Annotated in this window: 56 protein-coding genes, 4 tRNA genes, 1 other RNA gene and 5 pseudogenes (1 of these 66 cut by a window edge); 29 read left to right on the top strand and 37 right to left on the bottom strand. The window is 53.3% G+C overall.

From position 1 onward, the window contains the following. Positions 1-332 (top strand): annotated as a pseudogene (locus VSQ30_RS05145) (transposase); its annotated part reaches 367 nt to the left of the window's first position; the annotation flags it as partial. Between the two features lie 16 nt (positions 333-348). Here VSQ30_RS05145 and VSQ30_RS05140 read toward each other — a convergent pair. The 6 genes from VSQ30_RS05140 to VSQ30_RS05115 form a co-directional block, all read right to left on the bottom strand. Further along, on the bottom strand, positions 349-489 hold the full coding sequence (locus VSQ30_RS05140) for a hypothetical protein (RefSeq protein WP_334462486.1): 141 nt from the start codon (positions 487-489) through the stop codon (positions 349-351). 136 nt (positions 490-625) lie between these two features. After that, positions 626-2,137, bottom strand: a complete 1,512-nt coding sequence (locus VSQ30_RS05135) for a recombinase family protein (RefSeq protein WP_016304734.1) — start codon at positions 2,135-2,137, stop codon at positions 626-628. Between the two features lie 94 nt (positions 2,138-2,231). After that, positions 2,232-2,423 (bottom strand): hypothetical protein, encoded by a 192-nt coding sequence (locus tag VSQ30_RS05130; RefSeq protein ID WP_430981912.1) that lies wholly within the window; start codon positions 2,421-2,423, stop codon positions 2,232-2,234. Positions 2,424-2,427: 4 nt separating this feature from the next. Then, on the bottom strand, positions 2,428-3,369 hold the full coding sequence (gene mobV / locus VSQ30_RS05125) for a MobV family relaxase (protein ID WP_066534335.1): 942 nt from the start codon (positions 3,367-3,369) through the stop codon (positions 2,428-2,430). Between the two features lie 173 nt (positions 3,370-3,542). Further along, positions 3,543-3,938 carry a replication initiator protein A gene (locus VSQ30_RS05120; protein ID WP_160203196.1) on the bottom strand — a complete coding sequence of 132 codons (396 nt, stop codon included), beginning with the start codon at positions 3,936-3,938 and terminating at the stop codon, positions 3,543-3,545. 111 nt (positions 3,939-4,049) lie between these two features. Next, entirely contained in the window at positions 4,050-4,463 is a 414-nt protein-coding gene (locus VSQ30_RS05115; RefSeq protein WP_016304738.1) for a cysteine-rich VLP domain-containing protein, read from the bottom strand. Positions 4,464-4,833: 370 nt separating this feature from the next. Here VSQ30_RS05115 and VSQ30_RS05110 point away from each other — a divergent pair, with 370 nt between their 5' ends. The 5 genes and pseudogenes from VSQ30_RS05110 to VSQ30_RS05090 form a co-directional block, all read left to right on the top strand. Beyond that, a complete protein-coding gene (locus tag VSQ30_RS05110) occupies positions 4,834-5,553 on the top strand; it encodes an MBL fold metallo-hydrolase (protein WP_016304739.1) in 720 nt (239 codons plus the stop codon). Between the two features lie 36 nt (positions 5,554-5,589). Further along, positions 5,590-6,390 (top strand): helix-turn-helix domain-containing protein, encoded by an 801-nt coding sequence (locus VSQ30_RS05105; protein ID WP_334462481.1) that lies wholly within the window; start codon positions 5,590-5,592, stop codon positions 6,388-6,390. 35 nt (positions 6,391-6,425) lie between these two features. Next, complete coding sequence (locus VSQ30_RS05100) at positions 6,426-6,974, top strand: SMI1/KNR4 family protein (protein WP_016304741.1); 549 nt, start codon at positions 6,426-6,428, stop codon at positions 6,972-6,974. A gap of 27 nt (positions 6,975-7,001) precedes the next feature. Beyond that, positions 7,002-7,445 carry a YfbO family protein gene (locus VSQ30_RS05095; RefSeq protein WP_016304742.1) on the top strand — a complete coding sequence of 148 codons (444 nt, stop codon included), beginning with the start codon at positions 7,002-7,004 and terminating at the stop codon, positions 7,443-7,445. A gap of 606 nt (positions 7,446-8,051) precedes the next feature. Next, positions 8,052-8,171 (top strand): annotated as a pseudogene (locus tag VSQ30_RS05090) (transposase); the annotation flags it as partial. Between the two features lie 17 nt (positions 8,172-8,188). On the opposite strand, the pseudogene VSQ30_RS05085 reads toward VSQ30_RS05090, so the two are convergent. Beyond that, a pseudogene (locus VSQ30_RS05085) lies at positions 8,189-8,646 on the bottom strand (amidoligase family protein); the annotation flags it as partial. Between the two features lie 234 nt (positions 8,647-8,880). On the opposite strand from VSQ30_RS05085, the gene VSQ30_RS05080 reads away from it, so the two are divergent. Next, positions 8,881-9,129 carry a helix-turn-helix domain-containing protein gene (locus tag VSQ30_RS05080; protein WP_334462479.1) on the top strand — a complete coding sequence of 83 codons (249 nt, stop codon included), beginning with the start codon at positions 8,881-8,883 and terminating at the stop codon, positions 9,127-9,129. A 393-nt stretch (positions 9,130-9,522) separates the two neighbouring features. Continuing rightward, complete coding sequence (gene tnpA, locus VSQ30_RS05075) at positions 9,523-9,984, top strand: IS200/IS605 family transposase (RefSeq protein WP_334462478.1); 462 nt, start codon at positions 9,523-9,525, stop codon at positions 9,982-9,984. A gap of 125 nt (positions 9,985-10,109) precedes the next feature. On the opposite strand, the gene VSQ30_RS05070 is transcribed toward tnpA, so the two are convergent. Next, on the bottom strand, positions 10,110-10,448 hold the full coding sequence (locus VSQ30_RS05070) for a hypothetical protein (protein WP_334462477.1): 339 nt from the start codon (positions 10,446-10,448) through the stop codon (positions 10,110-10,112). 278 nt (positions 10,449-10,726) lie between these two features. Here VSQ30_RS05070 and VSQ30_RS05065 point away from each other — a divergent pair, with 278 nt between their 5' ends. Continuing rightward, positions 10,727-11,953 (top strand): IS110 family RNA-guided transposase, encoded by a 1,227-nt coding sequence (locus tag VSQ30_RS05065; RefSeq protein ID WP_334462475.1) that lies wholly within the window; start codon positions 10,727-10,729, stop codon positions 11,951-11,953. Between the two features lie 444 nt (positions 11,954-12,397). Here the strand turns inward: VSQ30_RS05065 and VSQ30_RS05060 are convergent. The 12 genes from VSQ30_RS05060 to VSQ30_RS05005 all read right to left on the bottom strand — a co-directional run bounded on the left by VSQ30_RS05060 (position 12,398) and on the right by VSQ30_RS05005 (position 22,774). Further along, positions 12,398-12,473, bottom strand: a tRNA-Gln gene (locus VSQ30_RS05060). Positions 12,474-12,523: 50 nt separating this feature from the next. Continuing rightward, positions 12,524-12,600: transfer RNA gene (locus tag VSQ30_RS05055), tRNA-His, on the bottom strand. 5 nt (positions 12,601-12,605) lie between these two features. Continuing rightward, positions 12,606-12,682, bottom strand: a tRNA-Arg gene (locus tag VSQ30_RS05050). A 91-nt stretch (positions 12,683-12,773) separates the two neighbouring features. Further along, a tRNA-Gly gene (locus VSQ30_RS05045) sits at positions 12,774-12,847 on the bottom strand. Between the two features lie 277 nt (positions 12,848-13,124). After that, on the bottom strand, positions 13,125-14,552 hold the full coding sequence (gene glgA, locus VSQ30_RS05040; protein ID WP_160642544.1) for a glycogen synthase GlgA: 1,428 nt from the start codon (positions 14,550-14,552) through the stop codon (positions 13,125-13,127). Between the two features lie 63 nt (positions 14,553-14,615). Then, positions 14,616-15,728: a glucose-1-phosphate adenylyltransferase subunit GlgD gene (gene glgD / locus VSQ30_RS05035; RefSeq protein ID WP_160642545.1), complete on the bottom strand. Its 1,113-nt coding sequence runs from the start codon at positions 15,726-15,728 to the stop codon at positions 14,616-14,618. Then, the gene (locus VSQ30_RS05030) at positions 15,728-16,939 is read right to left on the bottom strand and encodes a glucose-1-phosphate adenylyltransferase (RefSeq protein WP_160642546.1); all 1,212 of its coding nucleotides are present in this window, start codon (positions 16,937-16,939) and stop codon (positions 15,728-15,730) included. The genes glgD and VSQ30_RS05030 overlap by 1 nt, the downstream gene beginning before the upstream one ends. Positions 16,940-17,040: 101 nt before the next feature. Further along, positions 17,041-19,059, bottom strand: a complete 2,019-nt coding sequence (glgB, locus tag VSQ30_RS05025) for a 1,4-alpha-glucan branching protein GlgB (RefSeq protein WP_334462471.1) — start codon at positions 19,057-19,059, stop codon at positions 17,041-17,043. Positions 19,060-19,567: 508 nt separating this feature from the next. Continuing rightward, complete coding sequence (gene tsaA, locus VSQ30_RS05020) at positions 19,568-20,239, bottom strand: tRNA (N6-threonylcarbamoyladenosine(37)-N6)-methyltransferase TrmO (protein ID WP_334464797.1); 672 nt, start codon at positions 20,237-20,239, stop codon at positions 19,568-19,570. A 145-nt stretch (positions 20,240-20,384) separates the two neighbouring features. After that, on the bottom strand, positions 20,385-20,966 hold the full coding sequence (locus VSQ30_RS05015; protein WP_334462469.1) for a hypothetical protein: 582 nt from the start codon (positions 20,964-20,966) through the stop codon (positions 20,385-20,387). Between the two features lie 321 nt (positions 20,967-21,287). Beyond that, positions 21,288-22,391, bottom strand: a complete 1,104-nt coding sequence (locus VSQ30_RS05010; protein WP_334462467.1) for an ISAs1 family transposase — start codon at positions 22,389-22,391, stop codon at positions 21,288-21,290. A gap of 98 nt (positions 22,392-22,489) precedes the next feature. After that, complete coding sequence (locus tag VSQ30_RS05005; RefSeq protein WP_334462466.1) at positions 22,490-22,774, bottom strand: DUF1905 domain-containing protein; 285 nt, start codon at positions 22,772-22,774, stop codon at positions 22,490-22,492. 126 nt (positions 22,775-22,900) lie between these two features. On the opposite strand from VSQ30_RS05005, the gene VSQ30_RS05000 reads away from it, so the two are divergent. Continuing rightward, entirely contained in the window at positions 22,901-23,812 is a 912-nt protein-coding gene (locus tag VSQ30_RS05000; RefSeq protein ID WP_334462464.1) for an aldo/keto reductase, read from the top strand. A gap of 61 nt (positions 23,813-23,873) precedes the next feature. On the opposite strand, the gene VSQ30_RS04995 is transcribed toward VSQ30_RS05000, so the two are convergent. Beyond that, entirely contained in the window at positions 23,874-24,383 is a 510-nt protein-coding gene (locus tag VSQ30_RS04995; protein WP_160642578.1) for a GNAT family N-acetyltransferase, read from the bottom strand. Between the two features lie 356 nt (positions 24,384-24,739). Between VSQ30_RS04995 and ffs the strand changes: the two genes are divergently transcribed. From ffs to smpB, 7 genes are all read left to right on the top strand, one after another. Further along, an RNA gene (gene ffs, locus VSQ30_RS04990) (signal recognition particle sRNA small type) lies at positions 24,740-24,837 on the top strand. 67 nt (positions 24,838-24,904) lie between these two features. After that, positions 24,905-26,584 (top strand): DNA polymerase III subunit gamma/tau, encoded by a 1,680-nt coding sequence (gene dnaX, locus VSQ30_RS04985; protein ID WP_334462462.1) that lies wholly within the window; start codon positions 24,905-24,907, stop codon positions 26,582-26,584. A gap of 60 nt (positions 26,585-26,644) precedes the next feature. Continuing rightward, positions 26,645-26,995, top strand: a complete 351-nt coding sequence (locus VSQ30_RS04980; protein ID WP_160642582.1) for a YbaB/EbfC family nucleoid-associated protein — start codon at positions 26,645-26,647, stop codon at positions 26,993-26,995. Beyond that, complete coding sequence (recR, locus tag VSQ30_RS04975; protein WP_160642583.1) at positions 26,995-27,594, top strand: recombination mediator RecR; 600 nt, start codon at positions 26,995-26,997, stop codon at positions 27,592-27,594. The genes VSQ30_RS04980 and recR overlap by 1 nt, the downstream gene beginning before the upstream one ends. Beyond that, complete coding sequence (locus VSQ30_RS04970) at positions 27,591-28,340, top strand: CPBP family intramembrane glutamic endopeptidase (protein ID WP_334462460.1); 750 nt, start codon at positions 27,591-27,593, stop codon at positions 28,338-28,340. Before recR ends, VSQ30_RS04970 begins: the two co-directional genes overlap by 4 nt. Next, positions 28,325-28,996, top strand: coding sequence for a DEAD/DEAH box helicase family protein (locus VSQ30_RS04965; protein WP_334462459.1), 672 nt, complete (start codon positions 28,325-28,327; stop codon positions 28,994-28,996). The genes VSQ30_RS04970 and VSQ30_RS04965 overlap by 16 nt, the downstream gene beginning before the upstream one ends. 67 nt (positions 28,997-29,063) lie before the next feature. Next, positions 29,064-29,531 (top strand): SsrA-binding protein SmpB, encoded by a 468-nt coding sequence (smpB, locus tag VSQ30_RS04960; protein ID WP_334462457.1) that lies wholly within the window; start codon positions 29,064-29,066, stop codon positions 29,529-29,531. A 276-nt stretch (positions 29,532-29,807) separates the two neighbouring features. On the opposite strand, the gene VSQ30_RS04955 is transcribed toward smpB, so the two are convergent. The 8 genes from VSQ30_RS04955 to VSQ30_RS04920 all read right to left on the bottom strand — a co-directional run bounded on the left by VSQ30_RS04955 (position 29,808) and on the right by VSQ30_RS04920 (position 38,652). Next, entirely contained in the window at positions 29,808-31,010 is a 1,203-nt protein-coding gene (locus VSQ30_RS04955) for an FkbM family methyltransferase (RefSeq protein WP_334462454.1), read from the bottom strand. A gap of 4 nt (positions 31,011-31,014) precedes the next feature. Continuing rightward, the gene (locus tag VSQ30_RS04950) at positions 31,015-33,126 is read right to left on the bottom strand and encodes a glycosyltransferase (RefSeq protein ID WP_160642587.1); all 2,112 of its coding nucleotides are present in this window, start codon (positions 33,124-33,126) and stop codon (positions 31,015-31,017) included. Between the two features lie 127 nt (positions 33,127-33,253). After that, entirely contained in the window at positions 33,254-35,527 is a 2,274-nt protein-coding gene (locus VSQ30_RS04945; protein ID WP_334462450.1) for a flagellin N-terminal helical domain-containing protein, read from the bottom strand. A 149-nt stretch (positions 35,528-35,676) separates the two neighbouring features. After that, positions 35,677-36,036: a carbon storage regulator gene (locus VSQ30_RS04940; protein ID WP_160642588.1), complete on the bottom strand. Its 360-nt coding sequence runs from the start codon at positions 36,034-36,036 to the stop codon at positions 35,677-35,679. 93 nt (positions 36,037-36,129) lie between these two features. Further along, positions 36,130-36,519, bottom strand: coding sequence for a hypothetical protein (locus tag VSQ30_RS04935; RefSeq protein WP_334462448.1), 390 nt, complete (start codon positions 36,517-36,519; stop codon positions 36,130-36,132). Between the two features lie 194 nt (positions 36,520-36,713). Next, positions 36,714-37,325, bottom strand: a complete 612-nt coding sequence (locus VSQ30_RS04930; RefSeq protein ID WP_334464795.1) for a recombinase family protein — start codon at positions 37,323-37,325, stop codon at positions 36,714-36,716. A gap of 281 nt (positions 37,326-37,606) precedes the next feature. Continuing rightward, positions 37,607-37,930: an AzlD domain-containing protein gene (locus VSQ30_RS04925; protein ID WP_160642590.1), complete on the bottom strand. Its 324-nt coding sequence runs from the start codon at positions 37,928-37,930 to the stop codon at positions 37,607-37,609. Further along, complete coding sequence (locus VSQ30_RS04920) at positions 37,927-38,652, bottom strand: AzlC family ABC transporter permease (protein WP_334462446.1); 726 nt, start codon at positions 38,650-38,652, stop codon at positions 37,927-37,929. Before VSQ30_RS04920 ends, VSQ30_RS04925 begins: the two co-directional genes overlap by 4 nt. Positions 38,653-39,027: 375 nt before the next feature. Here VSQ30_RS04920 and VSQ30_RS04915 point away from each other — a divergent pair, with 375 nt between their 5' ends. Beyond that, positions 39,028-39,585 carry a DUF4854 domain-containing protein gene (locus VSQ30_RS04915; RefSeq protein WP_334462445.1) on the top strand — a complete coding sequence of 186 codons (558 nt, stop codon included), beginning with the start codon at positions 39,028-39,030 and terminating at the stop codon, positions 39,583-39,585. Between the two features lie 125 nt (positions 39,586-39,710). On the opposite strand, the gene gpmI is transcribed toward VSQ30_RS04915, so the two are convergent. The 7 genes from gpmI to glpK form a co-directional block, all read right to left on the bottom strand. Then, positions 39,711-41,222, bottom strand: coding sequence for a 2,3-bisphosphoglycerate-independent phosphoglycerate mutase (gene gpmI / locus VSQ30_RS04910; RefSeq protein WP_334462443.1), 1,512 nt, complete (start codon positions 41,220-41,222; stop codon positions 39,711-39,713). Between the two features lie 25 nt (positions 41,223-41,247). Further along, positions 41,248-42,009 carry a class I SAM-dependent methyltransferase gene (locus VSQ30_RS04905; RefSeq protein WP_334462441.1) on the bottom strand — a complete coding sequence of 254 codons (762 nt, stop codon included), beginning with the start codon at positions 42,007-42,009 and terminating at the stop codon, positions 41,248-41,250. 278 nt (positions 42,010-42,287) lie between these two features. Next, positions 42,288-43,058, bottom strand: coding sequence for a triose-phosphate isomerase (gene tpiA / locus VSQ30_RS04900; RefSeq protein ID WP_334462439.1), 771 nt, complete (start codon positions 43,056-43,058; stop codon positions 42,288-42,290). Between the two features lie 5 nt (positions 43,059-43,063). Then, on the bottom strand, positions 43,064-43,210 hold the full coding sequence (locus VSQ30_RS04895; RefSeq protein ID WP_160643118.1) for a hypothetical protein: 147 nt from the start codon (positions 43,208-43,210) through the stop codon (positions 43,064-43,066). A 70-nt stretch (positions 43,211-43,280) separates the two neighbouring features. Further along, positions 43,281-44,579 carry a phosphoglycerate kinase gene (locus tag VSQ30_RS04890; RefSeq protein ID WP_160643117.1) on the bottom strand — a complete coding sequence of 433 codons (1,299 nt, stop codon included), beginning with the start codon at positions 44,577-44,579 and terminating at the stop codon, positions 43,281-43,283. Positions 44,580-44,756: 177 nt separating this feature from the next. Beyond that, on the bottom strand, positions 44,757-45,785 hold the full coding sequence (locus VSQ30_RS04885) for a CCA tRNA nucleotidyltransferase (protein ID WP_334462434.1): 1,029 nt from the start codon (positions 45,783-45,785) through the stop codon (positions 44,757-44,759). 10 nt (positions 45,786-45,795) lie between these two features. Next, positions 45,796-47,298, bottom strand: coding sequence for a glycerol kinase GlpK (gene glpK / locus VSQ30_RS04880; protein WP_334462432.1), 1,503 nt, complete (start codon positions 47,296-47,298; stop codon positions 45,796-45,798). A 264-nt stretch (positions 47,299-47,562) separates the two neighbouring features. On the opposite strand from glpK, the pseudogene VSQ30_RS04875 reads away from it, so the two are divergent. From VSQ30_RS04875 to VSQ30_RS04850, 6 genes and pseudogenes are all read left to right on the top strand, one after another. Next, a pseudogene (locus VSQ30_RS04875) lies at positions 47,563-47,688 on the top strand (helix-turn-helix domain-containing protein); the annotation flags it as partial. Between the two features lie 207 nt (positions 47,689-47,895). Further along, complete coding sequence (locus VSQ30_RS04870) at positions 47,896-48,120, top strand: helix-turn-helix domain-containing protein (RefSeq protein WP_120485509.1); 225 nt, start codon at positions 47,896-47,898, stop codon at positions 48,118-48,120. Next, positions 48,113-49,570 (top strand): type I restriction-modification system subunit M, encoded by a 1,458-nt coding sequence (locus VSQ30_RS04865; protein ID WP_334462428.1) that lies wholly within the window; start codon positions 48,113-48,115, stop codon positions 49,568-49,570. The genes VSQ30_RS04870 and VSQ30_RS04865 overlap by 8 nt, the downstream gene beginning before the upstream one ends. Beyond that, entirely contained in the window at positions 49,543-49,989 is a 447-nt protein-coding gene (locus VSQ30_RS04860; protein ID WP_334462425.1) for a type I restriction endonuclease subunit R, EcoR124 family, read from the top strand. Before VSQ30_RS04865 ends, VSQ30_RS04860 begins: the two co-directional genes overlap by 28 nt. Before the next feature lie 12 nt (positions 49,990-50,001). Then, a complete protein-coding gene (locus VSQ30_RS04855) occupies positions 50,002-50,715 on the top strand; it encodes a DUF3800 domain-containing protein (RefSeq protein WP_334462423.1) in 714 nt (237 codons plus the stop codon). After that, positions 50,712-51,227, top strand: a complete 516-nt coding sequence (locus VSQ30_RS04850) for a hypothetical protein (RefSeq protein ID WP_334462421.1) — start codon at positions 50,712-50,714, stop codon at positions 51,225-51,227. The genes VSQ30_RS04855 and VSQ30_RS04850 overlap by 4 nt, the downstream gene beginning before the upstream one ends. A 163-nt stretch (positions 51,228-51,390) precedes the next feature. On the opposite strand, the gene VSQ30_RS04845 is transcribed toward VSQ30_RS04850, so the two are convergent. Further along, positions 51,391-52,434: a DUF6076 domain-containing protein gene (locus VSQ30_RS04845; RefSeq protein ID WP_120485523.1), complete on the bottom strand. Its 1,044-nt coding sequence runs from the start codon at positions 52,432-52,434 to the stop codon at positions 51,391-51,393. Between the two features lie 302 nt (positions 52,435-52,736). On the opposite strand from VSQ30_RS04845, the gene VSQ30_RS04840 reads away from it, so the two are divergent. From VSQ30_RS04840 to VSQ30_RS04820, 5 genes and pseudogenes are all read left to right on the top strand, one after another. Then, the gene (locus tag VSQ30_RS04840) at positions 52,737-52,961 is read left to right on the top strand and encodes a helix-turn-helix domain-containing protein (protein WP_008368839.1); all 225 of its coding nucleotides are present in this window, start codon (positions 52,737-52,739) and stop codon (positions 52,959-52,961) included. 145 nt (positions 52,962-53,106) lie between these two features. Further along, positions 53,107-53,310 carry a hypothetical protein gene (locus VSQ30_RS04835; protein WP_071422045.1) on the top strand — a complete coding sequence of 68 codons (204 nt, stop codon included), beginning with the start codon at positions 53,107-53,109 and terminating at the stop codon, positions 53,308-53,310. A 286-nt stretch (positions 53,311-53,596) separates the two neighbouring features. Then, complete coding sequence (locus tag VSQ30_RS04830; RefSeq protein ID WP_009260053.1) at positions 53,597-53,914, top strand: DUF3847 domain-containing protein; 318 nt, start codon at positions 53,597-53,599, stop codon at positions 53,912-53,914. A 2-nt stretch (positions 53,915-53,916) separates the two neighbouring features. Beyond that, positions 53,917-54,876 (top strand): annotated as a pseudogene (mobQ, locus tag VSQ30_RS04825) (MobQ family relaxase); the annotation flags it as partial. Position 54,877: 1 nt separating this feature from the next. Then, a complete protein-coding gene (locus VSQ30_RS04820; protein ID WP_334462418.1) occupies positions 54,878-55,345 on the top strand; it encodes a hypothetical protein in 468 nt (155 codons plus the stop codon). Positions 55,346-55,463: the final 118 nt, after the last annotated feature.

The raw sequence follows: 55,463 nt of genomic DNA, 5'->3' as shown, positions 1-55,463 counted from the left end.
GGCTTATCGCAGAGATTGGTGATGTGCGCCGTTTCCACAGCAGCAGTGCCTTAGTCGCTTTCGCCGGGATCGATTCCCCGCCTTTCCAATCTGGATCCTTCGTTGGCTCTCAGCGCAATATTTCCAAGCGAGGATCTTCGCTCCTCCGAAAAACCGGATATGAGATCATGAAGTGCCTTAAAACCGTCAAGCCCACGGAAGACGCCGCTGTATACCTATATATGCTCAAGAAAGAGACGGAGGGCAAACCCAAAAAGGTCGCGAAGATTGCCGCTCTTAATAAATTCCTGCGCATCTACTACGCTCGGGTGAAGGAAGTTTACGCCGCTTGAGTTTTCTTAATTTCTTTCAGACCAGCTTTTTCGGCTGGTCTGCTTTGCTATTCTCTTTTTTTACCACAAAATTTTTTGCATCCTGATAAGATTGACTATTGATTTTTCTTTGCAGGTTTTTGTTTGCCGGATTGTGTTCTTTTGAGTAAGCTTTCATCCTTTCTGCCCTGCCATCTTCAGCACCAGGAAAAGGAGGACATACAGATGGATGTCAATAAAAGTTTAGCACATACAAAAGTACAGTTTACAAGGGACTACACAAGGTAACGGTCTGACGGGCGCTGATATGCCCGTCAGATTTTCCATGTGATGTTTAAGCTGTCGCTTGTGGCGGCAATGGTGGTAATCATCAAATCCACCACCCGCCGCTTGTCGTCAAAGGATACGTTCTTCCAAGTGTCGAGGTAGCCGGAAATCTGGCTGACCTGTTCCGGGCTGATGGCTTCCACGGTCAACTCCGCCATCTTCGCCAGAAGTTCCTGCTTGCGTCCGTCCAGTTCGGCTATCTTCACATTCACATAGGAGAGCAGCACATTATTTGCGCCTGTCAGACTGTCCAGCAACTTTTCAATCTCGCTATCCACATGGGCAAGTTCCACTTGCAGGGCGGTGATTTTGGGATTGGCCTTTGCCGCTTTCTTCCTGCCCGTCAGTGTCTTGTAGCTGTCCAGCTTTTTCACCATCTGCCGATACACCACCGCTTCCAGTTCCGCCGTGATGATTTTCCCACAGCCGGGACAGCTTTTGTTGTCCAGCCGTTTCGTACAGCGGAGGTACTGTCTGCCGGAGGGATTGAAGATACTCATAAGGGCGTACCCGCAGTTCCCGCACTTGATTTTCCCCGCCAGCCATGTATGGGTGGCTTTCCGGGCGGACTGGATTTTCATGTTGTTCATCAGCTTCTTGCGGCAGGTCAGCCATATATCCGAGGGGACAATCCCCTCATGGGGCGCAAGCACCAGCATTTGGTCTTTCAGGCTTTGGGCCTTGCCCGGCTTCACATCCCGGCCTTGATAGAGATAACACCCGTTCATGCCCGTGAAGTCGGCGGCGTCATTGACAAGCACCGTCCCCTGGCTCTTGAAAAACTCGTACACATCCAAGTCCGCCTGCACATAGACGGGGTTGCGTAACATCTGCGCCAGCGTGGGGCGTATCAGTTCCCGGCCATTAAATAAAATGCCCTGTTCCGCAAAGTGCCGGGTAATGTCCCCATAGGAAGTTGTCGGCTCGGCGTACATTTCAAACATCAGCCGGATATTTGCCGCTTCCTCCGGCTTCACTACCAGCCGCTTTGTATTGATACCGTCCATCTTGATAGGCTCCGTATGGAAGCCATAGGGGGCTTTCCCGCCCATCTTGAAGCCCCGCTGACTGCGGGAATAGTAAGCGTCCGTCACCCGCTTCTGTATCGTTTCCCGTTCCAACTGTGCGAACACGATACAAATATTCAGCATGGCCCGGCCCATCGGGGTTGAAGTATCAAACTTTTCCGTGGAAGAAACAAACTCCACATTGTACTGCTGGAACAGCTCCATCATGGTTGCGAAATCCAGAATGGAACGGCTGATACGGTCAAGTTTGTAGACAATGACTTTTGCTATCAGGCCCTTTTTAATATCCCGCACCAACTCTTGAAATTTCGGGCGGTCTGTGTTTTTGCCGCTGTATCCTTTATCTGTGTATTCCCTGCAACTACCGCCTTTCAATTCGTATTTGCAAAACTCAATCTGGCTTTCAATGGAAATGCTGTCCTTTTTGTCTACCGATTGTCTTGCATAGATTGCGTCTATCCGATTATTCATATTGTCGCTCCTTTTCTTAAAAAAGAAACGGAGCTGCTGACAGTCTTATTATACCGCCAACAGCCCCGTAAATCAATGATGTGGCTGGAAAAACTTACGCCCCGGCTTCCTCTTTCTGCCGCTTGTCGGCGTACTTGCGGAACACCTCATAAAGCTGCTGTTCCAGTTCCCGGCGTTTTGCCGCTTCCTGCTCCGGTGTAAATACCGGGGAGAGATTTTCCAGCGTGATTTCCTTTCCTTGAAAAGTCACGATTTCTGTTTCCTTTTTGTATCTGATATTCGTTATAAAATCACCTTTCCTTTCCATAGTTCGGTTGCCGCTTCAACTCTGCCAGCACTTCCGGCGGGATACGGTCAACCAGCCGTTGAATGTTGTGTAACTCGCTTTCCAGCTTTGCCCGTTCCATAACGCCTTTCATCTTGTCCTTTTCGCTGGCCTTTGCCCTTGCCTCCAGTTTTTCATTTTCTGCCAAGAGGTCATTTATCGTGACCTTGTATTTCTTCAACTGCCCGGAGAAGTTCTCCATCTGCGGAAACCACTTTTTGAGCATAGAGAGGGCTTCCTCTTTCTTCTTTCCGGCGTTAATTGGATTGATACCGTCCAGCGTGGCTTCAATCGCCCTCGCCTGTTTGGAGAGGGAAACCGCCTGTTTGAAAAGCCGGGTGGGGATATGCTTTCTTCCCGTTTTGCTTGCGCTCTCCCCACGCTCCAAGCTGGGGTACTTCTCCAACATATAGGCGTGAAAATCGTCCTGCCACTTTGTCAGATTGGCCCGGTTGCCTATGATTTCTTTGGCGCACAGGCGGTTGTCTTTCGTCAGCGGAACAAAGGTCAAATGCAGGTGGGGCGTTTTCTCGTCCATGTGTACTATCGCCGACACGATATTTTCCCGGCCTACCCGGTCAATGAGGAAGTCCGCCGCTCTTTTGAAAAACGCCTGTATTTCCTCCGGGGATTTCTTCTTGAAAAACTCCGGGCTGGCGGTTATCAGCGTATCGACAAAGCGTGTACTGTCTTTCCTCGTTCTGCACCCAGACTGTTCAATGCGGCTCTGAATGAAATGGTAGTAGCGCCCCTCCGGCTTGACGATATGGAAATTGTACTTGCTCCGGCTGGTGTCAATGTCCGGGTTGCTGGCGTACTGCTCCTTTTTCCGTTCGTGGTGGGCTTCCAGCGGTCTTGCCGGGTTGCCCTTGTGTTTCTCAAATCGCAAAATTGCGTGTTGCGCCATTGAACTCCTTTCCCCATTCCATTCCTTTCCGGCGGGTTTTCCCGCCGAAAATATCTCTGATAGGATTGGAATGGAATCGATATAAATAGATGGTTTTAATCTCTGTATTTCTATATATCGTCCGGTTTCCGTACTCCAAGAGGATTGATTTTCGTACTTGTAGGGTACGGTTTTCATCCCTCCGGCGTACCGCAGCCGGACTTCTTGAAGTCGGTGTTTGGAACCGCTTCATAGGATTTTGGGTAAATGCGGTTGGGTTTTCCACAGCCCTGTTTCTGTATTTCCACCAGCCCCGCATACTGCAACTCCCGCAGGGTATTCACCGCCTTCTGCCGCCCACAGTGGAGCAGGGCGACCACCTCGCAGATGGGGTAATACAGGTAAATCCGCCCATATTCGTCCGCCCACCCGTTTTTCCGGGATAACTCCGCCCGCCGCAGGATAAAGGCGTACAGCACCTTCGCTTCGTTGGACAGGGGCTTGAATGATGGGGCTTCAAAAAGGAAATTGGGGAGCCGGGTGAAGCTGATGACTTTCTCCGGCTGGTGAATGTAAATCGTGTTTGTCATAGCGTGTTTTGTGGACGGTTAGAAGCCCGTTTTCCGGGGTGGGCGATAAAACATACCGCTCGCCCCGGTTTTGGGCTTGCGGAGCCTTGCAAATCAAGGCTTTTCCCCGCCTTAACTGTCCACAGCAGACCTCCTTTTCCGTTCACTTTCTGTTTTCTGCCGCCTGTGTACTCTGGCGGCGCAGTTCGGGCAGTATTTGCCCCGGTTGGATTTTGGCACATAGGGCTTTCCGCAGACCGAGCAGCGTTTCAAAGCACAGTCACGGTAAATCTCCGCTTCCAGCGTCCTATCCAGCGGCAAGACCGCCCAGCGGAACCACTTGCAGCAGACGGAGAATGTAATCATCTGCGGACAGGTGCAGGTGTCGCCATCGTCCAGCGCAAAGCAGTTTCCACCACCACAGTTGCAGCACTCCCGGCGGATCAGGCTGCTGGCTCGCTTCCTCTGCGCCGGGGTCATGCGGTAGGGGAAGCTGTCCGGCCTGTGTTCCAGCGGTGGCAAATGTTGATAGGGTCTTTCTTTCATGCACTCCCTCCGTTGTTCTTCTTGCTGCCGTTTTCCCCGAAAAGGCTTCCTGCCCCATTCCTGCGGCGTGTTCCGGCGTTGGTACGCTCACCCTCTCTGGTCACGGTGTCCAGAAGCGGGGTCACAGCACACTTCCCCAGCCGGGGTATTCCTTTTCAGACGGTCATTTAGTTTTCAAGAGGCTTGTCCATCGATGAACTATCTCAAGTGTATACTTTTTTGATTGCCTGTGCCGTATATCCAAGAGGTAGGAAATCAGCCCGGAAAACTCGCTATTTCCACGCTCTCGGAATTGTGGTATAATGGGAAAATACAGAACAGTAAATTGAAAGTTGACGCCGATGAAAATAAATGAAAAGAGAGAACATCTATGCTCAATGCAGGAAGCAGGATAGTAAATAATTGGATATATCCTATTGACAACGGCTATGTACTGATTGATACAGGGTATGAAAGAGGATTTGCACATTTCAAAAAGCAACTGGCAAAGATGCAAATAGCCCCTCAACAGATACGATATATTTTTCTGACACACGCTCACGATGACCATGCAGGCTATTTGAATGAAATACTCTCGGAATGCTCTGACATTCAAATCGTTATGAGTGACAAGGCGTTAGAAAGATTATATAAAGGGCAAAACTCTTTTCATGGCGGTTGCACAACCAAGATTGCCTTGCTCTTTTGTTTCTTAATGAAATTTGTTGGCAAGGGCAAGCATTTGTTTCCTCCAATAACGCAAGAATATTCATGTAGATGTATTCAAGTGACCGAACAAAACCGTAAGCAAGTGGAACTTTTATTGCAAGGAAAAATCATTGATACTCCCGGTCACACCGCCGATTCCATATCTCTTTTAACTAATGACGGTTCTCTATTCTGCGGCGACGCTGCTATGAACGGATTGCCAAGTTTACACAGAATAACTATTTGGGCGGAGGATAAAACGGATTTCCTAAAATCTTGGGAAACAATCATCGCACTTAGACCAAATCTAATATATCCGGGACATGGCAAGCCGTTTGGATATGACGACCTTAAAATAAATCTAAAGCGGGCAAAAAATATGGAATTATTACCGATTCACTAACTTCCGATTTATCGAACAGACAAGGAGGGCGAGAAAATGTCTTTATCCATTCAAGAACGCTTGAAAGACCTGCGTGTGCAGCGTTGCTTGACGCTGGAACAGCTTGCAGAGCAGACGAACCTCTCCAAGTCTGCGTTGGGCAGTTATGAAGCGGACGATTTTAAGGACATCAGCCACTATGCTCTTATCAAGCTGGCGAAGTTTTACGGCGTGACCACCGACTATCTGCTGGGGCTGTCTGAAATGAAGCGTCACCCAAACGCTGATCTTGCAGACCTGCGTTTGAGTGACGGAATGATTGACCTGCTGAAAAGCGGGCAGGTGGACAATGCTCTGCTGTGCGAATTGGCGGCGCACCCGGATTTTATCAAGCTGATGGCCGACCTTGAAATCTATGTGAACGGAACGGCGGTGAAGCAGGTACAGAGCGCAAACGCCATTGTGGACGCTATGAGCGCAATGATTATGAAACAGCACAATCCCGGCTTGACCGACCCGCAGTTAAGACAGCTTATCGCTGCCCATATTGATGATGATAGCTTTTGCCGTTACATAATCCAGCAGGACATAGACGAGATAGCCGCCGGCCTGCGGGAAGCCCACAGGGAGGATTTTTTCAGCGTCCCGGAGGATAACCCGCTGAAAGGATTATTGGAAGCCGCTACCGAAATTACCAACCCAGACAGTGACCCGGAGCAAGCGTCTTTGGCGTTTATCTGCAAACGGCTACGGCTGAACTTTAAGAAGCTGTCCGGGGAAGAAAAGAAGTGGCTGAAAAAGATTGCACAGAAGTCGGACTTGCTGAAAAAACCAACCCCACAGCGGGGACGGAAGTAAGAAAATAAAAAATCGCATTTTGTAGGAGGTATATTATGTCATTGGAAAAAGTTTATGATTATTTCCATAATTATGATAAGCAGACTTATCAGGTTGTAGCTTGTATGGGAAATGAGCCATCGGAGCAGGATATAAAGGATTTTGAAAATCAGTATGGGATAAATCTTCCTGCTGATTTTAGAGAGTTCACTATGTCCCCATTAGGTGGGCTTTATATGGAGGTTCGAGAAGAAATATGGCCACAAGCGAAACAATATGACATAGGCCCATTTTGGTCGTTCTGTCGAGGAATTATAGTCTATGGAATTGCCAATGGAATACCCGATTTTTTGGATATTCGTGAAAAAACGAAAGAACTACACGATGAAGGTTTTACTGATTTTATCCCATTCTTGTCCATTATAGGGAATGGTGATGAAATATTTTGTTTTGACAAGAATAATAACATAGTCCTTCTTGACTACTACACAACAGGAGAAGCTACACCGATTGAGGGGACTTTTTCAGATTGCTTGATGAACCAAATTGCGGAGTTAGAAGAACGAAAAAACAAGAAAATCCGGGGAGAGGATAAAATCAACTAATTCTGATTTGCGAGGAGAATTGTGACTATGATAGAGTTGAATACATTCAAAAAAATATTGGAAGAAAATGAAGAACGCTTGCCATTACTAACGCTTGATGAATTTTTCGATGGAAACACAGAGGAGGATTCCATTGCTCCGAACCAATGGGAATTTGGCCGTCCAACGCTTTCTGAAATACGAAATATGCTACAAAAGATTGAGTTAATGCCTGACATAGCATGGGTGCGTGTTGCTCTCCACGATGATACAGAAATCGTAGAAAACAATGGGAAAGAAGAATTAGTTCTTGCAGGAGATACAATCGTGATTTGCACAACCATTTTGCCTGCGGAATTAGAAAAATTAGTAAATTGCGAATGGCTATGCTCTGATGGAGTAATTACAATAGAGGCATTTGAATTAAATACTTATTCGTGCGTACCACCAATTCCAGATAACTTCGATTGTTTGGAAATCGTGTGGGACTAATCTAAAACTTTCAGTTTATCGGGGGAGATAGCAAAGGCAGCCGAGCCAGTCAACGGTCAAGATGAACGGCGCACAAATGCGCCGCCGTTGACAGCCCCGCCTGCCTTTGCTGATGGGCAATCAAGGCGGGAAAGCCCTAAAATGGCTTCCCGCCCATTTCAATTTTGAGAAAAGAACGACCACTAAAATAAATGAGTGTGGCCACACATATAGTCACGGTGTCTAAAGGTTTGGGACATTTTGTCCCATAGGCTGAGGACGGTGGACGAGGGCTTTCATATACGCCCTGTCTGCTGCTGAAACCAGCCCTTTGTTTCCGGCTTCCCAGCCCCAAACAAAGCCCTGTTTTCCTGCCGCTTCAAATGCCCTTGCCCTCTCCGGCGGCAACGGCATTTTCACGGCAACGCCGACAGAGCGTATAACACACTACACTTTGCTTCGCAAAGTCGTGTGCCAAATGGGGCGTTGCCCCCTTTGGATACCCCCACAACAAACAGGCGCTATGCCCCTTGCCGGGAGCATAGCGCCTGTTTGTTGTCAGCAGCCCGTTTCACGGTCTGCGTGTAGTTCCTTGTAAAATGACCTAAGTGGAATTGCAAATACCACATAGTATTTGCACCAAAGTACAGAAGGAAGGTGTTCTATAAGGAGAAGAGGGCAGAGGTAGGGAAAATATTGAGAACTCTTTGCGAGTGGAAGAAGATAAAGATAGTGGACAGGGCCGCCATCGTGCTGGGCCTTTCCCGGTTGAGCCGCTCCAGGAAGCGGGGGTCAACGGTTCTGCAGTAGTCCTCCATTCGGCCCTGGTCAAGATTCAGGGCGCTGGCCAACAGGCCCTCGTGGCTGGCCATCAGGTTCGCCAGGTTCCGCAGGGAAGCGGGGTGTGGCCGTTAGCCCCGATGTGGATATGCACTCCGCATCCGTGGGCCGGGTTGCTGACCGCCCCAGCGTGGCGAAGCTGGCGGGCGATTTCCTGTAGGTCCTCCAGGTCGTCATAGGTAAGGATGGGGGTGCCAAGTTCGGCCTTTTTGATATCGGAGCTAGCGCTGATGCTCACGTCCCGTGTGATTTTCCACACCCGGCCCTGCCGGTCTTGGCAGCTCCAGGAATCGTAACTGCCGCAATCGTGCCGAACAGTGCGCTCGGTGCCGAAATATTTTGCTACCGCCTTAGCGGCATTCTGCCGGGTGATCCCCGCCATTTCGATTTCCACGCCGATGGTTTGTTTCTTCATGTCCTCGACCATTTTAGCAAGTTTCGCGTTCATTTTGTTTACCTCCGTGGTTTGATTGTGTCTGTATATTGCCATACACACGCACTGAATACAAGCCGCTAAGGCGCACAAACATTCGGTTAGTTTCCTGGTGCATATGCCGGCTTGACTTTTGCCATACATACGCATATAATAGAGTGAAATGGGAGGAGGGGGGCCTTTATGCCAAGACTGTCCGCAGCCGCAAACACAACGCCTATAGACAAGAAGTGCCTGGAGATGGGGATCTCCCGGTCGGAGCTTTCCCGCCGGAGCGGGGTGCCTTTGCCGACGCTGGACGCCTGGGGCCGGAGGACTAGGCTCCCCAGAGATGTGTACCAGCTTTACAAGGTGGCTCAGGTGCTGGGACGCCACATCGAAGATATCATAGAGCTGGAGCTTGCTGAAGCAGAGGAAAGCAGAGACGAATAAAGGAGGAAACAATTCACATATGGATGAAATAGCCACCAGAGGTGTGTGCGGCGCGGAAGGGTCATCCTGGCCCTGGTGTGTAGACTGCATACACCAAAACAAAACCTATATTGGAGGAAAAACTTCAAAAGAAATCGAGTATGACGGGAGACAGTGTGAGCTTAGATATAGATGGGAAGAAGGAGCGCCGTATCCCGATGATTTTTGAAAAAGATACAGGATAAGTAAAGGGGGAGTCAAAATTGACTCTCCCTTATGCGTTATAAGAGCAACCACCGGCTATGCCGGCGGAGACCGAAGAAAGCGATAGCGTTGATTATAAAAAAAGACCTCCTTTGATATAATGGAAGCGGGTAACGCCAACCGCACAAAAATCAAAGGAGGTCAGTCCAAATGGACGAGCAAAGTTTATCACATACAAAATGGAAATGTCAATACCACATTGTGATCGTACCAAAGTATCGCAGGAAAGTAGTATATGGGAAACTGCGGGCAGATATAGGGAAAATCCTGAGGAAGCTATGTGAATACAAGCATGTGGAAATCATAGAAGCCCATGCAATGCTCGATCATATCCACATGCTGCTTTCTATACCGCCAAAGTTGAGCGTGGGAGAATTTATGGGATATCTGAAAGGGAAGAGTACCCTGATGATATTTGAGAGACATGCGAACTTGAAATACAAATATGGGCGTAGAGTATTCTGGGCCAAAGGATATTATGTAAGCACCGTAGGAGGAAACAAAAAAGCCATTCAGAAGTATATCCAGGATCAGGAAAGAGAAGACCAGATCATGGATCAGATGAGCTTTAAAGAGTACGAAGATCCCTTTAAAGATTTAGAAGAAGTGTAAAAAAGAAACGCCAAACCCAAAGTGCGGTTGGCGTTTCTCATTCTGCGCCTTTAGGCGCTGCTGGCATCATGCCCTTTTAGGGCCTATCATTCATACCACGTCCTTTGGGCGTGGTATTGATTTCTTTAGGCTGTCATATAGTCGTAGAGTTTGGCCTTAAGGGCAATCACCTGGGCCTCTGCCGCCTCGGCCCTGGCCTTGTATGCGTCCCTCTCTTCGGCCAGCTGGCCGGCCTGCACCGTGCGCTGGGCTAGCTGCTCCCCCAGCTCCTGGGCGTGGTCAACCGGGTTCCCGGAAAAGTCGTTCTCGATGTTCTCCTCCGCGATGTCGAACACGCCGCGGAAAGCGGTGGCGATGTAGCTGTCCGGCCCCAGTTCGGCCACCATAGCTTTGATCTGCTGCAGGACTCCCCGCTCCTGGTCTTTGGTGGCCATTGCGGCCTCGGTGGTGTTTTCGATGCACATTTTATATTTCCTCCTGTTACAATATAATTGCCCCATGTTTATGGCAGCCAGCCACAGGCTTGGGACATCTCATGCCAAAGCTGTTAGAATGGAAGGGCAATGGTCTGGCGAATTCCTCCAAGAACAAAGCGCTCGTAAAAAAGTCCGTCAGCCATCCCCCCATTCGCAGCGTTCGATTTGTGCAGGTAGAGCATCCGCTCGAGTCAGCAAACAGATGGAATCGGTGATGAGAAAAGGATGGATTACCGTTGTAATTACATAATCAGGAGGATTCCAAAATGTATGCTGTGGGAGTGGATGTTTCTAACGGGTGGAGCACCGTGGCGGTGCTCCGGTCAAAGACGGATATTGTGATCCGTCCCTTCAATGTGACACACAATAGCCAGGGGTTTGCCAATCTTTTGGAGAAATTGGGCGCTCTGGACGGTGAGGTCAGGGTAGTTATGGAGCACACCGGCAATTATTATGAGTCTATCGCCAATGTACTGTATGAAAGCGGCCTGTGGGTTTCAGCGGTCAATCCCTTGTTACTCAGGAACTATGGCGACAATTCTCTGCACGGCGTCAAAACTGACAAGGCGGACGCAAAGAAAATTGCCAGATACACTCTTGACAACTGGGAAGAATTGCGGCAATATAGTCCCATGGACACCATAAGATATCAACTCAAAACCCTTAACCGCCAGTTCCAGCTGGCCAGCAAGAACCGCACTGCCTGCTCCAACAATCTGATCGCCCTGATGGAGCAGTCCTATCCCGGCGTACGCTCTCTGTTCAGCAGCCCTGTGCGCTCAGACGGCAGCCAGAAGTGGGTGGATTTTGCCCAAACCTTCTGGCACGTGGACTGTGTTGCCAAGCTCAGCCTGAACGCTTTTACTGTGAAATACCAAAAGTGGTGCAAGCGTCATGGCTACAATTTCAGTGAGGCAAAAGCTGCGGCAATCCACGAGAATGCTCGGACGCTGTTTCCGCTGGTTCCAAAGTCGGAGACCACGAAACTGCTGGTGAGAGAGGCCATAACGCAGCTTAATACCATCTCGCACACTGCTGAGGTCTTCCGTGCGGAAATGAACCGATTGGCCGCTCAGCTCCCTGAGTATGATACCGTCATGGCTATGACCGGCGTTGGCCCCTCTGTGGGCCCCCAGCTCATGGCAGAGATCGGCGACGTGCGCCGCTTTGCACAAAAGAGTTCGCTGGTCGCTTTTGCAGGCATCGACCCAGGCAGGGACGATTCGGGTTCCAAAGTGTCCAATAAGGGCAAAATCGGCAAGCGGGGTTCTCCACATTTGCGGAAAACTCTGTTCGTCATCATGTCCATCCTGCTCCAGCTGAAGCCTGTTGACGATCCTGTGTATCAATTTCTCGATAAAAAGCGTTCGGAAGGCAAACCGTTCTACGTCTACATGACTGCTGGAGGCACCAAGTTCCTGCGTATTTACTATGGCAGGGTCAGGGATTGTCTTAAAGAGAAGGGTCTCTGGGACGGGTCTTTGATGGATTAGATGAAATATAACCTTTTCTCTGACTGCCGCTTTTCGGTGGCGGTCTGTTTGTTGTATTCATTTTTTGTTTCACTTTCTTTTGACTTTTTTCATTTGGGGACTTGACTTTTTATTTGCAGGCTTGATTTTTGGTTCCTGCTCTGTTAAAATCAAGGTAGCCGAGGGAAAGACATTGGCTGTCGCCAAGTCTGTTTCCCCGGCCCGCCTTGTTTGAGGCATCGGAGGATAGCGAGGTAACATTGGCGTGTGTACCGCTATCCTGGTTTTTTCACTCCTTCCCGCCTCGGGATTATATGCAAAAGAAAAAGCACCCGGTTTTTACCGAGTGCTTTTCGATTTGGCGAAGCCAATATCGTGTTGCCCTCATTCTTTGGGCAACATCATGGCCAACACGAACGCCGGGCCTACAAAGTAGATTGTGGCGGGGTTCGTATGACTCTGGTATGGCTGGGCTGGCGGGATTCGAACCCACGGGATGACGGAGTCAAAGTCCGTTGCCTTACCGCTTGGCGACAGCCCAATATGGGAACACGGAGCCTAATTACGAGAATTAAACTCCGCGTTTATGTATGGGGTGGGTGAAGGGATTCGAACCCTCGGTCTCCAGAGCCACAATCTGGCGCTTTAACCAGCTAAGCTACATCCACCATATTGGCGCGCCAAAAGGGACTCGAACCCCTGGCCTACTGCTTAGAAGGCAGTTGCTCTATCCAGCTGAGCTATTGGCGCATAAAATAAAGGAATGAAAACATTCCTGGCCTTAACTTTCAAGGCCCCTCTCAGCACTAAAATATTTTTCAGCATCCTGCTGATACGGAAGTGGAGCGGGTGATGGGAATCGAACCCACACGACCAGCTTGGAAGGCTGGGGTTCTACCATTGAACTACACCCGCACATTACACAGCAAATACTGCTGCGAACAGGCCACAGGCCTTCCCCGAATGTGTTTATTATTATAGCACAGAGGAAAGAATTCGTCAAGAAGTTTTTCTAGGACAGATATCATAATTTATCTTGACATTTTGGAAATGGGGTGGGACAGGGTGTGCAGCATTCCACGGCGTATATATGCGGCCGGAATTTTCCGTTACACAGCACTGCCCAAGAAAAAAAGAGCCGGGAAAGCTTTTTACAGCTTTCCCGGCAAAATAAAGGGGATCTGGTATACGCTTAGTTTTTCAAAATTTCCTTATACAGGCGGATGTATTCTCCAGCAGACTTGCCCCAACTGTTGTCGCAACCCATAGCCCGGTCTACCAGAACACCCCAGCCCTCCTTGTCGGAGTTGTATGCATAAATGGCCCTGTGCAGGGAATTGAGCATATCCCCGGCATTATAGGTGAGGAAGGTGAAGCCGTTGCCCTTTCCATCCCCGCTGTCAGCGATGGAGTCTTTCAAGCCGCCGGTTTCCCGCACTACAGGGATAGAGCCGTACCGCAGGGCTATCATCTGGGAGAGGCCGCAAGGCTCGCTCTTGCTGGGCATGAGGAAAATGTCGGAGGCCGCGTAAATCTTCCGGGACAGCTCCGGCACGAAGCCCAAGCACAGCACAAACCTGCCGGGATACTTCTCCTGCATCCACTTGAAGTAGTTTTCATATTCTAAATCACCGCTGCCCAAAATTACGATTTGCGCATTGGAATACTCCATAATATTGTCCACAGCATCTTTCACCAGATCCAAGCCCTTGTGGGACACCAGCCGGGTGACCATGCCAATGAGGGGCACGTCCGGATCTACATTGATACACAGCCGTTCCTGCAGCTTTTCCTTGTTCACAGCCTTATTTTTCTTATCCTTCTGGCTGTAATTCGCAAAGAGGGCCGGATCTGTCTCCGGATCATAGTTTACAGTGTCAATGCCGTTCAAAATGCCGGAAAGCTTCCAGGAACGCTCCCGCAGGATGGGATCCAGCTTATGGGCAAACCAGGGATCCAAAATCTCCTGGGCATAAGAGGGGCTTACAGTGGACACCCAGTTGGAGCACTCAATAGCGCCCTTCATCAGGTTCACGTCCTTGTTGAACTCCAAAAGCTGGCTCTCATAATTCGGTATGCCAAACACATCCTCCAGGATTTCCTTGCCATACTGGCCCTGATACTGGATGTTGTGAATGGTAAACAAGGTTTTTATGCCGGAATACCACTCGTTGTTGGCATAGAACAGCCGGTAGTAAACAGGCACCAGGCCGGTTTCCCAGTCGTTGGCCTGGATGATATCCGGCTTGAAATCTACATAGGGCAGCATCTCCAGGATGGCCCGGGAGAAGAAGGCAAAGCGCTCCGCGTCATCAAAATGCCCGTAGAGGCTGTTGCGCTTAAAGTAATACTGGTTATCAATGAGATAATAAATTACATTGTTAATCTTGGCCTCGAAAATGCCGCAGTACTGCCGCCGCCAAGCCACCGGCACGCTGATGCTGGTGATAAACTTCATGTTGTCCCGCAGCTCCTGGGGGACGCAGTCATACAGAGGCGTTACCACACGGCAGCCAATCAGTCTCTGCCGCAAAGCCTGGGGCAGGGATCCGGCTACATCAGCCAAACCGCCGGACGCGGAAAACGGGAGGGCTTCACTGGCGCAAAACAGAACCTTCATACGGAAATCTTCCTTTCTTACGTCAATTGGTAAAAAGTCTTTGCCCGCTGGGAGAGAGCAGGATTATACCTGCCCGCCCTTGGCCACATAGACGGGATATGTCTGGTAGCCAGCCATCGTGCGGTTGTCGGCAAAGGTCACGTTCTTGTCCGCCACCACATAGTCAAGCTTGGTGTTCTCGCCGATGACGCAGTTCTGCATAATCACACAGTTCTTCAGCTTCGCGCCCTTCTTCACCTTCACACCCCTGAAGAGAATGCAGTTCTCCACCTCGCCGTCAATAATGCAGCCGTCCGCAATAATGGAATTGCTGGCAGAGGAGCCTAAGCCGTAGCGGGCGGGCATTTCGTCACGCACTTTCGTATAGATGGGGTGGTCCGGGATAAACAGGGAGCTGCGCACCTTGGGATCCATCAGGGCCATGTTGGCGTTGAAATAACTGCTGAAGGAGGTAATGGTATAAGCGGCGCCTGTGTACTCATAGCCGCAGATACGCAGATCCCCCAGGTTGCGCTGCATTAAATCCCTGTCAAAGTCGGAAAGGTTCCGGCTCATGCAGTCCTGCACCAGGTTGATAAGCAAGTCGCGCTTCATCAGGCGCATACCCACCGCGTAATTGCAGTCGGCATCGCTGCCCCGCTTAATGAGCATATCCCGCACCACGCCTTCGGGATCCACTGTGTACACCACATTCTTGTCGGTGTCAGGGGACATGCCATGGCGGTAAATCACCGTAATATCCGCCTGCTTCTCGGTGTGGAACTTGAACACATCCCGGTAATCAATATTCATAACCGTGTCGCAGTCGGACAAAAGCACATATTCCTCGTGGGAATTCTGCAGGAAACGCATGATAGAGGCCAAAGACTCTATTTTCCCGTCTGTGCGCCGGGTGTCTGCCCCAAAGGGAGGCAGCATATACAGGCCCTCGCTTTTGCGGGAAAGGTTCCACGCCTTGCCGGAGCCTAAATGATCCATCAAGGACTGGTAATTTTCTTCTGTAATGACACCCACCTTGTTCATACCGGAGTTTACCATGTTGGACAAAGGGAAGTCTACCAGGCGGTAGCGCCCGCCAAAGGGGATAGAAGCCATCACCCGGTTCTGGGTCAGCTCCCGCACACGCTCCTCATGCACATAGGCAAAAAGGATGCCAATAACTTCATTGCCGCGCATTATTTCTCCACCTCCTCAGCATCGATCATAGCCTTGGGGGGCACCACGCTGCCTGCGGGCAGCTTGCAGTCCGGGCCTACTACAGCCACGCCCCACTCGTCCTTGTTTTCCACTTCCTCGGGTCGCTTGCCTACAACAGAGTTAGGGCCTATCACAGCATTTTCCGCCACAATGGCATACTGCACATGGGCGCCCTCCTCTATCCTTGCGCCGGGCATGACGATGGAATCCGTCACCACAGCGCCGGGGGCTACGTACACCCCTGCGAACAACACAGAGAACTCCAGCTGCCCGTACACGTTGCAGCCCTCTGCAATTAGGGAGTTCTGCACATGGGCGCCCTTTGCCACATAGTGAGGAGGCATAACCGGGTTGCGGGAATAGATGCGCCAGTCGGCATCGCTTAGATCCAGGGGCACGTTGGGATCCAGCAGATCCATGTTGGACTCCCACAGGCTGTCAATGGTGCCCACGTCCTTCCAGTAGCCCTCAAACCGATAGGCAAACATCTTCTCGCCAGCGTTCAGCATGGCGGGCAGCACGTTCTTACCAAAGTCATTGGAGCTTTTGGGATCCTCATCGTCAGCCAGGAGGAACTTGCGCAGCTTCTCCCAGGTGAACACATAAATGCCCATATTGGCTAAGTCAGATTTGGGCTTCTTGGGCTTCTCGTCAAACTCATAGATGGAATCGTCCTCATTGGTGTTGAGGATGCCGAAACGGCTGGCCTCTTCCATGGGCACAGGCTGTACGGCAATTGTCACTGCCGCGCCCTTTTCCTTATGGAAGGAAATCATCTTGGAATAGTCCATCTTATAGATATGGTCGCCGGAGAGCACCACCACATAATCCGGGTTATACCGCTCGATAAAAGGGATATTCTGGGTGATGGCATTGGCAGTGCCCTTATACCAGTCGGTCTTTTTCCGCTTTTCATAGGGAGAGAGCACATGTACGCCGGCGTTCATGCTGTCCAGATCCCAAGGCTGCCCGCTGCCGATGTATTCATTCAGCTCCAGGGGCTGGTACTGGGTAAGCACGCCTACCGTCTCAATGCCGGAATTGACGCAGTTTGACAGCGGGAAGTCGATGATGCGGTATTTCCCTCCGAAAGGCACGGCGGGCTTGGCGATATCCTTCGTCAGCACCCCCAGCCGGCTGCCCTGGCCGCCTGCAAGCAGCATGGCCACAACCTCTTGTTTGGGTAACATTTCTTTGTCCTCCTAAATCATATATTTTATTGCCTGTATAAAAAGCCCTGTTTCCAAAACGGTAAAAAACATGCGCTTTGCCTGACCGCAGCAGTCCCCTATCAGGGGGCCTGCACCCCCGCCGCCCGTGGCTTGGGCGCCTGCTTTGCCTCTGGCTTTTTGGGGACGGGCAATGCCGCGGGCCTTTCTTTTTTGGGGATTTTCTCCACGCACTCCAGGAAGAACACGGAATTTCCCGGCAGGGTCAGGCTTACGCTCTGCTGGCAGCCATGCATAGGCTCGTCCACAGTTTTGATTTTCCTGCCGTTTGTCACGCCCTCCCCGCCAAACTCCTTGGCGTCAGAGGAGAACACCTCGGCCCACACGCCCCGGAAGGGCACGCCTATGCAGTAGTTCTCCCGCTGCACCGGCACAAAGTTGCACACAGCCACCAGCTCCCTGCCGTCCTTTGCCTTGCGGCGGAAGGCAATAACGCTTTGCTGGTAGTCGTCATTGGATATCCATTCAAAGCCTTCCCAGGAGAAGTCGATTTCCCACAGCTCCGGACGGCTGAGATAGAAGTGGTTCACAGCTTTAAAGAACCTCTGGGCATCCTGGTGCTCCTTATACTGGAGCAGGCCCCACTCCAGCTCCTTTTCAAAATTCCACTCGTTTTTCTGGGCAAACTCTGTCCCCATAAACTGTAATTTCTTCCCAGGATGGGCCATCATGTAGCTGACAAAGCACCGCATTCCGGCGGCCTTCATCTCATCGTCCCCGGGCATTTTATTGATAAGGGAGCCTTTGCCGTACACCACCTCGTCGTGGGAGATGGGCAGCACAAAGTTCTCAGAAAAGGCATAGAAGAAGGAAAAGGTCAGGGAATTGTGGTTGCCGCTTCTGAACAGGGGATCCATGGACATATACCGGAGCATGTCGTTCATCCAGCCCATGTTCCACTTGTAGTTGAAGCCCAGGCCCCCCAGATAGGCGGGCTTTGACACCATGGGCCAGGAGGTGGATTCCTCCGCAATCATCATGGGGTCGGGTATCTCGGCAAACACCGCCTCATTCAGGGCCTGGAGGAAAGCGATGGCCTCCAGGTTTTCCTTGCCGCCGTCCTTGTTGGGCACCCACTCCCCGTCCCGCCGGTTGTAGTCCAGATACAGCATAGAGGCCACCGCGTCCACACGCAGGCCGTCTATGTGGTATTCCTTCAGCCAGAACACAGCGCTGGAAATGAGGAAGCTCATCACCTCAGGCCTGCCATAGTCGAACACCAGGGTGCCCCACTCCTTGTGCTCGCCCTTCCTGGGATCGGCATATTCATAGCAGGGGGTGCCGTCGAATTTGGCAAGGCCAGCCGCGTCCCGGGGGAAGTGCCCGGGCACCCAGTCCATAATCACGCCGATGCCCGCCTCGTGGCAGCGGTCTACAAAGCGCATAAAGTCATGGGGTGTGCCATACCGGGAGGTGGGGGCAAAATATCCCATCACCTGGTAGCCCCAGGAGCCGTCATACGGGTATTCCGTCAGGGGCATGAACTCAATATGGGTGAAGCCCATATCCCGCACATAGGGAATCAGCTCATCCCCCAGCTTTTCATAGGAGAACACGCTGCCGTCCGCATATTTCCGCCAGGAACCGGCATGCACCTCATAGATATTCACCGGCTGGTTATAGTGGGGGCTTCGGGCCTTCTGGTCATACCAGGACTTGTCGTGCCACTGGTACCCCTCCAGGTCATACCACCGGGAGGCCGTGCCGGGCCGCGTTTCGCAGTGGCTGGCATAGGGGTCTGCCTTGTAGGCATCCTCTCCCCCTGCTGTTTTGATATAAAATTTATACAGCTCATAGGGAGCAAACTCAAAGTCTGTATAGCCCTCCCACACCCCGTCGTCCAGGCGCTGCAGGGGGTATTTGGCAGCATCCCAATTGCAGAAATTTCCCACTAAAGACACAGCCTTGGCGTTAGGCGCCCAAACCCGGGCTACCATGCAGGGCCTGCCGTCCTTCACAGACTTGTGCAGGCCCATATACTCATAGGCGCGGCGGTTTTTCCCGCCGCGGAACAGGTAAAGGGGAAGATTTTCCTCTTGCGTTTTCAGTTTATCAGGGGCCGTAAGCTTATCACTATCCATTGCGCCATACTCCTTATTCCGGCATCACCGGGTTGTTTGGTACTATCATATCATATTTTGGAAAAATTTCAAGTAGTTTTTAGTAATTTGATTAAAAACTTGGTGTAGTTTTCTGAAAACTTTGTCTCCATTTCCCAATATAGCTCCTAAATCCAGGCAGCGGCCCTCCCCTCTGCCCAGTTAGGCATCGCTACAGGCCGGGCTAAACTTTCCCCTCCCCGCAGGCAAAGCCCCTTTTATTATATAGCAAACGCACTTAAAAATCGGTATAGCCCGATTTTTAAGCACGCGGCATTGCCACTGGTTCAAAAAAGGCTGTTGCCTCTTTTGAACCGCGTTAACTATAGCACATTTTTGCCCCGAAGCCTGTCAGTTAAGGTAGTTCAAAAGAGATATGCGATCTCTTTATAAACCGGCGGCGGATTCCAAAAACCCTTTGAATGGAACCCCCCCTGCCAAAGCAGAAACGCCGCAAGCAAAAGCGCTTGCGGCATCCTTTTTCTGCAGTCTATTCCTGTTCCACCGCCCTCACCTGCAGCACCCCTTCCGCCACGGCAAACTTCACCTCCAGGCCGGAAAAAGGCAGGCCATACACCCGCTCCGGGTCATGGTGATAGCCAGGACGGGGATCCCCCTCTAAAACGCCCCAAAGAGCTTCCCGCAGCTCCTCTGGCACTTTTGCAAGCAGCGCCGGAGGAAAGTCCACAGAAAGCCTGTCTGCCCGGTGATCGTCGGAAAAGCCGCCTCTGGCCTGGGGCTGGCAGTCAGAAAGGGGCACATAGGGCTTGATGTCCAGAATGGGCGTGCCGTCCAGCAGATCCCCGCCGCCCACTGTGAGGACAGGGCCTTCCGGGGTGTAAAGATCTATGCCCTCCAGGGTCACGCAGGATATGCCGATGGGGCTGGGACGGAAAGGGGATCGGCTTGCAAACACCCCCACCCGCTGGTTGCCTCCCAGCCGGGGCGGACGCACTGTAGGCGACCAGCTTTCCCGGCGGTTTGCGGAAAACTCCCACAGCAGCCACAGATGGGAAAAGCCCTCCAGTCCCCGGAGGGCCTCGGGAGAGCGGAACTCCGGCTCAAAAACGATTTCCGCCCGCAGGGCTTCCACCAGCCCGCTCTGCCGGGGAATTCCGAATTTTACAGGGAAGCCGCTGCGCGCCCGGGCCACCACCCGCATTTCTACTGTTTCCACCCGCACTCCTCCCTCTGCCGTTTCCTTTCTCTTTTCCGAGAAAGGTCGAATCCTCTCATACAATTTGAGAGTGGGCAGGGCTGCGCCCTGCCCACTTCAAAGGGTTCTGCTGTTTCAAAATCTTCCGGCCTCAGCCAATATCCACTATATACTCATAGCCAGTTTCATCCCGGTATGTATACACCGTATAGCCGCCTATGGCCAAAATACCGTCCTCGCCGGTGCCCATACTGCTGCTGGTATAGGAACTGCTGGTGGGGGCGCCATACACGCTGGTAAAGGCCCCCAGGCTGCCGCCAATATAAGAGGAAATGTCCGGCGGCGAAGGAATCGGTTCCGGGGTAGACTCAGGAGGTTCCGGCGTAAAGTCCGGGGCGGGGGTATCCGCCGGCTCAATTATCGCGCCGGGAGGAGGGGTGCCCTCCACGCCCTGGCTGGGGCGCTGGCTGCTCTCGCTGCTCTCCTCAGAAGAGGATTTTTCTTCCTCCTTCTCCTGCCGGGACGAAGAGGAAGGCTTCTTGCTGGCCTTGGGGCTTGCCTTTGGCCTTTTGCTGGCCTTGGGCTTTACAGAGGGGCTTGCCTTGGGGCTGGGGCTGGCACTAGGGCTGGGGCTGGGCGAAGCAGAAGAGCTTTCCGCCTCGTCTTTGCCGCCGCAGGCGCACAGGGCCAGGGCCAGCAGAGCCGCCAGCATCCATACCATAAGCTTTTTCATAAACATTCCATTCCTTTCCGGCTAGAGGGCGGCGCCAGAAAGGGCCTGCTCCCAGCTTTGATAAAATTTATCCCAAAACCTTTCCTGCCGCCTGGGCCACCCTCCGGTTTTCCGGAAGGCTTCCCTTCTGCCGGCAAAGCGTTTATCCTCAGTTTACAGGCCGTTTCTCCTTATGTAAAAATACAAGCACGACAAGCAAGAATGCCACCGTATTCTGCCGGGGAAACCAGAAAAAAGCAGAATATAGTACGCGAATTTATAATAGCACAAAATCCCGGGGAAAGTCAAGCCGCTTTCCCGTAGGGACCAGGGCGACAGCATTTAAGTTCCCAACAAAATGGAGAGGAAGGTATCAGGATTAAGGGAAGCGCGGAAGCGGCGTTTCTGTAGGCTTGATTTACGGAGATTAGGGTTCTGACAATTTTTACAGAGAGACAGAGCAACCTTGCGAAGGACATTCAGGTTGAGCGGTGACATATCTTTCCTTGCTCTGGAGCTATCCTCGTCAAAAATAACATCCAGACACCAATGCAGCTGGTTTTCAATAGACCAATGGCATCGTACCGCATGGGCAAAACGTGGCAGTTCGGTTAGCGAGGAGATGAAATACCGAGTATCAGTAGAAGTTTCCCTATTCCTTGTAACAGTTGTGCGAACCTCTCCCACTGACTTTAGGCCACTCCAGTCTTTCTGTTCCGGCAGCCAGGACAGGTCTGTTAATAAACGGTATTCCCGTTTTTCTATTCGGCCATGGTCTTTTTCATCTGTGCTGAACAGAGGGATTTCTTCCCGAAAGCTGTCAAAATACAGAACAACATTCTCCAGTAGTCCAGGCTGGTTCCTTTTCAGGGCAATCACATAGTCAGCTTTTTTACTGGTAATTGTTCTTACGATCTCCTTCTGGCAACTCATGGCATCCGCTGTCACGATATTGTTTTTTATCTCCAACAGCTCCAGAAGTTCCGGTACAGCAGTGATTTCATTGGACTTTTCTTCGGTAACGATCTCTCCCAAAGTGACCTGATTTTCCGCCACGAAAGCACTTACTACATGATATGCCTTGTGATTATGGTTTCCGCTTCCACAAATCGTTTTACCATCTACTGCAATTACACTGCCTTCTTTTCGGTTGTTGGCCAGCCAGTCATACAGACTTTCGGCCAGCATTTTAGGGTTCAATCGCTCGAAAATTCGCCGGAATGTGTCACTGTCTGGTATCCCATTTGGCAGTTCCAGGAAGTTCCTTAGCCATTCCTCCCGTTCCCTTCCGAAATCCTCCATATCCGAAAAATCACTGCCGTTGCATACCAGAGTACACAATCCGATTATTAAAATGTCCTCCAATTTGTGCAGTACATGGCCTCGGTCCGTTCTTCTCGGGTCCTCTACCTTTTCCAGTGCTGTTTTTAATCTTTCTATTTCCATTCCTCTATTTTACCATGTTCCGACAAAAAGTTAAATGCTGTCGCCCTGCCGGGCGGGAGTCCAACTCGACAAAATTTTGCTGGTTTGCAGGGGAACGGTCACTGCCGTTCCTCTATCACAACGTGGATACAATCCCCTTCCCTTTTCCCCAGCTTCCGCCGGATGGATTTCAGCACCCCGATAATATAGACGGTTTCGCCCTTTGGGCCTTTCAGCCCCATGTTTACAATGCTGCCGTCATAGGGCAGGCCGTCAAACAGGGCGTGTACCTTCACCCGCCCCTTCCCAAACACCTGCCGGATGTCCCAGGGAAAGGCCACATAGGCCCCGCCCTTCTCCGGTATTTCATGGAGAACCCCGTCAAATTCCCATTTCTCCGCCATAAGCCGCCTCCTTTGCGCTGTTTCTGGCAGCATACGTCGCCTGCCGGCTTGTAAATAGTATACCATCCATGCTATACTATTTGCAAACATGCCTGCAAAGCAGGCGGAAAACAGGAGGACGCGGCTATGAAATATTTGGATATCAGCGGGGTGGATGCCTCCGCCATTGTGGCGGGCTGTATGCGCATTGGCAGCATGGAGCCGGAGGCGCTTTCCCGGTTTGTCCACGCGGCTTTAGACAATGGGGTGAACTTTTTCGACCATGCGGACATTTACGGGGGCGGGGAATGCGAAGCCGCCTTTGGCAGGCTGCTGGCAGCGGAGCCGGGCCTGCGGGACAGGATGGTTCTCCAGAGCAAGTGCGGCATCCGCAAAAATATGTATGACTTTTCCAAGGAGCACATTCTGGAAAGCGTGGAGGGCATCCTTTCCCGGCTGGGTACGGACAGGCTGGATTTCCTGCTGCTCCACCGCCCGGACGCGCTGATGGAGCCGGAGGAGGTTGCGGAGGCCTTCAGCCGCCTGGAAACCAGCGGCAAGGTGCTGCATTTCGGCGTCAGCAATTTTAACGCCCGGCAGGCGGAGCTGCTCCAGTCCGGGTTAAAGCAGAAGCTGGCCGTAAACCAGCTTCAGTTCGGCCTGACCTTTACGGGCCTTGTGGATCACGCCATCTGCGCCAATACGGAGTTCCCCCATGCCGCCGACCGGGACGGGGAGGTGCTGGATTACTGCCGCCTGAAGGGCTTAACCATCCAGGCCTGGTCCCCCTTCCAGTATGGCTTCTTTGAGGGTGTGTTCCTGGGCAGCCCCAAGTTCCCGGCCCTGAATGAAAAGCTGGAGGAGCTGGCTGAAAAGTATGGCTCTACCCCCCAGGCCCTTGCCACTGCCTGGATTCTGCGCCATCCGGCAGGGATGCAGGTGATAAGCGGCAGCACCAACGCGGCCCGCCTGCAGGAAATCTGCGCCGGGTGCGACGTGGATCTTGCCAGGGAGGACTGGTACGCTCTCTATCTGGCAGCAGGGAACAAGCTGCCTTAACAAAGCAAGCACAAAAAAGTCCGGCCCGCAGGTTCTCTTCCTGTGGGCCGGGCTTTTCGCGTCAGGGCAGGATGATCTCATAGGCCAGCCGCTCGGTGCCGTCCTCTATATGGATAATGCCCCGGTAAGAGAGGCCGCTTTTTGCCATCACCCGCTGCATGGCCTTGTTGTCCCGGTGGGTGTCCCCCCGCAGGACGCGGATGCCCCTTTCCCGGGCCTGCCGCTTCAGCTCTTCAAAGAAAAGCCCTGCCGCGCCCTTTCCCTTTGCCCTGGGGGAAACGGCTATCCGGTGCAGGAAGCCGTAAGGCTCTCCCTGGGCCTGCCAGGCGCCCTGCTCTATTACGTCATAGGTGGGTTCGCGGCCAAAGGCCAGGCAGGCTGTGGCAATCACTTCCCCGCCGTCCTCCAGCACAAAGCCTGCGCCCTTTTCCATGTCGGCCCTGGCAGAAGCCCCGTCCGGATAGCCGTCCTGCCACTGATTTACTCCGGCTGCGCGGAGGGCGGCCCGGGCCTCGTCATACAGGGCTGCCACAGCGGGAAGGTCTGCGGGGGTGGTTCTACGAATCTGCATAAAAATCGCCATTCGATACGGGATTTCCACAAAAAGCGGGGAAGCCTCCCCTTTTGTGCCCGGTATCGTTCCTTTCTCTAAGAAGTTGTACCGATAGGATTGGTGGGAAGATTTTCGAGGAAATTTTGTGGGGTTCAAGGCGGAAACCGCAAGGATTACTTTCGTATTTCGAGGATTTCCAACACTAAAGCCCGCTAAATTTCCCGAAAAGGTTTGTGCAGGAGCCTATTGGTACAGCTTCCAGGTTTTTTACACGATGCATTTTCTCTTATAATAGCATTTCCCTCTTGTTTTTTCAAGAGAAAGCGTTTATAATAGTGGACAGGCGGCCAAATGGCCCGATAGAATATGGGAGCGGACAGGTCTGCGCGGCGGGACGCCGTGAACCATGTCAGGCGGGGAACCGAGCAGCATTAAGCGGATGTTCCCGGGCGATGCAGGTCGCCTGTCCGTTCTCATATCTTATCGGGCTGTTGTTTTTCCATAAAATAAAGATAAACGTATGAAGGGAGGCGGCGTTTGTGTATAAGGTGCTGTACCGGAAATACAGGCCCCGGTTTTTCGCGGACGTGGTGGGCCAGCCCCAGGTTACCGTAACCCTGAAAAACGAGCTGACCCGGGGGCGCATTGCCCATGCCTACCTGTTCACCGGCTCCCGGGGGACAGGGAAAACCACCTGCGCCAAAATCCTTTCCCGGGCCGTCAACTGCCTTGATCCGAGGGAAGGAGACCCTTGCGGGGAGTGCCCGGTGTGCAGAGGGCTGGAGGAAGGGTCCATCCTGGACGTGGTGGAGATTGACGCTGCCAGCAACAACGGCGTGGACAACATCCGGGGGCTGATTGAGGAGGCAAACTTCACCCCCACCACCGCCAAATACCGGGTGTATATCATCGACGAGGTGCATATGCTTTCGGCCTCTGCCTTTAACGCCCTTTTGAAAACCCTGGAGGAGCCTCCTGCCCACGTAATTTTCATTTTGGCAACCACCGAGGTTCACAAGCTGCTGCCCACCATCCTTTCCCGGTGCCAGCGGTTCGATTTCCACCGCATCGATCCCCAGGCCATGGCGGGGCGGCTTATCCAGGTGGCGGGGCTGGAGGAGGCGGAGCTGGACGAGGACGCGGCTTTGCTTATTGCCCGCATTGCAGACGGCGCTTTGCGGGACGCCCTGTCTCTTTTGGATCAGTGCCTGGGAAGAGGGCGGCACGTCACCCTGGAGGTGGTGGGCCTTACCGCCGGGGTGGCGGCCCAGGGGTATCTCACCACCCTGGCCCAGGCTGTGGCGGAACGGGACGCGGCCAAGGCCCTGGAAACCCTGGACGGCCTGCACAAGGAGTCAAAGGACATGGTGCGGCTGTGCGAGGAGATGGCGGAATATTTCCGCAGCCTGATGCTGTTTAAAACCATGCGGGATCCGGGAAAGCTTCTCACCCTGCCCCCCACCCAGATAGCGGCCCTGGAGCAGCAGGCTTATGGCATGAGCCTTTCCGCCATCCTTCACGGGCTGGACACCCTGGAGGACACGCTGCACAAAATGCGGTACATGAACCAGCGCACCCAGTTGGAAATGGCCTTTGTGCGGCTGTGCTCCCCGGAGCTGGACGACAGCACTGCCGCCCTGCTGCGGCGGATTGAACAGCTTGAAAGCGGTGTGCCCTCCAGGGCCTTGCCCCCTTTGGAGGAGGAAGCCCCTGCCCGGGCGGAGGAAGCCGCGCCCGCCAGCCCGGCGGCTGAGCCGGAGCCAGAGGAAATTCCTCCGGTGTTCGACGGCCCCCCCGCCCCGCCGGCGGAAAAGCCTGTCCCAGCCCCGGCGCCTAAAAAGCCCGCGGCCCCTAAAAGCCAGCCCCCAGTGGACGTGGAGGCCCTTTCCGCCGAGGCCCAGCGCTTCCGCCAGTGGCCGGAGATTCTGCAGGTGATACGGGGCACCACTAAAAGCGTTGCCATGGCCTTTGACGGCTCTGCCGCCTACACCAGCGGGGAATACCTGCTGATTGAGGCCCCGGAAATCGCCTTTGAGCTTTTAAAGAAGGCAGAGCAGCGCCAGCGTATGCGGGAGGCGGTTTTCCAGGTGACAGGCCGTGCCTATAAGCTTGGCCCCTACCGGCCCCCTGCCTCTAAGGAAAGCGCTGCCGCAGACCCGCTGGAGGATTTGCTCCGCCGGGCGGAGGAAGCGGGCATCCCCACACAGGTGGAGGAGTGAGCGGGGAGAAGTTCAGGATTTGACACTATAATATTTTGATTTTGAAAGGATGACAGCTTTATGAAAGCAAGATTACCCCAGGGATATGGCGGCGGAGGGGCTGCCAATTTGCAGCAGCTTGCCCGGCAGGCCCAGAAAATGCAGGAGCAGATGGAAGTGATTTCCGCCGAGCTGGACGAGAAGGAGTACAGCGCCACAGCCGGGGGAGACGCGGTGAAGGCTGTGGTTTCCGGCAAGCTGGAAGTGAAGGCTGTGGAGATAAAGCCCGAGGTGATTGATCCCGAGGACGCGGAGATGCTGGGAGATCTGGTGACCGCCGCTGTCAACGGGGCGCTGCGGGCTGCTGCCGCTGAACGGGAAGATCGCATGGGCGCCCTTTCCGGCGGCATGAGCATACCGGGGCTGATGTAATGGCGGGATACCATGTCCCGCCCCTGGAAAGCCTGGTGGAAAAATTTGAAAGCCTGCCCGGCATAGGCCACAAAACCGCCCAGCGGCTGGCTTATTTTGTGCTGGACATGCCAAAGGAGCAGGCGGAAGGCTTTGCGGGGGCCATTCTGGAGGCCCACGAGAAAATACATTACTGCGCTGTCTGCTGCAACCTGACGGACGACGAGCTGTGCCCGGTGTGCCGCAGCCCTGTGCGTGATAAGGCCTTAATCTGCGTGGTGGAGGAGCCGAAGGATGTGTTTGCCCTGGAGCGGGCCGGGGAGTATAACGGGCTGTACCACGTGCTCCATGGGGCCATTTCGCCGCTGTCCGGCATTGGGCCGGAGCAGTTGAAAATCAAGGAGTTGCTGCCCCGGATAGACGGCGGGGTGCGGGAGGTGATTATGGCCACCAACCCCACTGTGGAGGGGGAGGCCACAGCCATGTACCTGTCCCGGCTTTTAAAGCCTTTGGGGGTGAAGGTGACAAGGCTTGCCTACGGCATCCCGGTGGGCGGCGATCTGGAATACGCCGACGAGGTCACATTGCAAAGGGCTATGGAGGGCCGGCAGGAATTATGACGGATAAAAGGAAAGCCGCCCTATGGCTGGTATTGGTCTATGTTTTTTCCATCTCCCTTTACCTGCCCCGCCTGCTGGAGCTGGGCGGCATGGCAGTCCCCAAGGCCCTGGCAGGCTTGGCGGGGGCCTTTGTCCTTGTGCCGCCCCTGGCCACCTTAGGGTTCCTGCTGCCTGCCGGCAAGGCAAAGTCCCACATCCTGGAAAACTGCCGGGCCTTTTCCCGCCAAGAGGCAGTGGCCTGCCTGGGCGTCGCAGTGCTGGGGTGTTTGGTGTCGCTGGCCTACGCCCTTACCACAGGGGCCCATCTGTTCCGGGACTCTTACGGATCCATAGGGGGCCTTGCGACTAGCTGCGTGTACCTTTACGCCACCGCCTTTGCGGAGGAACTGGCATGGCGCGCGTTTTTCCTGAAAAGCCTGGCAGCAGGCGGGAAAAAGGCTGGGTCCTTGCTGCTGGCGGGCCTGGCCTGGGCCTTCTGGCATATCCCCATGTGGGTTGCCCGGAATGGGATGGGGGCAAAGGACATCCCGTTCCTGCTGCTCTGGGCAGTGCTGGTCTCTTTTGTGCTGGGATGGCTCTACCTGCGGCATGGGAATTTGCTTTCTGCCGCACTGTGCCACATGTTTTTCAACGTATCCTTTTTGGCCCCGATACAGTATAATGTGGCCGCCTTGTTTTTGTGTATCCTGGCCTTTTGGCTGCTGGGGCGTTGGGCCTTTAGGAGGGAAAAATGGAAATCCCCATAAAAAGCAATATTCTGCGCACCCTTTTCCGGGACTGTTACTTTATCAACGGAACGGCCTGCGCCGGGAAATCCACCATGGTGCGGCTGCTGGCGGAAAAGCATGGCGGTATCTGCTGCGGCGAAAACTACCACGATGTTTTGATGGATGCTGTTGACCCGGAGAACCAGCCGGCACTTTCCTATTTTCAGACCATGGGAAGCTGGCAGGAATTTATCAGCCGTACGCCCCGGGAGTATGCCCAGTGGATTGACGGGTGCAGCCAGGAAGCGGCCGGCCTGGAGATTGCCCGCCTGATCCAGTTGGCGGGGGAGGGGAAAAAGGTGTTTGTGGACACCAATATTTCTCCCGCGTGGCTGAAAGGAATCTCCGACTACCACCATGTGGCTTTCCTGCTGGCTCCCCAGAGCCTTTCTGTGGAAAGCTTTTTTGACCGGGAGGATCCGGAAAAGCAGTTTATCCTGTCGCAGATACAGCAGGCGGAGAATCCGGAAAAGGCCATGGAGAATTACCGGGAATGCCTGGCAGAGGTTAACAGCCCTGCTGTGTACCGCGCGTTTGAAAGCAGCGGCTTTTTCACGTTGCTGCGCGACGGCACGCGCACAATAGAAGAAATGCTGGCTGTGCTAGAAAAGCATTTTGGCTTAGGGCTTGCTTGAAAACCGCAAACACTGTCTTTTTGCCGCAGACAAGCTTTAGCCGCAACAAATTAAAAGGAGGCGTCCCATGTCCGCGAAATCGAACACAAAAACTATTGCCCAGAACAAGAAAGCGTATCATGACTATTTCGTGGAGGAAAGCTATGAGGCCGGCATTGAACTGGTGGGTACAGAGGTAAAATCCCTGCGCCAAGGCCGGGTGAACCTGAAGGACGCCTGGTGCTCTGTGGTGGACGGGGAAATGCTCTTAAACGGCTGCCACATCAGCCCCTATGACTTCGGCAACATTTTTAACCGGGATCCCATGCGGGTGCGCCGCCTGCTGCTGCACAAGCGGGAGATCCAGCGGCTTTACGGCGTTGTCAAGCAGCAGGGCTACTCCCTTATCCCCCTTTCCCTCTATTTTAAGGATTCCCGGGTGAAGGTGCAGGTGGGGTTATGCAAGGGCAAGAAGCTCTATGACAAGAGGGCAGACGCAGCCAAGAGGGATGCCCAGAGGGATATAGAGAGAGGTTTAAAGGAGCGCAACCGATAGGCCTGTCTCTTTGGCGGCGGCATGGAGCGGCTGGCTTACAAGAACATCCTGACCTGACTCGAAAAAGGCCGGCCCACAGGAAGAGAACCTGCGGGCCGGCCTTTTATGATTGCTTTGCGTTTATGGCAGCTTGTTCCCTGCCGACAGGAACCATTGAACCCCCTCCTGTCCGCTTCCCTACACCCAGCTTTTCTGCCGTACCCTCCATAAAGGATTTGACGGCCAACGTCATTTGTCTCTAACCTCATTATGCTGATTTCCATCATAGAAAGGCCCCTATCCCTCGGCTTTGCACAGCAGCACGAACTCTGTAGGAATCAGATTGCCGCCGTAATGCCGCAGATAAAAACGGTACTCTGGATACATGCTGTCAATCATCAATGGGATTTTCCAGATATCTTCATACCCGTGGTATGTACAGACAGCCAGGTTGGGATGTTGTGAGCGTATCATACGCTCACAACCGAGCAGGGCGCCCTGCTCGGCCCCTTCGATGTCCATTTTGATAAAGGTGGCTCCTTCTATGTCTTCGTCCAGGGGGACGACCTCCACCCGGGCCTGGGCGCTCCCCTGGCTTTGCAGTTGGTTGACCGAAGCGTCGGTACGGTTGTCCTCAATAAACATCTCGCCCCGGGACGCCCCTAAGCCTTTGCGGACAGGAAGAATATCATGCAATTTATTTTTCTGGATATTTTCGCAAAGCTGCGCATAGCTGCCCGGGGAAATCTCATACGCGTATATTTTCTTATAGCCTGTCCCATACATATTGATATACTGCGCGATGGAATCCCCGATGTACGCCCCCACGTCTACCAGGATATCGCCTTCATTGCTTGGGAAGATATCCGGTTCCCAGTAGTCTGGAAAGATCGACTTAACCTTCTGCAAATCGACCATATCCAGCAAGGCCCAGTTTTTTAAAACAGCGCACAGGGTGCGCCGGGACAAATAGTCTTCCATACGCTGGTATAGCCACAAAAAGTCATAGCTGTGCCGCTTTAAGACGGCCGCCCGCTTTTCCAGGGTATCATAGTCGCCCTTGTCCGGGTTTATGGTGCCCCAGAAGGGGAACCGCGCAAAATACCGCACAAAACTTATATAGCCCTCCCGTGAAGCCTTTTTGACCTTCTGAAGGTTCCCCTTCATGGTTCCCAGCAACTCTTCCTCGCTGTGGGACCACAGGTAATCCAACAGCGACCAGAATTCCCGGTCAAATGCATTCTTCGGCTGAAAAGGCTCCTCCTCTTCCGCCAGAACCAAACAGGCTGTGCGCAGCCAGTCTTCGTCCGACAGCGCCGACGCATGAACCTGCTGTTCCAGCGGGCGGGGCAGAGCGCTTTCCAGTATGCCAGCGGCCTGCTGCCGGCATTCCCCTACCATCTGGCGCAGCTCCTCATTTTCATGGTTATGCAGATGACCCAGCGCTTCCCCCATGGTTTGCAGCAGCTCCCTTAAGGCATTCCCTGTCTCCTTATCCATACCTTCACTCCTCAATTAAATGCGCCACCCGTTGGTATACGGGGCTTTGCTTTATGGCCGCCACTGCCGGGTCGTCCTCCGGATAGACCGACAGCATCCCCCGCACCTTTTCCGCCAAAGCCAGAAGCTCGGGGTCAGGCCGCGCGGCCTGCAGTTGAGGGGTGTGGTCGGTCAAGAATTCAACCACGGCTTTCATGCCCTCATGGGCCGCCAGGCCCTTGCGTAGCAAGTGGGTGTAGCTAATCACATCCCCCTTGTCCAGCGCGTCAAAAGCCTGAACACAATACCACCCGAAGCGGTGCATAGGCGGCAGCACAGAGAGGTTTTCCTCTGCCAGCACCTGCGGGTTATAGCATCTGGGCAAAAACACCTTCTCAACGTCTGCGAAAAAGCGTGCCAGGGCCATGCCGTCCTCTTCCCTGCCGCTTTTCCAGTTGTGCCTCTGCAGTGCGTTTAGGGACAATCCCCTGGCCCAGCAAAGCTTCTGCCAGTTTTGGGCGAAATCCTCCTCTGCCGCGCGCTGTACCATGGGGAAAAACACACCCCAGTCTGCAGCCAAACGGCCTGCCAGCTCGTCCATGCTTTCCACGTTCAGGGGCTTCCCAGGCAGCGGGAACTCCACTCCGGACTCTATGGAGCGGCTGAGGGCCGGGAAGGGCAGCTCTGCCCACTTGCCCACCCGGGCCAGCAAGGCAGCCATTTCCTCCGGGTCTTCCGTTCCCAGGATAGAGGCAGCCAGGCCCAGCCCGCACTTTTCCGCCAAAGGCGCAAAGACTCCGCAGGCGTGGCGGCAGAAGTTTGCTTTCTTTGCCTCGTCCTGCTGGTAGTTGGCGGTAAACGCTGCCGAGCCAAACACCATGAAGGTCAGGCGGCGTTCTTCTGCCCGCTTTTCGTCCGGCTCCGGGGTGGTAATCCCCTCCCACGCTGCCAGTACCAGGGAGTCTGTGTCCTCCTGGCTGCGCATGTGCAGGGCGCACAAGGTTTTGGTCAGGTTTTCTGTCTGCACCCTGTCCAGGCGGCTGAACTCCAGCTCCTGCAAAAGCGCCAAGGCCCTTCCGGCTTTTCCATCCTCCAGGCAGGCGCTGGCCAGACAAAGCCGCACAGTCCGCTCATGATAAGGCGAGGCCATCTGCAGCGTGCTGCACGCCTGGCAGTTCAAATCCCCGCGGCCTGCCCGGTAATCCGCATAAGCCTCCAGCAGCGCTTCCCCCTGGCGGACGCTTTCTGCATACTCTTCCCGCTCAAAGCTCTCCAGCATCCGGTGAACCTTTACGTCGATACGGACAAAATAGGAATCCGGGAACCACTCTTCCGCCTGGTCGGCCCACTTTTGGAATTCGGCCAGCTTGCGGTCGTGGGCGATGGAAACTGCGTGGCGGAAAATCGGCGGGCCAAACAGCTTCCACCCAGCCACCTTGCGCTTTACCATAGAAAGGGACTTTTTCAACTGGTCTAAGTAGTCCGGCTCCTGAAAACCGCTTTCGATAATCTGCAGGCGGGTGAGAAGGTTTTTAGGATCGCTTTTCACCTTATCCCGCAAAAGGCTCATATTCCGCTTAAGCTTTTCCGGGTTCTGGGCCATGTTCACATAGCCGTCGTGATGGAAAATGGTCTTGGTAAACTGCAAAGCAGAGCCGGCACGCTCCAGGCCCGTCCACGCCTCATGGATGGCCCCCTGATAGCGTGCCCCGATGGAAAGCCTGACCATGCGCAGGGTGTAAAAGTCGGCGTAAGAGCCGTCCATAGAATAGTCCCGATAGTTGCGGATGGTAACGCGGCAAAGGTTGCAGGACTGGTTTTCAGTGAGGAGGAACTGGGAAATCTCCTCCACATCCTCGTCCATGTATTCGTCCGTATCCACAGATAAGTACCATTCGCCTGTGCAGCGGTCTATAACCGCGTTGCGGGCGGCCGCAAAATCGTTGATCCAGGGAAAATCAAACAAGGTGTCCGCATACTTTTCCGCCACTGCGCGGCTGCCGTCGTCCGAGCCTGTGTCCGCCATCACCAGCTCGCAGGGGACAGCGTCCCGCAAGGGCTGGAGCGCCTTCAAGCAGCGCTCGATACAGCGGATGTCGTTTTTAAAAATAATGCCAATGGATAAAATGGTGTCCATGTTTTTCCTCCTTTTCCTGACCTTGGGGAAACTGCCCCAGGCGGGCGGCTCCCCCAAAAGCAGGAAATGGGACGGGCACACGCCCGCCCCATAACCTTTTTTTGAAATTGTAAAAATGCTGTAAAGATTAGCCAAGAAGCTGCAGAACACCCTGAGGCACTGCGTTGGCCTGGGCCAGCATAGCCTGTGCGGACTGGATAAGGATGTTGTTCTTGGTGTAAGCCATCATTTCCTCGGCAACGTCTGTGTCGCGGATGGTGGACTCAGCATCCTGAATGTTCTCAGCCATAACGCTCAGGTTGTTAGCGGTGTGCTCCAAGCGGTTCTGGGTTGCGCCCAAGTCGCCGCGGATACCGGAAACATAGTTAATGGCGTTCTTGATAACGTCGATGGCCTCGTGGGCGCCCTCGGGGGTGCTGATGTTGATGTCCGCAATGGACTTGCCGGAAACAGCCGTCTGCCTGCCGCCCTCTACAACAGACTCCATGGTGCCCATAGCGCTGGTGTGCATATCGCCAATCTTCACCTGAAGCTGGTTGAAGCTGTCGCTGGTGTCGCCAATCTGCAGTTTCAGGCCAGAGTTGCCTATGTCGTCTTCGGTGACCTTCTGCACCTTAAAGTTAGCAAGCTTTGCTTCCACAGCCGTCTGGAAGGCTTCCAGCTTTGTCTGTGTGTCTTCTACTCCAACATCACTGCTTGCAGCGGCTGTAATGGTGGCTGTGCCGTTGGAAACGGCGGCAGTCAGCTTGCTGCCATTATACCCGGTTGCGGCGGTGTCAGCCAGCGCGTCCTTCACAGCCTTATCCAGGGCAAACTTGCTCAGCTCTTCGTTGAAGCTTTCAGCCGTTACGTAAATTTCGCTTACCTTCTCATCGGCCTGGGCTGCGGCAATATCAGCGGTCAGCTTGTCGCTGGTGGCCCCGACAATCACATAGGTCTTGCCGTCGCCAAAGCTTACGCGCTCGCCTTCCGCAACGTCCACGCTGATGGTGGGAGACAGCTCCAGGCTGCCTGCTACAGCAGACGTGGTGGGATTAGCAGCGGAGAACATCCCCTTCATGTCATCAACGCTGTAAACCGGCGGGGTACCGGTGCCAGGCATCTGCTGATCCAAATGGATCGTGTTCGGGCCGACAGAGGAAATATTAAAAGTGGCATCTGATGTGCCATCGCCATCCTTGTCATGCCCAATGTTTCTACCAGCCGTGGCAATCTTACGCACAGCTTCCTGCACCTGCTCAGCAGCAGTCTTTTTGCCGCTGACATCAATCACAACTGCTGTAGTACCTGTGGGTACAGTAGTAGTATCAGGAGTCGTACCCGCTTCTGTCTGGAATACAAATGTCGTATCGCCAATGGTCAGTTGCTTGCCTTGGCCCATCAGATCTTCGGTGATTGTGAAGTCAATACCGGCCAGGTCTCCTGCTTTCGCTGCAACAGCCTCTGTGATGTCTACAGCACCATGCTCAACACCCTTCTTGTCAATCTGGGCCGTGCCATCAATCTGCACCTCTGCGCCAATAAGTTCATTAACACTAGCAGCATTCGCACTCGTTAAGGCAGCCGCGGGATCCATAGTGAAGACAAGAGTACTACCAGTATTGGTTACAGTAAAACCCACACCGCCAATATTAACGGTTGATGCGCTAAGGGCATCCGCGATGGAAGTTGCGAGTCCAACCGCGTTCATTGCGCTACCAGCAGTTTGTATGGTTACTGTTCCAAGATTGATTGCACCAAATTTGATCGAAACTGTCTCATTGGCTGTCCCAGCAGTAGCCGAAAAGCCTGTCAAATCAATAGTGAAGCTAGCATCCTGACGATTAACTCCGTCTGCGCCTGCGTGCTGTGAATCCGTATTGGCTGTGGTGAAATTAGCATCACCTAAACTGATAGCCCCGCCGCCGCCAGCCACGCCAGCGGTAACTGTGCCGCTGACGCTGCTGTTAATGGTAACAGCAGTGCCTGCGGACTCTGCGCGCTGGCCGTCCATCAGCTTGATGCCGTTGAAGTTGGCGCTGTCCGCAATGCGGTTGATTTCAGACTTCAGCGCGTCCACTTCCTTCTGCAGGTTCTTGCGGTCCACTTCGTTGTCATAGGTGCCGTTGGCAGACTGGGTGGCCAGATAGTCCATGCGGTTGAGCATGTCCTGGATCTCCTGCATGGCGCCTTCAGCGGTCTTTACCAGGCTGACGCCGTCCTTTACGTTCTTCTGGGCAGCGTTCAGGCCGGTGATCTGGGCGCGCATTTTCTCAGAAATAGCCAGGCCGGCAGCGTCGTCGCCAGCGCGGTTGATCTTATAGCCGGAGGACAGCTTCTCCAGGTTCTTGCTCAGCGCGGAAGTGTTGGTATTGTAGTTCCGGTAGGCGTTCATCGCCATAATGTTGTGTTGAATACGCATAACTTTTCTCCTTTAATATGATTTTAGCGTAAACTTCGCCCCGGCGTTCGTCGCCGGAGTTCTGTGTGCGTTGCGCCATTTGGTCAAACTGGCCAAGTTCACCCGCACAGCGCTGTATATTTCAACGGGCCGCGCGTGCCCGCAGAAACCTAAATCACTCTGTCTAACAGCCTGCGCATCTCGTGCAGCTCCGCGCAGTCCCTTGTTTTTTCCAATTTATCCAGAATCGTGCTCATTTCCCGCACAGCGGCATACCGTTCCTCCCGCCTTGCCAAAGCCCGCAGGCGCTTTTCGTCCCGCCGCTTCTCCGACGGCGGCTTCACCCGCTGGTCTTTCAGGCCATCGGGCCTGCTCTCGCTGCGCTCAAAAACGCCGCTGCGGAAGATGGGCACTTCCCGCGGGGCCTTTATAGACACCTCGAAGGAATCGCCTGGACGGTCAAAAATCTGTACGGCCACGTCCTCCCCGATGGTAATGTATTCTCCCGATTTGATCCTCAAAGTCAGCATGGGTTCCCTCCCACTCGTTTTTATAGCAATACCGCGCAAAGGCCGTTAGCGAGACGTGCGCTAAGCCTTTTGGCGTGACTTATTCGAGGCCCCTTAAGACTTGTTTGCGCTTTCCACCCGCTGCACCGCCCCATAGAAGGTGCTTTTGGGCAATCCACAGTGCTTGGCAGCGTCCTGCAAATTCATCTCATGGCTGCGCCACAGCAGCCGCGCCTCCTCAAAATTATCCGGCAGGGGCCGCAGCTTCCTGCCAAAGCTGACGCCCTTGGCCTTCGCCTTGGCAATGCCCTCGGCCTGACGCGCTTTGCGTTCTTCACGCATGCTCTGTCTGGTGGCGCACAAAAACAATTGCGAAACAAAAGCGCTCAGCAGTTCCTGATGGTGCCCTGGATCCTGATCGATGATGTGCGCGACAACGCTCTCTGCCAACTCGGACAGGCAGTCTCGCAATTCCTGGTCATTTTCCGGCAAAAAATTTGTCAAAGCACGTCACCTCCGCTTCATCCGTCCGGATTTGTGTGGAACTCCGGACATTGGAAAACGCCCGAAAACGGGCTTATTTTTTCGGGAATTGAACCGATATCCTAGGTGTAAGGCACAAAAAAGAGCATAAAAAACGGTGTCCGGAGTTCCACACAATTCCGGACACCGTTTTTTATACACTTTATACAATCCATTTATTCCTTCACCTCATTAAGCCGGGCTGCCGCGTCGTAAAATGTAGACTTTGGTATGCCGCAGCACTCCGCAGCCTCCCGCAGGCTGATTTTTTTCTCCCTCCACGCCTGGCATAATTCTGGAAAGCTGTCCGGCATGGCCCGCGGCTCCGGGCCAAAATGCACCCCCCGCCGCTTTGCCGCCGCAATGCCCTCTGCCTGCCGCTGCCGTATATTTTCCCTCTCGCTCTCCGCCACGAAAGAGAGGATTTGCAGCACCAGGTCGGCAATAAACGTGCCCATCAGATCTTTAGCGGTGCGGGTGTCCAAAAGCGGCATGTCTATTACGCAGATATCCACGCCCATTTCCTTTGTCAAAACGCGCCACTGCTCCTGGACTTCTTTATAGTTGCGGCCCAGGCGGTCAATGCTTTTTATGTACAGCAGGTCGCCTGATCGCAGCCTTTTGACCAACTTTTTGTACTGGGGGCGCTCGAAATCCTTGCCAGACTGCTTGTCCATATAAATGTTTTTCTCTGCTACGCATTTTCCCTCCACCAGGGCAATACGCTGCCTGTCCTCATTTTGCTCCGTGCTGGAAACCCGCACATAACCGTATGTTTTCAAACTGATCCGCTCCTTCCATGTAATGACATTTTACATCACGGGAAAAGGGCAGTCTAATCCACGTAAATAACTCTGGCAGCGCGCCAATAAAACTCTGAAGAAGCTGGCCGCTATCGCCTATACAGAAGAAAATATTCCGTATCTACTGGACAAAGCCTGCGGAAACGCCTATATCCTTCATCACGCAGCCCTGCGGATGAAAGAGGAAGGCCTGCTTGGTTCAAAGCTTCGCATGAAAACACGGGGCATGCGAAGCGCCCCCGCCTGTCCGGCGGGGGCGCTGTATTTTACCCGATTCCTCCCCCTGGCACCAGAAACAGCTCGGCCGCCAGCACCACCAGGCAGCAGGCCATTGCCACCTTGAACAGGCTTGCGCCCCGCCAGGCCAGGAATACCCCGGCCAGCAGGGCCAGCAGCCCGGCTATAGGGCTTTGGGTGGCCTCCATGATGGCGGGGAAGGTCATAACCGCCAGGGTGGTATAAGGGACGTAATAGAGGAAGGAGCGCAGGGTGCGGTTCTTTATCTCCCGCCGGATGAGCACCAGGGGCGTGGCCCGGATGATATAAGAGACGCCGGCGGAAACCAGAATGTACAGCCAGATGTTTTTCATGCCTGCCCCTCCCCTCTCTCCTCATCCTGCACAGGGAACAGCACTGCCGCGCCCAGGGAGAGCACCACTGTCAGCAGGATGGTTTTTATTCCCGGGGAAATGCCTGCCAGCAGGGGCCAGTTTGCAAGGGCAAAGCTGGCGGCAAAACTGAGAAGCACCAGCCCCAGCACCACCTTATCTTTTTTCCAGGGAGGCACAATAATTGCCAGGAACATGCCGTAAAGCCCTACGCTTAAAGCGCTCATCAGCCGCAGGGGCAGCACATTCCCCACTGCCACGCCTAAAAAGGTGCCCAGCCCCCAGCCGGGAATGGAGACAGCCATGGCGCCGTATGTATACCAAGGATTCAGCCTGCCGGGATAGGCGATAGAGATGCCAAAAATTTCATCTGTCACGTCAAAGGCTACCAGCATCCGGTGGGCCAGCGAGGTTTCCGGCGGGAGCTTCTGGCTTAGAGAACAGCTCATCAGCAGATACCGGGCGTTTGCCACCAGGGTCATCACGGCTACCTCCCAGTAGCCCGCCCCAGCGGCTGCCAGGGAAAACACAGCGTATTCCCCGGCGGAAGCGTTATTGGTCAGGCTTTCCACCATGGCCTGCAGGGCGGAAAACCCGGCGTTTTTTGCGGCGATGCCCAGGGTGAAAGCTACGGCAAAATACCCCAGGGCAATAGGCATTCCATCCCGTATGCCGCGGCGGAAGCACTGGCGGTTTGTTTCCACAAAAATCCCCCTTCTACTTGCACAGTTCAGCAGCATGTACCATCTTACCCCCTTTCGGGGAAATGTGTCAAGTGTTTTGTGGCTTTGGACGCGCACGAGTTGGGGGGTTATGCTTTTAGTGGTTCAAAGGTTTTGGAGCCTGGCTTTTGACAGACAAAAAAGCCTGTGGCGGGTTACAACCTTGTAAGAATCAGCAAAAAATCATGCAAACAATTACAATATTTTCCTTTATTTCTTTGTTTCTTTGGCGAAGGATACAAAGCGTATCTTCCCTTCTTGACAAGTGCAATTTTATCTTCTATACTTGTATGTGGTTTTACAGGGGCCTGCGCCCTTTGCAAATACCAGTACAAAATGCAGAAAGGTGATATTGCAATGAAAAAGAATCTTTTCCGTCTGATGGCCTGTGTTGTGGCCTTCGCCATGGTGCTGTCCCTGGCTGCTTGCAGCGGCGACAGCAAGTCCTCATCTTCCTCTAAATCAGAGTCCAGCGCTGCTTCTTCTGAGGTTGCCAGCAGCAAGGCTGCTGAGAGCAGCGAAGCCTCTTCCGAGGCTTCCAGCGAGGCTTCTAGCGAGGCCGCCACTGGTGTGCGCACTGAGAAGTATGCCAGCGTAGAGGAGTTCCTGGCTGACCCCGCTGTTAAGGATCAGCTTGAAACCATGATGTCTTCTCTGGGCGACGGCATGGATATTACACTTACCGGCGAAGGCGACAAGCTGATTTACACCTTCACCTTTAGCGAGGAAGTGGACATTGAAGCCACCAAGGCCGCTATGGAAGAGCAGATGAACAGCGACACCTTTGCCACCACTTTCAAGGGCATTGCCGGCACTCTGCCTGACGCCATTGATGTGACTAACCCCTCTGTGGTTGTTACCTATAACGCTGTTGACGGCACTGAAATCTATTCCCAGGAGTATTTCCCGGAATAAGGAAAAAGCAAAGCATATAAAACAGACCGGCGGGCGCTTTGCCTGCCGGTTCTTTTTTATATACGTATCCCCCTCTGGTCAAAACCAGAGGGGGATTTCATACAGGGCATCTGTTTGGGATCAGCTTACTGGATAATGCTCTCCCCGGTCATTTCAGCGGGCTGGGGCAGGCCCAGGATTTTCAGCATGGTGGGGGCGATATCTGCCAGCCGCCCTCCTGCCCGCAGGGTGCAGGGATGGTTGATGACGCAGAAGGGGACAGGATTGGTGGTGTGGGCGGTAAAGGGAGAGCCGTCGTTTTCCACCATCTTGTCCGCGTTGCCATGGTCGGCGGTGAGCAGCACGCAGCCGCCCATCTCCTTCACAGCCTCCACAACCCGGCCCACGCAGGCGTCCACAGCCTCTACAGCCTTTACAGCGGCCTCGAACACGCCAGTGTGGCCTACCATGTCACAGTTGGCGTAATTGAGGATGAGGGCGTCATATTTGCCGGACTTCACAGCTTCCACCATCTTGTCCGTAACCTCATAGGCGCTCATCTCCGGCTGTAAATCATAGGTGGCAACAGAGGGGGACTTCACCAGGATGCGATCCTCGCCGGGATACTGCTTTTCCACGCCGCCGTTAAAGAAGAAGGTGACATGGGCATATTTTTCTGTTTCCGCAATGCGGAGCTGGGTCATGCCCTTCTGGGAGATGTACTCGCCAAAGGTGTTCTCCAGAGATTCGGGCTTGTAGGCCACGTCCACGTTGGGCATGGTGGCGTCATACTGGGTCATGCACACGAAGTTTAGAGGGAAGAAGCCATTCTTCCGCTCAAAGCCGGAGAAGTCCGGATCTACCAGGGTGCGGGTGATTTCCCGGGCGCGGTCAGGCCGGAAGTTGTAGAAAATGACAGAATCGCCAGCTGCAACAGGCTCTGCGCCTTCGCAGACGGTGGGGATTACAAACTCGTCCGTCACTTCCTTGTCATAGGAATTCTGCACAGCGCACACAGGGCACTCTGCCTTTTCGCCCTCGCCATAAACCATGGCGGCATAGGCCTTCTCCACCCGCTCCCAGCGGTTATCCCGATCCATGGCATAATACCGACCCATAACAGTGGCCACCTTGCCCACGCCGATTTCCTCCAGCTTTTTCAAAAGCTGTGCCACATAGTCCTTGCCGCTGCTGGGGGGCACGTCCCGACCGTCCAGGAAACAGTGGACGAACACCTTCTCAAGGCCCATGCGCTTTGCCATTTCCAAAAGGGCGTACAGGTGGGTGTTGTGGCTGTGTACGCCGCCGTCAGACAGCAGGCCCATGAAATGCAGTGCCTTGCCGTTTGCCTTGGCAGACTCCATAGCCTTCACCAGGGCAGGATTTTTGTCCATCTCCCCGTCCTGGGCGGACTTGGTGATGCGGGTCAGCTCCTGGTACACAATGCGGCCGGCGCCGATGTTGGTGTGGCCCACTTCAGAATTGCCCATCTGGCCGTCGGGCAGGCCCACGTCCATACCGGAAGCCCCGATTTTCGTTACGGGGTTTTCCTTCAAAATCTTGTCTAACTGAGGGGTATTGGCGGCCACAATGGCGTTGCCCTCTTTCTCAGCAATGCCAAAGCCGTCTAAAATCATCAGAACGAGAGGTTTTTTCAAATGGTACGACCACCTTTCTACATATTCAAAGCTTTTGCGCCACCAGCAAATAGCGATGGATGGTTCCTTCCACGCAGCCCTGGCGCTCCAAAATCTCCTGTGCCTCCATCAGCCGGGGCAGGCAGGAATCCACAGAAAAGCCGGGAAATTCCCAGGGGATCACCTGGGCGAACCACACCAGCGCCCCTACATCATAAAAGCGGATGGGCCGGAAAGCCTCCTCCCCCTGCAGGATGGCAAAGCCCGCGCCTGCAAAACGCCTGGCCTGCTCCTCCAGATTCAGCCCTGGAAAGGGCCTAGGCGTACCGGGCAGCAGCAGTTCTACCAAAGCCCGGTCGTTGTCCTCCCCCACCTGCTGGGTGATGAAAAGGCCGCCTGGCTTTAAAATACGGTGCAGCTCTATGGGGTCAAAGGCTCCATGGCGGTTTGTCACCACATCAAAGGCGCTGTCCCCAAAGGGCAGGGCGGCAGAATCAGCCGCCTCCCGGAAATCTATCCCCAGGGGCTTGAGGGTTTCCCCACACAGCTTCACGTTAGGCGGATACCCTTCTGTGGCGCTGGTCAGGGAATACGGGTGCCCCAGGGAGAGCAGGAACTCCCCGCCGCCTGTATCTATGTCCAGCAGGCGGTGCTCCGGCCTCAAGCGCTCTCCTATGACTGCCCTGAAATCCCAGGGCAGATCGTCCTCTTCTTCGTAACGTCCATAGATGTGGGAAAAATCCCAGCCCACCATGCGGGCTGCTTCTTCCTCGGCCTTCCAGGCCTTATATAGCTGTTCGTTCAACATATCTGCTCCTTTTCATTTAGTATACCCAAATGCCGGTGCAGAAAGCCTGACAGCATGGCTCCCGGTGCAGCTTTCAGGCTAATCCCGCACCGGGCCGTTACCTCGAACGAATGCCATAAAGGCCCACCTTCCTTCCAAATAGAGAAGCCAAGCAGGCCCGCTGTTCCCTAAGAACAGCGGGGCCTGGTGATTTGTTTTTGGATCAACCCTTTTTCCAAAAAGGGTTGCAGGAGTCCAGGGGACAGCGTCCCCTGGCAGGGTTTGGGGCAGCGCCCCAATCAGCCCTTGGTTGCCGCCTCCACAATAGCTGCGAAGTCGGCAGGCTTCAGGGAAGCGCCCCCAATAAGGCCGCCGTCCACGTCGGGCTGGGCCAGCAGCTCGGCTGCATTTGCGGCGTTCATGGAGCCGCCGTACTGGATGGTGATGCCGTCGCCTGCGGCGCAGTCGTACAGTTCCTTAATCGTTTCACGGATAACAGCGCACACCTCGTTTGCCTGCTCGGCTGTGGCGGTTTTGCCGGTGCCGATGGCCCACACAGGCTCATAGGCGATGATGATGCGCTTTAATTCCTCCTTGGTCACGCCGCCTAAAGCAATCTTGGTCTGCATGGCAACCAGCTCGCTGGTGATGCCCTGCTCCCGCTGCTCCAGGGTTTCGCCTACGCAGAGGATAACGGTAAGCCCGGCGTCCAGGGCAGCGCGGGTGCGGTCGTGTACGGTTACGTCGGTTTCGCCGAAATACTGGCGGCGCTCGCTGTGACCGATGATGACGATGTTCACGCCCATGGAGCTGAGCATGTCAGCGGCAATTTCCCCGGTGAAAGCGCCGGACTTGGCCCAGTGGCAGTTCTCCGCGCCAATCTGGATGTTGGTGCCCTTGGCGGCTTCCTGGGCAGCCCACAGATCTACATAGGGCGTGCAGGCAACCACGTCGCAGCCAGCGTCCTTTACCAGGGGGGCAATGGCGGCAATCAGCTCTCTGGCCTCCTCAGGGGTCTTGTTCATCTTCCAGTTTCCGGCGATAACGGCCTTGCGTACAGCTTTATTCATAAAAATCAGTCCTCCAAAGTTTTTTGCAGATCGCCTTTCAGATCTTCAATAAGCTTCTGTTTTTTTTCCATATCTTCTTCTGCGTGGATGTCATTTAAGTCGCGGATGATCATGCGCAGAAACGCGCAGAATTGTTTATCTGCTCGTCCCATGGGAGATGCTCCTTTTCATGGCAAGTCTGAAAAGAGGGCGGAGAAACCCCCGCCCTCCCGTATCAGGCAATTATTTCTCGTTGAGGCAGGCAATGCCGGGCAGCTCCAGGCCCTCCAGGAACTCCAGGGAAGCGCCGCCGCCAGTGGAGATGTGGGTCATCTTGTCGGCAAAGCCCAGCTTCTCTACAGCAGCCGCGGAGTCGCCGCCGCCGATGATGGAGATAGCGCCGCTTTCTGCCACAGCCTTGGCCACGCTGATAGTGCCGGCGGCAAAGTTCTCCCACTCAGAAACGCCCATGGGGCCGTTCCACACCACAGTGCCCGCGTTCTTCACGGCGTCAGCGAACATCTCGGCAGTCTTGGGGCCGATATCCAGGCCCATCCAGCCTTCGGGAATCTTGGTGGATTCCACTACCTGGCTCTCGGTGTTGGGATCGAACTCCTTGCCCACCTTGGTGTCAACGGGCAGCAGGAACTTCACGCCGTTCTTCTCTGCGTTTGCCATGGTTTCCTTGGCAAGCTCCAGCTTATCCTCCTCGCAGATGGAGGTGCCGATGGAATGGCCCTGGGACTTTAAGAAGGTATAGGCCATGCCGCCGCCGATAATCAGGGTGTCCACCTTGCTGATGAGGTTGTCGATAACGCCGATTTTGTCGGAAACCTTAGCGCCGCCCAGGATAGCCACGAAGGGGCGCTTAGGCTCGGTGAGGGCGCCGCCCATAACGGTGATTTCCTTCTGGATCAGGTAGCCGCACACAGCGGGCAGATAGTGGGAAACGCCTTCTGTGGAGGCGTGGGCCCGGTGGGCGGTGCCAAAAGCGTCGTTTACATAAATTTCAGCCAGGGAAGCCAGAGCCTTGGCGAAATCGGGATCGTTCTTTGTCTCCTCAGCGTGGAAGCGGATGTTCTCCAGAATCATCACGTCCCCGTCCTTCAGGGCAGCGGCCTTTGCCTGGGCGTCGGGGCCGATGCAGTCGGAAGCCATCACAACTTCCTTGCCCAGCAGCTTGCCCAGTTCTGCCGCAACAGGAGCCAGGGAGAACTTCTTCACGTCGCCCTTCGCGGCTTCCAGAGCCTTGGCGGTGGCCTCAGCCTGCTCTGCCTCGGGCATGGCGTCGATCTTTTTCTTCTCCTTCTTGTCCAGCTTCACAGTCTCATTGAAGATGTTGTGGGGGCGGCCCATGTGGGAGCAGAGGATAACCTTTGCGCCATGATCGGAAAGATACTTCACAGTGGGCAGGGCGCCGACAATACGCTTGGTGTCGGTTATAGCGCCGTCCTTCATGGGAACGTTAAAGTCGCAGCGCACCAGCACCTTCTTGCCGCTAACGTCAATGTCCTCCACAGTCTTCTTGTTGAGATAGTTCATGTCCATGCACTCCTTTATTTTGATAATAAAATTGTGAAAGATTGCACAAATTTCCATCTAAAATTATAGTACAGACCGGCCTGCATTTCAAGACAAAATTTAGGAAAACCGCCACATTTTTGCATATTTTTTTCAGGGGGCACGATATGTAGCCCCCGGCAATGATCAGATGCTTTGTCATACCTGTCCTCCGCGCGCCAAAAGCTTCCGGGCCAAATCCAGCAGGGAGCCTTTTTCGTTGGGGGCCTCCCCTGCCCGCACCTGGCCCAGCAAGGTGTGCAGCGCCCTGCCCAGGAAAGGCCCGGGCTGAAAGCCCAGCTCCAGCAAGTCCCGGCCCTGCACTGCCAACTGGCTTATGGGCAGGGGATTCCCGGCCCATATCTGCATGATTTCCTTCTGTGTGCGGTTTGGAAACCGCAGCCGCCGCAGCAGGCCTTCCGCCTGGGCCGCCGGAAGGCCATGAAGCAGCGCCGCCCATCCGGCAGCGCCGCCTTCAGAGGGCAGCTTTACGTCCCCACAGGATATTTCCGGGAAAAGGACGCGGAAAACCTCTGCATATTCGTGCAGGATTTTTTCCGCCCATGTCCCTGCCAGCAGCTTGTCCATCTCAGCCTGCACCCGCTCGCCGGAAATGCCCTCCAGCAGGCGGGCCAAGGCCAGCAGGGCCTTTTCCGTATTTTCCTCTATGGCAAAGCCCAGCACAGCCCCAAAGCGCAGGCAGCGCAGGATGCGCAGGGCGTCCTCCTGGAAGCGCCGTTCCGGCTCCCCCACGCAGCGGAGAAGCCCCCTCTGCAAATCCGCCTGACCCCCAAAGCAGTCCCGCAGGCCCCTTTGGGGATGCCAGGCCATAGCGTTTATGGTGAAATCCCGCCGGAGCAGATCCTCCTCCAGGCAGGAGGTGAATTCCACCTTGTCCGGGCGGCGGCGGTCGGAATAAGCCCCTTCCCGGCGGAAGGTGGTGATTTCCACAGGCCCCCCGGAGGTGATGGCTGTGACAGTGCCATGCCTGAGGCCTGTTTCCGCCTGGGAAAACGCCGCCAGGGCCTTCTTCGTCTGTTCCGGCCGGGCAGAGGTGCATACGTCCCAGTCGGCAGGGGCGCGGCCCAAAAGAGCGTCCCGCACGCAGCCCCCCACGCACCAGGCCTCAAACCCGGCGGCCTCCAGCTTTTCCAGCACCTCTCCCGCATAGGGCGGCAGGCTGAACATCACGCCCCGCCTATTGCTGCCCGGCCCAGCCCATGCTGCGCTTGACGGCCTCGTGCCAGCGGGCAATGTCCTGCTCCCGGCGGCGGGACTCCATTTCCGGGGTAAACACCGCGTTCTCCCGCCAGATGCCGGCAAGCTCCTGCATACTGTCCCACACCCCTACCGTCAGGCCCGCCATCATGGCGCTGCCCAGGGCAGTGGTTTCCAGGCAGTGGGGCCTGCGCACCTTCACCCCCAGGATGTCGGACTGGTACTGCATTAAAAACCGGCTGCGGGAAGCGCCGCCGTCCACCCGCAGCTCTGCCATGCTCACCCCGGACTCCTTCTCCATGGTGCGCACCAGGTCGCAGCTTTCCAGGGCAATGCTCTCCAAAACCGCCCGGCACAGGTGGGCGCGCTTGGTGCCCCGGGTCACCCCCAGCAAAGCGCCCCGGGCATACATATCCCAATAGGGGGCGCCAAGGCCTGTAAAGGCCGGCACAAAGGCCACGCCTCCCGCGTCCTCCACGCTTTCGGCAAGGGCGTCGGCCTCCTGGGGGGTTTTGATAAGCTCCAGCTCGTCCCGCAGCCACTGGATGGCAGAGCCTGCGTTAAAAGCGCTGCCCTCCAGGGCATAGCACACCTTCCCCCCCACCTTCCAGGCAATGGTGGTGATAAGGCCGTTTTTAGACTTTACAGGGCGGTCGCCTGTGTTCATCAGCACAAAGCAGCCTGTGCCATAAGTGTTTTTGGCCATGCCCTTCTGGAAGCAGCACTGGCCGAACAGGGCGGCGTGCTGGTCCCCCGCAATGCCCGCAATGGGGATCTCCTCCCCCAAAAGATCCGGGCTGCACATGCCCACAATCTCCCCGGACTCGCACACCCTTGGCAGGGCGCTGCGGGGAATGCCCAGTTCTTCCAGCATGGTTTCGTCCCAGCACAGGCGGCGGATGTCAAAGAGCATGGTGCGGGAGGCGTTTGTCACATCGGTGACAAAGGTTTTCCCCTCTGTCAGGGAGAACACCAGCCAGGTGTCAATGGTGCCAAAGCGCAGGCGGTCTTTTTTGGCAAGCTCCCGGGCGGCAGGCACATGGTCTAAAATCCACTTCATCTTTGTGCCGGAAAAATAGGGGTCGATGAGAAGCCCTGTGGCGTCCCGGATATAGTCCTCCATGCCCCCGGCCTTTAAGCGCTCGCACTCCGGGGCTGTGCGGCGGCACTGCCATACAATGGCGTTGCACACCGGGATGCCTGTCACCGCGTCCCAGGCCACAGTGGTTTCCCGCTGGTTTGTGACGCTGATGGCGGCGATGTCCGCCGCCGTCACCCCGGCCTGGGCCACAGCCTGGCGCATGGCAAAGAGGGTGGTGTTGAGGATTTGCACAGCGTCGTGCTCCACGAACCCGGGCTGGGGGTAAATCTGGGGGAACTCCTGCTGGCCCATGCCCGCAATGCCGCCGAAGGCATCGAACAATACGGCCCGGGAGCTGGTGGTGCCCTGGTCTAACGAAAGGATGTACTTGCCAATCAACATAGAATCACCTTATTCCTCATCTGTCTTTTTGTGGCTTTCCCACGGAAATATAGGGCTGTCCGGTAAGTTTATGGACATTATAGCATACCAGCAGGCTTTGCGCAAGACAGGGAAAGGGGAAAGAGCCGGCCTGAAAGAGGCAGGAAGGCCTTGCTTTTTCACTCTACGGAGCGTAGAATGGAGGGAGTTTTGGCATATTCTACGGTTCGTGTGTGTGAAAGCGGCGGAAAACAGGCTACAATAGGGCCAGAAAGGAGGCAGGGCATGGATCAAAACAAAACCGGCAAATTCATTGCCGGAGAACGCAAACGCAAGGCCCTCACCCAAAAGCAACTGGCGGAGATGCTGGGCATCAGCGACAAGACCATATCCAAGTGGGAGCGGGGAGTTTCCCATAGTTAAAGATACCACACCAAATATGACGAACCCACGCTTATACAGAACTGCAAAAGATATAAAGGCTTGATGTAAGTAATAACTACTGCATCAGGCTTTTTTCTTACACTATTCCGATTTAAATATCTATAACGATGAATTGAAATTTTCACATTTTCATGATATACTATCATGAGTGATTATCATGGCAAGGAGGACTATATGGCTGTAACATATAAAAAACTATTTCACTTGCTGATAGACCGGGGCATCCCGACCGCCGCATTGACGGAGAAAGCTGGATTTAGTGCTAATATTCTAACCCGACTAAGGCGTGACCAGTATGTATCTTTGGATAGTATCGAAAAGATATGTTTTGCTCTTGATTGCAAGGTGGATGATATTCTGGACTTTATTCCCGATGAAAAGGAGAAAGAAAATGGCTGATATAAGAAAAGAACAAGAGCGTGATGAACTCCATCGGGCGATATGGGCGATTGCCGATGAACTGCGTGGAAGCGTGGACGGATGGGATTTCAAGTCCTATGTGCTGGGTATGATGTTCTATCGCTATATATCTGAAAACCTAACAAATTACATCAACGAGGGCGAGATTGAAGCCGGAGAAGTGGGCTTTGATTATGCACAGTTGTCCGATGAAGATGCTGAACAGGCTCGCGAGGACTTGGTTAAAACGAAGGGATTCTTCATTCTGCCCAGCGAGCTTTTCTGCAATGTCAGAAAGAGAGCCGCAAATGACGAAAATCTGAATATGACTTTGGAAGCTGCCTTTAACCACATTGAGGAATCAGCAAAGGGCAGCGAAAGCGAAGATAATTTTGCGGGATTGTTTGATGATATTGACGTCAACAGCAACAAGCTGGGAACCACCGTTGCAAAGCGTAATGCAAACCTCGTGAAGCTGATCGAGGGCGTTGCAAACATGGGCTTGGGAAACTACAAGGATAATTCCATTGATGCCTTTGGCGATGCTTACGAATACCTTATGAGTATGTACGCATCCAACGCCGGAAAAAGCGGCGGTGAGTTCTTCACTCCCCAAGAGGTTTCCGAGCTTCTGACTCGTATGGCTGTTGCTGGGAAAACAGAGGTCAACAAGGTTTATGACCCTGCTTGTGGTTCTGGTTCTCTGCTTCTGAAAGCGGCGAAAATTCTTGGCAAAGAGAATGTCCGTCAGGGATTTTACGGTCAGGAAATCAACCTGACTACATACAACCTTTGCCGCATCAATATGTTCCTGCATGACATTGATTTTGACAAGTTTGACATTGCCCACGAAGATACTTTGTTGTCTCCGCAGCATTGGGACGATGAACCGTTTGAGGTTATTGTTTCAAATCCCCCTTACTCTATTAAGTGGGAGGGCGATGACAATCCTGTTTTGATAAATGACCCTCGTTTCTCTCCTGCCGGGGTGCTTGCACCGAAGTCAAAAGCTGACCTTGCCTTTATCATGCACTCTCTGGCATGGCTTGCCACCAACGGAACTGCGGCGATTGTCTGCTTCCCCGGCATCATGTACCGTGGCGGAGCTGAGAAGAAGATCCGCCAGTATCTGATTGACAACAACTTCATTGACTGCATCATCCAGTTGCCGAGCAACCTGTTCTTCGGTACTTCCATTGCGACCTGTATCATGGTTCTGAAGCGTAGCAAAGCGGATAACCGTACCCTGTTCATTGATGCTTCCAAGGAGTTTGTCAAGGTCACGAACAACAACCGACTGACCGAAGAAAACATAGCTCACATCGTAGACGAGTTTATTTCCCGAAACGGTACGCAACACTTTTCCCACCTTGCCAACTATGACGAGATCAAAGCACAGGACTACAAGCAATCAAATCCAGCTTGCAGCTTAGGTCTAAAAAGGAACTGATTGAAAACTTTATTGCTACTATCAACACAAATACCAATGTCAATACTGACTGGCAGCGTTTTGTCAGAGAGCAGAGAGAGACCGATATTCAGACTTTGATCACTGAAGAAAAATTGAAACCGGAAGAAACGAGAAAGTTTGTGGAGAACGCTTTCCGTGATGGCGTACTCAAAACCACCGGCACAGATGTTGATCGACTGATGCCGCCCGTTTCCCGTTTCGGAGGTGGAGGTTCTCGTGATAAGAAGAAACAGACAGTTATTGAAAAACTAAAAGGGTTCTTTGAGAAATACTTTGGACTGGTTAGCCCAGAGGTTTCAAAAGAACCGGATAAGGTTACATATCTTTATGATACAGAACCAACACTATCTATGGTGGCAGAGGAACCGGTACATTACGGAATGAAAAAAGATAATTGAGGTGGTGAAAATATGTTGTATAATGTTTACTGTGATGAGACATGTCATCTTGAATATGATAACAGTAATGTTATGGTGTTAGGAGCCGTGTGGTGTCCACAGGCGAAACTGAGAGAAATCAATGAGCGGATTCGTCAAATCAAAAAAAGAAATAATGTTTCCGAAGCAATGGAAATGAAGTGGACGAAAATCAGTCCTGCAAAAGTTGATTTGTACAAAGATTTGGTTAATTATTTCTTTGATGATGATGATTTACATTTTCGGGGTGTCATTATTCCAGACAAGACAAGACTAAATCACGAACGCTATCATCAAACACACGATACGTGGTATTATAAAATGTATTTTGATATGCTCAAAGTTATCTTTTCTCCAACTGATAACTATGATGTTTATATTGACATTAAAGATACTAACTCTGCTCGAAAAGCAAAAAAATTGAGAGAAGTATGCTGCAATTCTATGTATGACTTTTCTCAAAAAGTGATTCGGCGGTTACAACCTATACGATCTGATGAAGTTCAAATCATGCAGATAGTTGATGTTATTATAGGTGCTATCGGTTATGAAAATCGCAGATTTCCTGATGGATTTGTAAAGAGTAGTGCAAAACAAGAAGTTATTGATTTGATAAAAGAACGTTCAGGCTATACATTGCGAAAAACAACGCTTTTGCGTGAGGAAAAAATAAACCTGCTTTCGTGGGAAGCGGGAGGGACAGTATGACAAGAGATAATTGTTGGTTGCCAAAATTAGAATTTTGGGATGACTATAATAATGACTATCCTCAATATCAAGGAGCGTTATATGAGATTTTTCAGAATGACTTTATAAAATCACGTCCTACATTTGAAGGAAAGCAGGTAAATATTCGCAAGCATCCGATTGAATATGGAAAGGAAGAGGCATTTTTTCATGTAACCTGCCAAGATTATCTAAAAAGTGGAGAACGTGTGCCGGATTTTAGAAGATGCGAGAGAATCAGATGGGTTCGTGCGTTTATCGAGAATTATAATTGTGATATAACGCAATGTGAAGAATGTGAGGGAGTAAAAGTTTGGAGTGAACCGTATCGCAACACAACCAGAGTACATATGCTACTTGAAGAAGAACGCTATATGGTTGTTGTAGAGCGCCGAGATTCATATTGCTTATTAGTTACGGCTTTTTACTTCGAGCAGGATCACTCATTAAGAAAAAAACTTCAGCATTATGAACAATATAAGGCTCAAGCGTAAGTGGTAGGAAATAGTTAACAGATGTTTGCAACCCAAACTTATTGACAAATCACAGAAAATCGCATATACTGATAATAGCTCATCTGCCATGCGTAGAAGGAGTTCCTAAAGACGTCTTGCTTAGCAAGGCGTCTTTTGCTTTGTCTAAATAACTTGCTTTTAGTCAATATTCTGTCAACAACTCCACAATTACATTACTCTGCTGATACAGCCAGTCCGTAAATTCTTTCGGGCTGGCTGTTCCTGTTTTTACAGCCTTTTTTCTCTGCAATGCTTCTTTCTTAAAGTCGGAAAAGGCAGCCTGTATTTTTTCCAGACGGTCAGCCGGAAAGCCTGCGGTATTTTTTACCCGGTTTATTTTGTTGCGCCAGTTCTGGCATTCATTTTTATAAAGCAGGTCATAGTTATTTTCTCTTGCCCTCTCGTCAAATTCCCGCTTGTTTTGAAGCGCCTGTGCTTTTCGGCACTTGTCGCTGCACAGCTCATACCGCTGGCTCTTTGCCAGAAAATATTTCCCGCAGACCTTGCACTGCCGGAAGCAAAGCCCCCAGTCATTCAGCCGGTTCAGATAATAGGTAATCAACGGGTAGAGGGACGCATAGGCAGACACACATTCTTCTGTGCGCCGGTTGTCCGGGAACCAGAGGTCAAGCCGGGTATCTTCTGACGGTGCGCCTTTGAAATAAAGGCTGCCAGCTTGAAAATGTTTCGGTTTTCCTGTCTCCATGTCAAAGCTCATGGCTTCGTTATGGAATACCCCGGTCAGGCTGCTCATTTTATCCATGAAGCGGTCACAGGCAGCGTTACGGTCACGGGGTTCTCTGGCAAGCAGATAGCTGTTCCAAATACGGAACGCCACATACATTTTCAGCGGGTCATTGCTAAGATATTTTCCCCAGAGAAATTCGCTTGCCGCCTGCTCCAGCTCCGGCTGTTTCCATCGGTTGGAGTGGAGGGCTTGCCGCAGCGGAGAAAGCCCGTATAAGTTCCAGTCCCTGTCCGTGTCACGCTCAAAGTTTATCAAAAAAGTTCCCAGCGGGCGTGTCATATCACAAAGTACCTCTGCGTTTTGGCTCCTGTTCAGCCGGAAGCGGATCTGCTGTTCTTCCCCAATCAAAATCCGCTCTTTCATTTTCTTCCTGTCCAGCGTCAGGACAAACAAAATCCTCTCAAAACATGGCTCATGCCGTATAAACTGATTCTCCATCCCTATCCCCTGCCTTTGTTTATGGTAATTATATAATTTAGTTATATCCATTACACTCATGGTATCGCAGAAGCATTGTTTTGTCAAGGATAGTCCGCTATGATGATTGCAGTTGGTAATTTTGTACCGCACAGTACCTTGACAAGTGAATGACCGTCCAAAAGGGATATGACCGGCAGGAGAAGTGACGCATCCGGCGCACCAATGCAGGGAAACACCGCAGGAATGGGGCAGGAAAACGGCTTTTGGGGAGAACGGCAGCAGGAAGCATTTTAACCTATTTGATTTATGGGAGGAACAGAATGAACGATAAAAAGAGATTGAACAGCTACGAGGATTTACCGCTGGTTCTGGATGTGGCGGACATTCAGCGGATTATGGGAATTTCAAGAGCGAGCGCCTATGAGCTGGTACACACACCCGGCTTTCCGGCGTTCCGCAGGGGCAGGCTTATCAAGGTCAGCAAAATTGCTTTCTTTGAATGGATGGCAAAAGGCTCCGAAACCGTACCGAGAAGCGACAAATAAGCGTGAGGTATCATTCCCTGACTGCAATACTGCCGCACTTTCCAAAGGGGCATACAGAGGGAAAAACCTTAAAAATGATACCGAAACGCTACACCAAAACAGCCTATCTGCGTACATCAGATAGAAACGGAGAAAGGAGCCGGTTATGGCAAGAATGAGCAACAAGCGGCGGCTGGAATGGTCTTTCTTCTTAAATGACCGCAGCCGTATCACTTACAACGAACTGTGCCGGAAATGCCAGCACGAATGTAAACAGAGCTTCCGGGCGGTTGTGGTTGACTGCCCGAAGTATCTTTCCAAGCGTTCCAAGAAAAAGGGCAAGACTGCCGGAAACGGCAAAATCCCTTAGGAACTAAGGGCGCACTTCTATACATAGTCTAAAGACCATGTATCGTGCGTCCTGCGGAGCTTACCTCTGCCGCTGATAAAATCAGCAATCCGAGGTCTGCGTTCGCTTCGCTCCGACAAGGTGGCTGCACCCCCTTGCGCCGCTAAAGCGGCTATCCCCTGTGTACCCGCCGCAAAGAGAAATCCGCTCTGCGGTTTTCCCTTTTCATCGGGTTTTATAGAAGCACTGACACACAGACTGTCTGCGGATGGTCTTTCTTTATCTTATCAGTAAAGGATGTGAGAACATGGAAAAATCTTTGGAACAGTTAAAGCAGGAATATGAAAAAACCACTGTCCTGTTGGAACGGGAAAAACGGAAAATGCAGCGTTTGAAAAACCGGCAGGCGTATTTGGAAAGCGGTTCCCGGAAACAGAGGACGCACCGGCTGATTACCCGTGGGGCAGCCGTTGAGAGCATTGCACCACAGACAAAGGAGCTATCCGAAGCGGAATTTTATTCCCTCATGGAAAACATTTTGAATCTGCCGCAGGCGGAGCATTTCATCCGGTCTGCCACAGAGAACCACGCCCGTATTTCCGGGCAGGAGAAAGGCGGTGACTAAGGATAGCACTTTATCATTTTTCAATCGCACAGATAAAGCGCAGCGCCGGTCAGAGCGCCATTGCCAGCGCAGCCTACCGAGCCGGGGAACGTCTTTACAGTAACTACTATGGAGAAGTCAGCGATTACACCAAAAAGGGCGGCGTGATCGCTTCGGAAATCATGCTGCCGCCCCATGCGCCGGAAGTTTATCTTGACAGGGCAGCCCTCTGGAATGCTGTGGAGGGCTGCGAGAAACATCCCAAAGCCCAGATTGCCTATTCCTTTGATATTGCCATGCAGAATGAATTAACGCTGGAAGAAAATATGGAGCTGGCGAGAAAATTTGTGCAGGAGCAGTTTGTGGCAAAAGGCATGATTGCCGACCTTGCTTTTCACAGCCCGGAGAAAGAGGACGGCGGCATCCCCAACCCGCATTTTCATGTAATGACAACCATGCGCCCCTTGAACCCGGATGGCACATGGGGGCAAAAACAGCGGCGGGAATATCTCCTTGATGAAGATGGAAACCGAATCCGGGATAAAAACGGCGATTATATGTTTAACGCTGTCCATACAACAGACTGGCACGAGCCGGAAACGCTGGAACACTGGCGGGAGCAGTGGGCGGCTGCCGTTAATACAAAATTTGAGGAAAAAGGGCTGGATGTGCGTATCGACCACCGTTCCTATGTGCGGCAGGGGCTTGACCTGATACCTACTGTCCACGAGGGAGCTAATGTCCGGCAGATGGAAGCAAAGGGCATCCGCACCGAGAAAGGGGAACTGAACCGCTGGATTAAAGCTACCAACCGGCTCATGCAGGATGTGAGGAAGAAGATCAAAGCCCTGTTTGTCTGGATGGCAGAGGTAAAAGAAGAACTTTCCAAACCCCAGACACCGAACCTTGCCGACCTGCTGATCGCTTATTACAACCAGCGCAACGCAGGGGCATGGAGCAATAAAGCCAGAACCGGAAACTTAAGTGTCGCTGCTGCTACCCCTGTGCAGGGAGCTGGATATAACCGTCAACGAGCTGCTGGCCGGGGAGCGGGTGGCGGAGGAGGACTATAAAAAGAAAGCGGAGGAAAACATGATGAACCTTGTAAAGGAAGCCCAGGAAAGCAGGAAGAAGATTATCCTGTCCGCCCTGGTGGCGGCGCTGGCCATTCTGGCGGCACTGCCCCTGGTAGTAGTGGCGGGGGCGCTGGAGATGGAAACCTGGCTGCGGTGCCTTTTAATTGGCATCGGCCTTGTAGTGGTCGTTTTAGGCATTATCATCGCCTGCGTTTTAGATCGGGACGCCGGGGCCTTCGAGTGCCCGGAATGCCACGAGTGGTTTGTGCCGGAAATGGGCGCCTACATTATGGGGCCTCACACCATCACAAAGCGGAAGCTGCGGTGCCCCAAATGCGGCGCGGTGAAGTATTGCAGGCACGTGCTGACGAAATAAAAGGGCCAAGGGGCGGCGGGGCATCCTGCCGCCTCTTGCAGTTATGCGTTTGTGCGTTTCTTACAACAAAACATCTGCGGAATAGGGCACTTTGCAGTTGTCATAATGTGGCAAAAGG

The sequence above is a fragment of the Acutalibacter sp. JLR.KK004 genome, from assembly GCF_036941085.1.
GTDB lineage: Bacteria > Bacillota > Clostridia > Oscillospirales > Acutalibacteraceae > Acutalibacter.
This window is presented reverse-complemented; position numbering and strand designations above follow the sequence as displayed.

Excerpts from the sequence above, each read along its gene's own strand:
- VSQ30_RS05080 (WP_334462479.1), top strand. The coding sequence starts at position 8,881 with ATGCCAAGACTGTCCGCAGCCGCAAACACAACGCCTATAGACAAGAAG.
- VSQ30_RS05100 (WP_016304741.1), top strand. The coding sequence starts at position 6,426 with ATGTCATTGGAAAAAGTTTATGATTATTTCCATAATTATGATAAGCAG.
- VSQ30_RS05115 (WP_016304738.1), bottom strand. The coding sequence starts at position 4,463 with ATGAAAGAAAGACCCTATCAACATTTGCCACCGCTGGAACACAGGCCG.
- smpB (WP_334462457.1), top strand. The coding sequence starts at position 29,064 with ATGTCCGCGAAATCGAACACAAAAACTATTGCCCAGAACAAGAAAGCG.
- VSQ30_RS04845 (WP_120485523.1), bottom strand. The coding sequence starts at position 52,434 with ATGGAGAATCAGTTTATACGGCATGAGCCATGTTTTGAGAGGATTTTG.
- VSQ30_RS05095 (WP_016304742.1), top strand. The coding sequence starts at position 7,002 with ATGATAGAGTTGAATACATTCAAAAAAATATTGGAAGAAAATGAAGAA.
- glpK (WP_334462432.1), bottom strand. The coding sequence starts at position 47,298 with ATGTTGATTGGCAAGTACATCCTTTCGTTAGACCAGGGCACCACCAGC.
- VSQ30_RS05015 (WP_334462469.1), bottom strand. The coding sequence starts at position 20,966 with ATGAAAAAGCTTATGGTATGGATGCTGGCGGCTCTGCTGGCCCTGGCC.
- VSQ30_RS04925 (WP_160642590.1), bottom strand. The coding sequence starts at position 37,930 with ATGAAAAACATCTGGCTGTACATTCTGGTTTCCGCCGGCGTCTCTTAT.
- VSQ30_RS04980 (WP_160642582.1), top strand. The coding sequence starts at position 26,645 with ATGAAAGCAAGATTACCCCAGGGATATGGCGGCGGAGGGGCTGCCAAT.
- VSQ30_RS05105 (WP_334462481.1), top strand. The coding sequence starts at position 5,590 with ATGTCTTTATCCATTCAAGAACGCTTGAAAGACCTGCGTGTGCAGCGT.
- VSQ30_RS04945 (WP_334462450.1), bottom strand. The coding sequence starts at position 35,527 with ATGCGTATTCAACACAACATTATGGCGATGAACGCCTACCGGAACTAC.
- VSQ30_RS04955 (WP_334462454.1), bottom strand. The coding sequence starts at position 31,010 with ATGGATAAGGAGACAGGGAATGCCTTAAGGGAGCTGCTGCAAACCATG.
- VSQ30_RS05005 (WP_334462466.1), bottom strand. The coding sequence starts at position 22,774 with ATGGCGGAGAAATGGGAATTTGACGGGGTTCTCCATGAAATACCGGAG.
- VSQ30_RS04890 (WP_160643117.1), bottom strand. The coding sequence starts at position 44,579 with ATGAACTATCTCAACAAGAAGACTGTGGAGGACATTGACGTTAGCGGC.
- VSQ30_RS04830 (WP_009260053.1), top strand. The coding sequence starts at position 53,597 with ATGGAAAAATCTTTGGAACAGTTAAAGCAGGAATATGAAAAAACCACT.
- VSQ30_RS04835 (WP_071422045.1), top strand. The coding sequence starts at position 53,107 with ATGGCAAGAATGAGCAACAAGCGGCGGCTGGAATGGTCTTTCTTCTTA.
- VSQ30_RS04885 (WP_334462434.1), bottom strand. The coding sequence starts at position 45,785 with ATGTTCAGCCTGCCGCCCTATGCGGGAGAGGTGCTGGAAAAGCTGGAG.
- glgB (WP_334462471.1), bottom strand. The coding sequence starts at position 19,059 with ATGGATAGTGATAAGCTTACGGCCCCTGATAAACTGAAAACGCAAGAG.
- VSQ30_RS05000 (WP_334462464.1), top strand. The coding sequence starts at position 22,901 with ATGAAATATTTGGATATCAGCGGGGTGGATGCCTCCGCCATTGTGGCG.
- VSQ30_RS04870 (WP_120485509.1), top strand. The coding sequence starts at position 47,896 with ATGGCTGTAACATATAAAAAACTATTTCACTTGCTGATAGACCGGGGC.
- VSQ30_RS04850 (WP_334462421.1), top strand. The coding sequence starts at position 50,712 with ATGACAAGAGATAATTGTTGGTTGCCAAAATTAGAATTTTGGGATGAC.
- tpiA (WP_334462439.1), bottom strand. The coding sequence starts at position 43,058 with ATGAATAAAGCTGTACGCAAGGCCGTTATCGCCGGAAACTGGAAGATG.
- VSQ30_RS05140 (WP_334462486.1), bottom strand. The coding sequence starts at position 489 with ATGAAAGCTTACTCAAAAGAACACAATCCGGCAAACAAAAACCTGCAA.
- VSQ30_RS04855 (WP_334462423.1), top strand. The coding sequence starts at position 50,002 with ATGTTGTATAATGTTTACTGTGATGAGACATGTCATCTTGAATATGAT.
- VSQ30_RS05135 (WP_016304734.1), bottom strand. The coding sequence starts at position 2,137 with ATGAATAATCGGATAGACGCAATCTATGCAAGACAATCGGTAGACAAA.
- VSQ30_RS05120 (WP_160203196.1), bottom strand. The coding sequence starts at position 3,938 with ATGACAAACACGATTTACATTCACCAGCCGGAGAAAGTCATCAGCTTC.
- VSQ30_RS04840 (WP_008368839.1), top strand. The coding sequence starts at position 52,737 with ATGAACGATAAAAAGAGATTGAACAGCTACGAGGATTTACCGCTGGTT.
- recR (WP_160642583.1), top strand. The coding sequence starts at position 26,995 with ATGGCGGGATACCATGTCCCGCCCCTGGAAAGCCTGGTGGAAAAATTT.
- VSQ30_RS05030 (WP_160642546.1), bottom strand. The coding sequence starts at position 16,939 with ATGTTACCCAAACAAGAGGTTGTGGCCATGCTGCTTGCAGGCGGCCAG.
- VSQ30_RS04865 (WP_334462428.1), top strand. The coding sequence starts at position 48,113 with ATGGCTGATATAAGAAAAGAACAAGAGCGTGATGAACTCCATCGGGCG.
- glgD (WP_160642545.1), bottom strand. The coding sequence starts at position 15,728 with ATGCGCGGCAATGAAGTTATTGGCATCCTTTTTGCCTATGTGCATGAG.
- VSQ30_RS04915 (WP_334462445.1), top strand. The coding sequence starts at position 39,028 with ATGAAAAAGAATCTTTTCCGTCTGATGGCCTGTGTTGTGGCCTTCGCC.
- VSQ30_RS05065 (WP_334462475.1), top strand. The coding sequence starts at position 10,727 with ATGTATGCTGTGGGAGTGGATGTTTCTAACGGGTGGAGCACCGTGGCG.
- tsaA (WP_334464797.1), bottom strand. The coding sequence starts at position 20,239 with ATGCGGGTGGTGGCCCGGGCGCGCAGCGGCTTCCCTGTAAAATTCGGA.
- VSQ30_RS04965 (WP_334462459.1), top strand. The coding sequence starts at position 28,325 with ATGGAAATCCCCATAAAAAGCAATATTCTGCGCACCCTTTTCCGGGAC.
- VSQ30_RS05070 (WP_334462477.1), bottom strand. The coding sequence starts at position 10,448 with ATGTGCATCGAAAACACCACCGAGGCCGCAATGGCCACCAAAGACCAG.
- VSQ30_RS04895 (WP_160643118.1), bottom strand. The coding sequence starts at position 43,210 with ATGGGACGAGCAGATAAACAATTCTGCGCGTTTCTGCGCATGATCATC.
- tnpA (WP_334462478.1), top strand. The coding sequence starts at position 9,523 with ATGGACGAGCAAAGTTTATCACATACAAAATGGAAATGTCAATACCAC.
- VSQ30_RS04950 (WP_160642587.1), bottom strand. The coding sequence starts at position 33,126 with ATGGACACCATTTTATCCATTGGCATTATTTTTAAAAACGACATCCGC.
- VSQ30_RS05110 (WP_016304739.1), top strand. The coding sequence starts at position 4,834 with ATGCTCAATGCAGGAAGCAGGATAGTAAATAATTGGATATATCCTATT.
- VSQ30_RS04970 (WP_334462460.1), top strand. The coding sequence starts at position 27,591 with ATGACGGATAAAAGGAAAGCCGCCCTATGGCTGGTATTGGTCTATGTT.
- VSQ30_RS04905 (WP_334462441.1), bottom strand. The coding sequence starts at position 42,009 with ATGTTGAACGAACAGCTATATAAGGCCTGGAAGGCCGAGGAAGAAGCA.
- glgA (WP_160642544.1), bottom strand. The coding sequence starts at position 14,552 with ATGAAGGTTCTGTTTTGCGCCAGTGAAGCCCTCCCGTTTTCCGCGTCC.
- VSQ30_RS04940 (WP_160642588.1), bottom strand. The coding sequence starts at position 36,036 with ATGCTGACTTTGAGGATCAAATCGGGAGAATACATTACCATCGGGGAG.
- mobV (WP_066534335.1), bottom strand. The coding sequence starts at position 3,369 with ATGGCGCAACACGCAATTTTGCGATTTGAGAAACACAAGGGCAACCCG.
- VSQ30_RS05010 (WP_334462467.1), bottom strand. The coding sequence starts at position 22,391 with ATGGAAATAGAAAGATTAAAAACAGCACTGGAAAAGGTAGAGGACCCG.
- VSQ30_RS04995 (WP_160642578.1), bottom strand. The coding sequence starts at position 24,383 with ATGCAGATTCGTAGAACCACCCCCGCAGACCTTCCCGCTGTGGCAGCC.